This is a genomic window from Parabacteroides sp. AF48-14 (assembly GCF_003477465.1).
GTDB lineage: Bacteria > Bacteroidota > Bacteroidia > Bacteroidales > Tannerellaceae > Parabacteroides > Parabacteroides acidifaciens.
This window is the reverse complement of the sequence record NZ_QUDI01000003.1, coordinates 115343-173013: the sequence shown is the minus strand read 5'-3', so window position 1 is coordinate 173013 and position 57671 is coordinate 115343. Positions and strand designations below refer to the sequence as shown.

Here is a 57671-nt window from a genome sequence, read left to right as displayed (position 1 = left end):
GCGTAAGGATTTGATTGATTTGTATAACACAGGGAAAGAGGCGAAGTTGAAAAATACGATGAACGGCTTTTCAACGCTGAAGAAGCTGACGGATGACTATTTGTTGTTGCAGGTGACGGATCGCAGTACGGTAGAAATGAAGTTGCTTCCGTTGGTCAACGATACTTATGTTGTTTGTATGATAACAACCGTTTATGGTCCGGTTCCCGACAGCCAGATCGAGTTTTTTACGACAGACTGGAAGCCGCTGGAAGCCGCAGACCTGTACACTCCCGTACCGGCAGAATGGTTTATTAAAGACGATGCGGATAAAAACAGCATCTCTTTTACAGAAGCGACAACCCGCCTGGATATGGATTTGAGAAAGTATTCACTTAGCCCTGACAACCAAACGTTGACTGTCGAATATACGACTCCTCAATATTTGTCGCAGGCAGAACGCAAGCGGGTTGAACCTTTCCTGAAAAATACACCTAAAGTATATACATGGGAGAAATTCCATTTCAAATAAAAGGTCCGTTCATTTAATGACGATCTGTGCCTCGGAATCGAATACGACGTGTATTTCGTTGTTATCTTGTTTCAGTTCGAAATCATAGAACAGCCCGTCAGGCTTTTCGATCACCGTAATATCATCTATCCTGTATCCGCTGTAGGCAGAACTCAACAGTGCATCCATAATGGCAACAGGCACATCCCGGCTGCCGATTTCCCATTTTGTCGATATCCATTGGTCTTTTGTGTCGAACCAAATTTCCTTATGTATATTCTTTTCCCGGATATCGACTTCCGTCCCGTCGTGCTCTTTCTCTGTATTTAGGATTGTGGCGGTCGGATATTTGTGCTTCAGAAAATTCAGAATGGAAGTTGAGATGTTTTCAGTTGATACTTTTTGCCGGCTGTTATTGCATGAGGCGAACAAGATGAGGCTGCACAGGCACAAGAGTAATACGGATAATTTAGTTTTCATGACTTGTTGTTTTTTATAATTATTGTTCATTGCGGGTCTTTGTCAGAAGACTCTGTCTCGGTAGAAACAATTCTTTTGCCGGTAAGGTTTGTCCTATAGAATAAAAAGCATCCCGCAAAGGGGGAACGGATGCCGGGATGCTAAAATATGGATTTTATATATAGATTCTATTTGCCAAAGGAAATGTTTCCGTCTTTGTCGATGATTACTTCCAGATCTTTGTCGCCGATTTCTATTTCAACCTCGAAATACATGCCTTTTGTTACATGGTCGACAACGGTTACTTCCGTATTACGGATAATTTCCGGTTTTGTCAGGTCGATACCGGCTTGTCCGGCCATTGCAACCAATTTAGCCAGGATTGCAGGGTTCAGCGTATTCATGATTTCCATCGCTTCCGGCAAGGTCGTTTCAAATTCGGTACTGATCCAATTGCCTTTGGCATCCAGTTTGACTTCTTTGTGAATGCCGTCGTCCAGAATGTCTATTTCTGTTTCGTTGTCATCGTCGTCCGCGTCGATTTCTAAGATCACGACACTCTTGCTATTCGGGAACAGTTCGGCGATTTTCTTTTTGATCTCGTCAGATACGATAACAGGCAGGATTTCATCATCGTCGTCAGTATCCAAAACATTTTTCAGCAGGACACCGTCAGGAGAGAAGGAGAGTTCTCTTTCTTCTTTTCCTTTTTCAATTTCGATGATATAAATAAGTCCCATATCGAGACGACTCACAACGTCTACATCATCGTCCGCTTTCCAGTCTGCATACATTTTTTTTCTGGTAAGCATCGAATGCTGTTTTTACGGCTTCCGGCAGGTTGGCAAACGGAATATCCTGGTTAACCTGTTTTTCAGAGCCATTGTCATCATACCAGGCAGAAGTGGTATAGCTATTGCCTGCCTTTGTAATAGCGCCTGTCTGGAAGCGGGCAACGTTATAATTGTTCTTCTTTTCCCATTTTACATCTTTAATGTCTCCATATTTGTTTTCAAAAGCTTTCAAGACAGCTTCGGGAACATCCGACGGAATGACTTTATCGTCATCGTCGTCACTACAAGCAGTAAACACCAAGGCACAACAAGCGAATGCCAGAATCAAATTTTTTAGTTTCATAATTACTTAATTTAATTACATATACTGTTAGAAATTATCTTTTGCCGGGTTTCCGTAACAATCGAATGCCAGTTCGGTTTCGTCGTTCAGTTTGATCCGGTATCTGTTCTCTTCTTTAGTTGCAATAACGATCCGGGTGGCCGGATAGAAATCTTCCAGATATTTTATCAGGTGATCGGGAAATATCTTTTCCGGGATAGTCCCGGGCTTCCCTTTTATTTGTATCCATTTTCCGTTGGATTGCCTGAAATGGATATCGATGCCGTTTGTCAGGATCACATGATAACATTTGGACTGAAAAAAGCCGTTCTCCAACTCGATGTGAGCTATTTCTGTTTCCGGGAAATGCTTTAGTATAAACATCCGGCAGGCAGAAGGGAACTTTTTCTGGCTTTCGAGAGTGGATGGTCCGTTCGCAAGCGCGTTTTGTGCTATTATCGCGAACAGCAAAATCAGTATCCACTCTGTATTTTTTCTCATTCTTCCGTTATTTACGTGACAAAGGAATGAAACGATTTGGGAAAGATTTGGGAATCCTGGCTATTTGAATGTTAATTTGAACTCATGAAGTTGTTTGTCATGGTTATACTCTACTTGTATTTCATACAGCGCTGCGATCGATTTGACAATGGCAAGCCCCAGTCCGGTAGACTCTTTGTGCCGGCTTTGCCGTTCGTAGCGGTCGAACAGGGTGGAGGCATTCAGCCGGGGCGCATTGCTGCTATTGGCAACTGTCAGGGTATGGGCGGTTATTGTAATCTGGATAATGCCGTCCTGGCAGTTATGGATGTATGCGTTCTTTATCAGGTTTGTGAGCAGGGTGGAGGCAAGCGATTCGTTCATGGTCGTGAATAGCTGTGCCGAGTTTTTAACAGTGACTGTTATATGCTTGTGTTCGTACATTTCGTCGAGGTTTTCCTGTATCCCGGAGACCAGCTTGTTCATCTCTATACGTGATGTTTCCGGGAACTGCCGGTTCTCGATGCGAGACAGGAGTAGGAGTGATTTGTTCATTTTGACAATCCCGGAAAGGGTTTGATGCAGGCTGGCTATATCAGACAGTTGCCGCTCGGTGCAATCCGGATTTTCACTCATCAGCTCCAGTTTGTTAATGCAGATCGCAAGCGGCGTTTGAAGCTCGTGGGCGGCATTCTCGACAAATTGTTTCTGCATATTATATAGCTTGGTGTTCCGGCGGACCACGTCTTCGATCGCTTCGTTCAGGATGTGAAATTCTTCAATCTTTGTTTCGTTCCGCAGCGGGATGTTGGTTTTTCCAAGCCTGTATTTCTTCAACCAGTCGAACAGTACATATAGAGGATGCAGGCTTTTCCTGAACACAAGATGTATGACCAGCAAGATACAGAACACTAATGAAAAATAGAGGATGGCGAGCCCTATAACCGTTGCTCTTACCATATCTTCTTTTTCGAGAATGGAGGTGATGATTGTCAGTTCGTAGTATTTATCGTCGGATGTGCGAAAGCAAGTCCTCAATCCGCGTACCGGGATGGAGATCATTTCGAGGGGAACAACCCGCGTGGAATCGAAGAATACGTCCTTTGACAGGTCTGCCTCTGCCGGAGGAATTTCATGTATATAATATTGTGTCAATATATCCACATGGTCTGTCAATAATGTGCTGTCAGCCAATGCTGCTTTGATGATCAGCATTTTGTGGTTTGTCAGGCTTTCATCCGTTTCCTCGTTTATTTCCCGGATAATGGTTATGTAGAACGCACATGCCCATGCCGACAGGATCAGTAGCAGGGGAACAGACAGGTTGCGCAGTGTATATTGGCGTAGTCTCATCTCTCTTCGTATATCATTTTGTAGCCGAAACCATATACCGCTTTGATTTCAGGCAAGGCTCCGGCCGCTTTTAATTTTTTCCGGAGATTCTTGACCTGGCTGTAGATGAAATCGAAATTATCCGCCTGGTCTATATAATCTCCCCATACGGATTCGGCTAAAGCCGTTTTGCTGATAAGCCGGTCTGGGTTGGTTACGAAATAATAGAGCAAGTCGAATTCTTTCCGGTTCAATATGAGTTGGTTGCCATCTATATAGATAGCGTGACGGTCGGGATACATGGTGATATTTGCAATCGTGATGTCCATTTCCCCATCTTGTTGTTTTCGGCGTAAGACACATTTGATCCGCGCGTTCAGTTCGGCCAGATGGAAAGGTTTGGTCAGGTAATCGTCTGCACCGAGATCCAGCCCTTTCACCTTGTCTTCAAGTGAGTCTTTGGCGGAAACGATAATGACGCTGTCCTTCTTTTTCATCTTCTTCAGCTCTTCCAGCAATAACAGGCCGTTTCCTCCGGGCAGCATGATGTCTAACACGATACAATCGTAGTCGTAATCGTTGATTTTGAGTAAAGCTTCCCGATAGTCGGCTGCACTTTCCACTACATAGCGTTCTTTCTCGAGAGAACAGACCATGATGTCGCGTAATGAGTTTTCATCTTCAACAATTAGTATTTTCATATCCTCGTAGCTTTGAAAAACAAAGATACTGAAATATTCTGGCAAAATTCTGGAATCAAAGAATTTCAGAAAAACATGAAAAATTGCCGCTTATCCTTAAAATTGACAGTTTGTCTGATAGAAGGGCGTTTTTTATTTGTCAGTTTCAACAAAAAACAGTTTCTTTAAGATATTTTTAAGAGAGGTTAAATGGAGAGGAAAGATGTGCTAAAACTATATTTGGTCGGATTAGTCATATTCTGGGGGTTGGGCAGTTGTTCTTATAAACAGTCCGGAGAGTTTGACAGAGAAATGCTTATGACAGATTCATTGTTGGCTCTTTATCAGGATTCGATGACTGAATCTCCGCAGAGAGTAATCGAAGTTTTTTCTGAAAACCGGTCGCTTTTGAAGGATAGCTTGTGCATCTGTATGCTATTATCTCACGAATCCAAATGTTATTATTATCAGAACCGGATGGAGGATGCTTTGCGGACAAATGAAGAGGTGATTCGCTTTTGTCGTGAAAGGCAACCTTCGGACAGCTATTTGTCCTTGCTGGCAGAAGCCTATAATAACCGGGGAGTCTATTGGCAGGAACAGAGTGAGCGCGATTCGGCTATTACTGTTCTAAAATCGGCGGTCGAAATTTTGCATATGACAAAAAAGAGAAGCGTGTTACCATCCGTTTATATGAATTTAGCCGATTCATATTTGCAGAACGGGGATTATTCATGGTGCGGTTTTTATTACCGGAAGGCTCTTTTTGTTGCAGATTCGTTAGGGACGGGAGCGCGGGATCATTTTGCCATTTATTCCGGTCTGGCCAAGTTATATGTGGAACTGGAAAACTTTCCCGAAGCGGATGAGTATTTTACAAAGGCGGAGCAAATGGATAGCCTGTGTACCCCTTATGAACGTTATTTCTTTTCCAACACCCGGGGAAATTACTACTATAATACAAAGGAATATGGGAAGGCCCTCGATTGGTTCCGCAAAGCGGACCGGATTACAAATGCTTTTCCCCAGCCGCTCTATAAAGCGATTGTCCGGGGGAATATGGGTGAAATATTTATCCTGGACAAACAGCCGGATTCGGCCCATATCTATCTGGATGACGCTCGCCGACTGTTCGGAAAAGCTTATGAACATCCTTCTTTTCGCTATTATATGGATGGCTTGTATGCTTCCTTAGCTTTGTTGGAGAATGATCTTCCCCAGGCGGAGCAACTGCTTTCGCGTACTTATGACCTGAAGCTGGTCAACCCGCTTTACATATATTATAATAACCGCCGGATGCAGGAATTGTATGATAAGAAAAAGGATTACCGCAGAGCTTATGAATTTAAGACGAAGGCCGATATGTTTAATGACTCGCTGCGGAATGTGAAGGTGAGAAACAGTTTAGCGGAGATCGATTTCCGGTACAGGCAGGATACGACTTTGCTGAAAAAGGATATTCAGCTTATGGGTGTCCAAAATGAGGTGAGTCACTGGAAAACTGTTGCTCTTTATTGTGGCTTGTTATTACTATTGTTTTTGTCAGCCTCTTTTTGCTGGATTTTGTATAAGCGAAGAAAAGAAGAAAAATTGTATTGGAAGCAGATGGCTACTGTGAATCGTCTGCGTATGGCTGTAGTCCGGAACCGTATTTCTCCCCATTTCATATTTAATGCATTAAATATCATATTGCCGACTTTCCGGCAATATGAGGGGGTTGGACAAACCTATCCGCTTGCTGATAAAGGTTTTGCGTGGGAACTTGATCTTTTCCGAACAAATAGCTGTCCCCTTGAAAGACGAAATACAATTGGTTCAGGAATATTTGCAACTCCGTATGTTAGGTGATCCCGGACGAATCCGGATTATTTGGGATTTGCCTTCCGAAATACCGGAGACCTGGTTGATTCCTTCCATGTCTATCCAAATCCCGGTGGAAAATGCCGTGAAATATGCTTTTGACCCGGAAGATGCAGATGCCTGTATACGGATACAAGTCACCGAGAAACAACAATGTCTTTATATCGATATAGAAGATAACGGCATTGGTTTTTCCAATGACGGGCATTTGCAGAAAGAGGAGCAGAGTACAGGATATGGTTTGAAGATTTTGAACCAGACCATTGATATTCTGAACAGGCGGAATAAGAATAAAATGAACTTTATTATACAAGACCGTTGCCGGCTTGAACCGGGTGGCCACGGTACTTTAGTCTCTTTTGTAGTCCCGTTTGATTATACGTTTGAATTATGAGTGAAGAAATTACAGTAGTTATTGTCGATGACGAAATAGCTTCTATACGCAATTTGAGTAATGATTTGTCTGCTTATTCCGATATCCGCATCCTGGAAACGACAACATCAGTCGAGAAGGCGCGCAAGATTATCATTCGCCAGCAGCCCGACCTGCTTTTCCTGGATGTGGAAATGCCGAAGATGTCCGGCTTCGACCTTTGGCAAAGCATTCGTGCCGATGTGCATGCCGATATGCGAGTGATCTTTTACACGGCATACGATAAATATGTCTTGGACGCTTTGCGGGCGTCTGCTTTCGATTATCTGTTGAAACCTTATCTGCCGGAAGAACTGGATGCTGTCATCGAACGTTTCCGGTGTGTCTTTTACCGGAGTAAAGTCAATATGGAACAGTCTATGCGCCGTTTGCTGGCGGACGATTGTAAATTTGCGATCCAGACGGTAACAGGCTTGCTGTTCCTGAAACGCGAGGATGTTCTGATGTTCCGTTTTTCCGATACTTATCGCTGTTGGCAGCTTTACCTTGCCAACCGGACTGACTATAAACTTCGTATGAATATTTCCGCCCGCGATTTACTGAATATGAGTGTCTCGTTTGTCCAGATCAGCCAGAATTGTATTGTCAATATGGACTATCTGTGTTCCATCGAAAATAAAACGCTCGAATGCCGTCTCTATCCGCCTTTCAACGACATCGAGCTGGTCGCTTCGCGCCGCTATTATGGGAGGGTGAAGGAGTTGCTGGAGATTATATAGTAGATCGGGGAAATTACAATAACCCCCTTTTTAGCCATTTTTCTATTTCGTCCGAAATCTTGATCGATTTTGGATTGACTCTTTTTGCTGTTTTGGCCTTTATGGCTGACAACAGGGAAAATGAGGTGCCGAGCCCATTCCAAAAAGCGTGCAATTTGATTATCGAAAGATGAAAATGCTGTCAAAGTGATAAACCTTAACTCCCGGAGAATCGCCTGTAGCAAAATAAAACGGACGGCGTCTCAAATATCCCAAGGAAATTTAGGGGCTTTTTTGCCCTAAAAACGGTCGTTTGTCAAAAGAGGACGGTCGTAATCGCCACGACGACCGTGCTAATGTGTAGTGCACTCGGCACCTCGCGAAGATTAGGACGGTCGTAATGGCAAAGAGGACGGTCGTAACGGCAAAAAACTCCCGAAAAAAGGGAAAAAGCCCCTTTTTGACGCCCGAAAAGTGGGTTAACATTTGTTTGCTTTCAGATATCTTTCGAGTCTGTAAAAAACGTTTTTTACAATAACCCTGAATCATAGACGATATTTTCCTGTCACTTCTATAGCTAAAATTCTTTTTATTTTGTCTGCTGTTTTTTACCGCTTAACGGTAAATTCGATAAGTTGTCCGACCATGGGGATTTTACCCGTTGCCGGGATGTTTGTGTTTTTTTACATTTGAAAACCATATAGAGGTTTGCTTAAAAACAGAGGAAAGGGTAAGACAAGCAAAAGTGGGGTGGCAAACGAATAATAAAATATAGAAGTATGGAAAAATCTTTACACAGATTATTGAAGATCGTATTTATCACGGTTATAGTGAATACCCAATTTGTGGTTGGGCAATCGGTCGACGATTTACAGAACAGATTGGATAATCCGGTACAAACCCGGGCCGGGGAGGTGGAAACTGTCGATTTGTCTAAGTACGAGGCACTGGAAAGAGAACGTCCTTTATATGTTCGGAATGGTAAAAGTTATAAGTTTATTAATGGAACACTGAAAAGAACTTTAGCTTTGACAGACAGTGCGCTGCTGGTTATTTCGGCTGGTAGTCTCGTTGAATTAGGGGATGGAGCCGTTCTCTCCGGAGGAACATGGCAGAGCGGACATGAATTGGTTTTATTGGAAACAGGCAGCCTTAAACTATCTTCAGGTGAAATAAAAGATTGTGGCAATCCTGCTTCTACGATATACGATAATGCTGTCCTTGTAAAGACTCAAAACAGTTCTTTTGAAATGACCGACGGTAAGATTACCGATACAAGAGGAGTTGAAAATTTGGGAGGGGCTATGACTTTTACAGATGGTAGTATCAAAACCGGATTTATAACCTCTAATTCAGATTTCCTTTTAAGCGGTACTGTTTCCGTTCCCAGTATTGTATTGCAAAAGGGAGCAAAGATCCGGATTACGTCTGCACTGGAGATTCCAATTAAAATCTGGCCTTCTTCTTTGTCTGAACTGAAGTTATCGGCTATACCGGATGACCAATTCGAAGGCATTATTGTCGCTACGGGGGATAACTACACGCTTACGGAAAATGATCTTAAAATGTTGAGTTCTTCCAGATTTACTTCTTCCGAATGGAAATTTGTTCTGGAAAACAACTCTGTCGTCATACGCAGCGCGAAAGGCATTGTTGATGCCGTGACCTTGCAAGCCTATCTGAATAATGCGCCGTATGGGACGAAAGAACAGCCTGTCCGGGTCGAGATTCCGGCTGAAGGAATCGAGCTGGATCGTCCTGTTATGGTTCCGGCAGGTAAGCATTTTCTTATTACGGGAGGTAGTATCACCGTGAATGATTTACAAAATGGAGATTTTGCTTTTAATGTACAGGATAATGCTTCTCTGACGTTTGATAATATCGTTTTGGATGGCGGAAATTATAAAGGGCAAACTTATTTCATGGTACGTGGAACACTTCAGATTAACAATACGGTCACTTTCCGCAATACTTCCGGCTACAAGTCTTTCTATTATATATTTGATACCGGTTTAGCCAATGTATATGGAGGAGATATAAGTGGCGTCGAACGTGGTGTCGATAACTCCGGTTCTTTTAACTTTTATGGAGGCTCATTTGCTACATGTACGTATGGTGTCTATAATTATGCCGGCGGACATTTGGTTATAACGGATGGAGTTATCAATGAAAGCTGCACGCATAGCATCTACTCGTATGCCGATTTCCGGACAAAGGGAAATTGCGGGATGAACAATATCTCGATCGCAAAAGATTGTTGTATTTATATGACTTCTGAAATGAATAATGGCTGGGTCGTTAGTTTTATCAATGATGATTTTACTACGGATACTCCGATTATTGCAGGTGAAGGATATATATTGAAAGAAACTGATGTAAATAAAGTGCGGTTTATTGTGCCGCAAGGTTATGAAAGCTACTTGAGTCCAGCGAGTGGTTGCATCCAGATTCGGATGACCGGTGAGGCCGCAGTCCGTACGGAGAAAGAGCTTAAACTGGCAATTGAAAATGCGACTGGTACATGCGGTGGTGAACCTACTGTCATAAAGATTGAAGGTGAAGTATTGATCTCAACGATTTATATTCATGATAAGTCCGTGAAACTTACTGGCGGAACGTTGAAGCGGGCTTCCGGATATACGGATGCTTCATTTTTGTTGAGCAATGCTTGTTTGACATTGGAAGATGTGGTTGTCGATGGGAATAAAACGACGTTTACAAATGATCAAAGTGTAATTTGGTCGGCATTTGATTTAAGTAAGCAAGCAAAATTGACAATCAATAAAGGAACGGAGATAAAAAACTACCGGGTGCGTGGAACCCATGCCGGATTGATCTGGATTGCCGATAACTCAGCTTGTACCTTGGTGATGAATGGCGGAACTATCCGTGATAATGATCTTCCTGATGCAGAATTGATAACGGACTGTACGAATAAGTATCTCTCTTTTGAAATGACGGGAGGATCGATTGAGGAGAACACTACCGGATACGGTATTGCCTGCGTGAAATCTTTTACCATGTCTGGTGGAATTATAGAAAACAACGTCTTTAAATATCCCTATAATGTAAAAATGCAGACCGGTCTGATAAAATCTGGCGGTATTATTAAGGATAATCAAGGCGGATTGCTGGTTAATTTGGACCTGAAAATAGAAGGGGATGGAACGAACGTTATGGATTCTGTTGTACTTTATGATCCAGCAGCACGTATCAGCCGGAATGGGAAACAAAAGTCGGAACTTGTCTTGAATCATTATGCTTATAATGCAGGGAAACTAACTGCCGGAACGGTTGTCGTTGCCGGATGTGATGGCTATCAGTTGACGGAGGATGATCTGAATAAGTATATGTATAAGAATAGCGATTGGAAACTTGAATTGTCCGGTAATACGATTGTCTTGAAAGAAAGCGAAGCTCACTCTTTTGAAAGCGGAGACGATTTGCAGGATTTCCTGGATGGCTTGGGACAGAGTGGCAATGTCGGTACGGAAAAAGATCCGATTGATATTGTATTTGCCAGTGCTCCGATTCGTTTTTCGCATCCGTTATGTGTACCCGAAGGGGCGCATCTTCTCTTTTCGGGCGCATCGTTTATTCGGGAGGAAACTTCGTTGAAGGATATGCCCGCATCCGAAGCGATGTTAGAGATTCCTTCAAGTGCTTCTTTATCACTTGTTAATACGACAATAGACGGAGTGCAGAAAGAGGTCGGGGAAGCGCTTGTTTCTGTAAGCGGGCAATTGAAGGTTGGAAGTGGCTGCGTGATTAAAGGTGGTTCCAATAAAAACGGAGCTTTGGGAGCGGCCATACATGTGGCGTCTACCGGTGTCCTGACAATGACAGGCGGAACAATTTCAGACAATGTTGGGAAGCAGGGAAGTGCTGTGTTTAATGAGGGAAACTTTGTTTTGGCGGGTGGCAGTATTTCCAATAACACGAGTGAGATTGGTAATGTTGTCAATAATGAGAATAGTACGTTTATGATGACGGGAGGAACGATTCATAATAATAAGGTAACACAAGGATGTGGAGGAGTTTTTATTGGAGAAAACTGTCTGGCAACCTTTACCGGAGGTGAAATTAGCGCAAATGCTCATAGCGATGTCTATTCCTGGTCGGATGTGAAGTTCAGTGGAAATACGAAAGTTGCCGGTTTGTATATGTCTGTTGCGCCAGCCAAGCTACTTGTTTCTTCTGCTTTGCAGTATAATCTGAAGTTAGCTTCTGTAGCAGAAACGGTTGTCCCCGGTATTGTTGTCGCACAGGGAACGGGTGGCTATAAATTGACGGCTCAGGATTTGGCGAAGATAAGTTGCCCGGATGAAAAATGGGTGTATGCGCTGAAAGAGGGGAATGTCGTTCTTGTAGATAAAGGTTCAACCGCAATAGAGGAAGTTGCAATGCATCGGAAAGTCTATATGGAGAATGGACATCTGATTTTAACCGGACAGAGAATCGGTGAGCCGTATTTTATTTATGCAGTCAGTGGAAAACTGGTTCATGCCGGAAAGATTACAAGCGATTGTGATTCTTATTATCTGACAGAAACAGGTCTCTTTATTGTCAAGTGCGGCAGGAATACGTTCAAGGTGGTGAATCTTAGTCGATAATAAATTAGGGTGTAGTAAATCGTATGAAAAAATATTGGATAACAAAGATAAAGTGGAGCCTTGTTCTGATTTGGGTAATTTCTGCTTTGGGCTATGCACAAACAGACGGCTCCGGTCTGGCTGCCAAAGCGAATGAAGCTAAGAGATGGGGCTTTGAAAACAAGGGGGAGAAAAGCGGTTGGTGGCAGAAGGCGGCTACGCTTTCCAATAACGGGATTTTGGGGACTGGCATTTCGTTTGGAAACCAGTTGGATGACATTCTGCATGTCGGTTATGAGACGGAATGGGCGATTCCTGCCCAATATGAAAAAGTAGCCAAACGGTTTGAGGAGAATCTGGCAGGCGTGCAGTTGAATGGGCGGGTCGGCTTTGTCGACCGGTATAACCGTTTTATCATCGAACCACAGTTTGAACCGGTTGACAAACTAACAGGATTCAGCCGGGGATTGGCGGCGGTCAAGAAAGACGGGATGTTTGGTTTCATCGATAAATCAGGGAATTTTGTGATCCCGCCTAAATTTGAGTGGGCGGAGAACTTTGAGGAGAATGATTTGGCTGCTGTTAAGATGGACGGCAAGATAGGGGCGATCGACTTGAAAGGAGAAATTGTCGTTCCTTGCAAGTATAAACTGAAGGAGATGATGACGAAACTTCCGACTTCAAACAAGCTTTATAAAGAAACGGCAAAAAAAGTGGAGGCAGATCGGGGGAATGGATTATATGATGAGCTGTTAGCTAAAATAGAAGAGGCGGGGAAAGCTGCTGATATGTTGGTTATGGATAGCCTTTACCGCACTCCGGTTCCGGCCGATTCGCTTTGGTCCGTACCTATGCGCTATGAAGAGATCGCACGCGTGGGCGATGGCTTCGCTCTGGTTGCGCAAGACGACAAATGGGGGGCGGTCGACCATTATGGGCGGCTGGTGATTCCTTGCCAGTTCGATATGATCGAATATATGCCTGAGGGGGAAGTGTTTGCGGTCTATAAGGACGAAGAGGTCGGGCTGTATAGTTGGACGGGTGCTTTGGTTGTTCCGCCGAGTTATGACCGGATCGAACCTTTTGTAGCCGGAACATCGGTCGGTTGGATTAACTTTGAACACGGACAGATCGGTGCGGATGGTTTGGTGATGGACGATTTGCTGGACAGGGCGTTTGCGAAAGCTGTCGTGTACGATGAAGCCGGAATGTCTGCGGAGGCGCGTGTACAATATAAGAAAATACTGTGTATCGATCCGACTTATGCAATGGTTCATAATAATCTTGGAATAATGGACATTGAAAAAGAAAACTATAAAGAAGGTATGAACCGCCTGAAAATCGCCAATAAACTGGACCCGGAAAACAAAGAGATAGAAGCAAATCTGAAACAAGCCAAGAAAGACCGGCGCGAACGGCGATGGAACCGGGTGGAACAAGGATTCATGACCGCAGCAAACATTATCGGAGTTGCAGCCGGAACGGCATTGGCGGTTGATGGCGTGAAGAACGGCGGGGGCGATGTCGCCTCGATCGGACAGGCGGTTAGTAGTCTGGCAGAAGGCGATGTTGCGGGATATGTGTCGGCAACAAGTAATATGTCGTTGGCAGCCCATGCCGGTGATGGTGGCAATTACGGTGGCGGCGGTGGTTCCGGTGGCGGTGGTGGAAATAACTGTGCCTTCTACCGTTCCGAGATAAAACGACTTTCATCTCGTCTGGCGAACGGGACTAAAGCAAATGCCGGACGAAAAGGAAGTGCGGCAGGAAAGAATGCAGCCCATTCGATTTCTCCGGATCTGGCAGATGGAGCAACCGCCGGTGATTACCGGGTAATCCATAGCTCGGATCGCTTAAACAATACATACGCGAAATCATTGGAGCAGATGCAGAGGAAGGCGCGACAAGCCGGATGCACATTCTAAGAAGTAAGAAAGGCTGGAAATTTTTTCCGGCCTTTTTTAATTTTTTTCCATTCCTCATGTTATGTTTTCGTTTCTTTGTCGTCATAATAACAGAAATGGAACTCGAAACATTTAAAATAACCGTATTGCCGCTTCGGGAGAAGTTGTTCAATATTTCCAGGCGGATGATGGAAGACAGGTCTGATGCAGAGGATATTGTGCAGGAGACTTTTCTCAAGTTGTGGCAGATACGCGAGAAGCTGGACAGTTATAACAGTGTCGAGGCATTGGCGATACAGGTTGCCAAAAATCTGGCATTAGATAAATTGAAACAGCACCGGCCCGAAGGGACGGATATAACGCAGCTCTCGCTCGATTCGGGTAGCCGGAATCCGGCGGAAGAACTGGAACAGCAAGACACCGTTGCCCGCATCCGCTGGCTGATAGGCAAACTGCCCTCGCTCCAGCAGACCATTATCCGGATGAAAGACGTAGAAGGTTACGAGTTGGCGGAGATAGCAGAAATAACAGGTACGCAGGTCGAAGCTGTCCGGGTTAATCTTTCGAGAGCGAGAAAAAAGATACGGGAACAATTGGTTAAGGAATTATGAATTTTGAATTATGAATTATGGAAGAGAGGATTAAATATATGGAAGAGTTGCTGGAACGGTATTTTGAAGGTGAAACTTCAGCCGGTGAAGAGCAGCGGATTCGTGCCTTTTTTGCATCCGGAGATGTGCCGGAGCATTTGGCAGCCTATAAGCCTCTGTTTGCTTATTTTGATGAAGAGATCGAACAGTTGAAGGAGGAGGAAGCCGCCCCTGTTCCCGTGCTTCATGTGGGGTCGCATAAAAGCGAAGCCGGTGTTAAGCGGGCTATCCTTTACACGCTTTCGGGAGTGGCTGCCTGTGTGTTGGCTTTGCTGAGTTTCAGCCGGCTGCTGTATCCGGCCGATCCCTGTTTCTGTTCCGATAACTATGTCGTGATAAACGGCCGTTGCTATACAGATATCCATACAGTCCGTTCGCTGGCATTTGAAGCGTTGCAGGAGGTGGCCACTCCCGCCGACGAATATTTTCCGGTAGAGGATCAGGATGAAGCTGACCGCCGGATAATAGATAATCAATTAAAAGAGTTAGGAAGCCTTTTTAGTGAAGACGAATAAAAAACATGTCAAGATGAAACAGTTGAAATATACATTATTAATCATGCTGGCAGCCCTGTTGCTGCTGCCCGCCGGTGCCGGAGCTGTCGAAGCGCAGAAGGACCTGAAGATACAGGATGTCTTTACACGCTATGGCAAAAGAAAGAATGTCACGATGGTGGAACTGTCCAACGAAATGCTGGAAACGTACGGAATGACACGTTATAAGAGCATTACGATCAAGAACGATCCGGAAGCTTTGCGTTTTACCCGCCAGTGTCTCGAAGCCGACCAGCAGGGTGCCCGTAAGATTAAGGAGGTGACGGATGACGGGGGAGTGGTTTCCGCTTATTATCAGCTTCCGGGGAAAAGTCCGGATGTGAACCGTTTTGTCCTGTTCAAGGTCAACTCCAAAGGTGTCATCACGCTGGTCTATATCGAAGGAGAGCTGGATAGTGACGACCTGATCACCCTGCTATTCACAGAAAAGAAATTATAAACTGATAAACAACAAAGAATATGAAAAGATTTCTATTGATTATAGCCGCATGCATTCCAGCCCTTGGATTGCTGGCTGCAAATGGTGAACTGATGCCTGCCGACACTGTTATCAAACTGGATAACAAGCGTATCGAAGTGAAGGAGAACGGCGACCGGATGAAAGTGAAAGTCTATGAACTGACCGAAGAGGGCGACTCGATAGATGGTGAAATGATCTTTGAAGGACATTATCTCGACGGACAGAGCTATGAACGGCGCAAACATATCAAGTCGATCAACATCCCGATCCCGTCTTGGGATAAGGATTTCGATCCGCATTGGGCTGGATTCGGCATGGGCTTTGCGAACTTTTCCGGTAGCGACGGGGTTAATGATGTGGACGGCGTTACACTTCGCAGCGGTAACTCGTTGGAATATAATCTGAACTTTATGGAATTCAGTTTCCCGTTTTCCCGCTACAGATGGGCGGTTGTGACAGGTGCCGGTATGCGTTGGAGCCGTTACCGGCTGGATATGAATGCGCATTTCCAGGAGGTAGACGGGGTGACGCAGTTGGTGCCTGCTCCCGAAGGTGTCGTTTATGATGCCAGCAAATTGAATATTACCAGTTTGACGATTCCTGTATTGTTAGAATGGCAATCTGCCAAACATCGCCGCAAGTCTCCCCGTTTCTTTGTTTCGGGCGGTGTCGTAGGTGTCGTTAAAACGATTTCCTCTTCCAAGATCGTTTACCATGATGCAGATGGCGACAAGCGCAAGAAAAAGATGGACCGGGGCATGAACATCCGTCCGGTGACAATGGATTTTCTGTTCCAGGCAGGTGTCGGCTGCATCGGTTTCTACGCCAAGTATTCGCCGATGGGCCTGTTTGAAAAAGACAAAGGTCCGAAAGTGCATCCCGTTTCGTTAGGGTTGCAGATACATCTATAACAGATCTATTTTTATTTTGACTTGCAGGAAATCTATTTTCGACGCCCTCATAAATGTTTCTGACGTCCTCGTTAATATTTATGAGGGCGTCAAAAATATTAATGACGCCTTCATAAATAGATTTCGTGCGAATCAAATATAAAATACATGTGGATTCTTAATCCTTTCTTCAACAAATCGTTCTTCCGTGGTGTTTTATTGCTGTATTAATAAATAAAACACAAATAGTTATGGCTGGAATAATGAAAACTTTATGGGACGAAAGTTCGGAGCTGGAAGACGAAACGCTTACTCCGCATTCAATCTTGTCGGACGATTATACATCTCCGTCCGATGATGAAAAAGGGCTGGACGATGTGATCGACGACCAGAAAGAAGATGATGAAATCATCGATGAAACATTGAAGGTATCGGATAAAAAATGATCTTTTGGCAGTCAGCCCGTTTTTCTCTATGTTTTATAGCATTCTTTAATAGTATAAGGTAGGAAATTATTTTCTTACCTTATATACATATTGAAAATAAATCCCTACTTTTGTGCTCTAAAACATTAAAACAAACCCAACGAAGATGGCTGCAACAAAACGTATTAAGCGTGCATTGGTATCGGTATACCATAAAGATGGATTAGACGAAATTTTAAAGAAACTCCACCGCGAAGGTGTTAGTTTTGTGTCAACAGGTGGTACTCAGAAGTTTATAGAAGATTTGGGACTCCCGTGTGACGCTGTAGAGGACCTGACAGGTTATCCCTCTATCCTGGGTGGACGTGTGAAGACTCTTCACCCGAAAGTGTTTGGCGGTATATTGAACCGTCGTGATAATGAAGGCGATCAGGCTCAGATTGCCCAATACGAAATTCCTGAAATAGACTTGGTAATTGTCGATCTGTACCCGTTCGAGGAAACAGTTGCTTCCGGTGCGGAAGAACAGGCAATTATCGAAAAGATAGATATAGGCGGTATTTCACTTATCCGTGCCGCTGCGAAAAATTTCAAAGATGTCGTGATCGTTGCATCCAAGGCTCAGTATCAGCCGTTGATGCAGTTGCTGAATGAGAAAGGCGCTGAGACTTCTATCGAAGACCGTAAATGGTTTGCGAAAGAAGCATTCGCTGTTTCGTCCGGCTACGACTCTGCGATCTTTAACTACTTCGATGGCTGCGAAGGCTCGCACTTCCGCGCTACGGTAGACGCTCCGATGCACCTGCGTTACGGTGAAAATCCGCACCAGGCTGCTAAGTTCTATGGCAAGTTCAACGATATGTTTGAACAGGTTCACGGTAAGGAAATCTCTTACAACAACCTGCTTGACGTCGATGCTGCCGTTAATTTGATTGATGAGTTTGACGAACTGACGTTTGCCATTCTGAAACATAATAATGCCTGTGGTATCGCATCCCGCGGTAACGTGGTGGACGCATGGAAGGCGGCTCTTGCCGGCGACCCTGTATCTGCTTTCGGTGGAATCCTGATCACGAACACGACTGTCAACAAGGAAGTGGCAGAAGAAATCAACCAGATTTTCTTCGAAGTGATCATCGCCCCGGCTTACGATGCCGATGCCCTGGAAGTACTGAAACAAAAGAAAAATCGTATCATATTGGTCCGCAAGGAATGCAAGACCTGCCCGATGCAGTTCCGTTCGCTGTTGAACGGTGTGTTAGTGCAGCAGAAAGACCTTAGCATTCAGAGTGAAGCCGATCTGGAGCCGATGACGGAAAAGAAACCGACCGCTCCGGAAGTGGAAGACCTGTTGTTTGCCAACAAGATTGTGAAGAACAGCAAGTCTAACGCTATTACGCTGGTAAAGAACAAACAACTTTGCGCAAGCGGTATCGGACAGACTTCACGTGTGGATTCCTTGAAGCAGGCCATTGAGAAGGCAACTTCATTCAATTTTGATCTGAAGGGCGCTGTTATGGCTTCGGATGCGTTTTTCCCGTTTGCCGACTGTGTGGAGATTGCCGATAAGGCCGGTATCACTGCCGTTATCCAGCCGGGAGGTTCTATTAACGACAAGCTGTCCGTTGATTATTGCAACGAACATGGCTTGGCTATGGTGAAGACGGGTGTCCGTCACTTTAAACATTAAATAATTATTCAATATGGCAATGTGCCAATGTGCCGATTGAGGTACTATTATTGGCACATTGCACATTGGCACATTGGTAAATTGACACATTATTAAAATGGGATTATTTTCTTTCACACAAGAATTGGCAATGGACCTGGGGACTGCCAATACCATTATTACCTGTAATGATAAGATGGTAGTGGACGAGCCTTCGGTGATCGCTCTGGATGCTCGTTCGGAAAAGGTGTTAGCGGTAGGAAGCCAGGCACGCGCAATGTACGAAAAGACCAATCCGAATATCCGTACGGTCCGTCCGCTTCGCGAAGGTGTCATTGCTGATTTCTATGCTGCCGAGCAGATGATGCGCGGACTGATAAAGATGGCAAGCGGACGTAAACGCTGGTTTGCTCCTTCACTTCGTATGGTGATCGGCATTCCGTCGGGAAGTACGGAAGTCGAAATCCGTGCTGTACGTGACTCTGCCGAACATGCGGGCGGCCGTGAAGTCTATATGGTATTTGAACCGATGGCTGCTGCTATCGGGGTTGGAATGGATGTGTTGGCTCCCGAAGGGAATATGATTGTCGATATAGGCGGCGGTACGACCGAGATTGCTGTGATCTCATTAGGCGGTATCGTTTCCAACAAGTCTATCAAGATGGCAGGCGATGACTTGACTAATGATATTGTCGAATACATGCGCCGTCAGCACAATATACGTGTCAGCGAACGTATGGCTGAGCGTATCAAGATCAATGTCGGTTCTGCTTTGAGCATTCTGGAAGATGCACCGGAAGACTTTGAAGTCTGCGGTCCGAACCAGATGACGGCTCTTCCGATGAAAGTGCCCGTTTCCTATCAGGAGATTGCACATTGCCTGGACAAATCGATTTCCAAGATCGAAGCAGCCGTGTTGAGCGCGCTTGAACAGACACCTCCCGAATTGTATGCCGATATCGTGAAGAACGGTATTTATCTGGCAGGTGGCGGTGCTTTACTGCGTGGTATCGACAAACGTTTGCGCGATAAGATGGGCATCGAGTTCCATGTGGCAGACGATCCTCTGCATGCTGTTGCAAGAGGAACGGGGATTGCCTTGAAGAATATCGACAAGTTTAATTTCCTTATCCGGTAAATAATATGCCAATATGTCAATGTGCCAATATGCCAATAGAGCTTAGCCCGTGGGCATATTAGTCCATTGGCATATTGCACATTAGTCTATTGGCACATTATTTATTATGCGTAAACTCCTGGATTTTTTAGTCAGAAAGAGGCATTGGTTCTTATTCATATTGCTCGAGGTTGTGTCGTTGATGCTGGTTTATCAGAATAATGCGTATCAACGGAACATCATGTTCAGCTCTGCGAATGTAATAACCGGGCATATTGCTTCTGTTTCCGGCTATGTCAGTTCTTACTTGAATTTAAGGGAGATAAACCGGGAGTTGTTGGAGCGTAACGGGGAGCTTGAAATGGAGTTGCTCGAATTGCAGGACCAACTGGATATGATGCGTGCCGATACGGTGACATTTTCCGGATTTGCCCCTGATTCGACCGAGCATTTTCCGTATAGTTTCGTGATGGCGAATGTTGTGAACAACAGTGTTACGCATTTGTCTAATTATATTACGGTTAACAGGGGACGCAAAGATGGCGTCGAACCCGATATGGGTGTCGTTTCGGAACGGGGTGTGGTCGGGATTGTTTCGACTGTTTCCGATCATTTTGCCGTAGTTATCCCTTTGTTGAATCCTAAATTCAGGTTGAGCTGCAAGGTGTTGGGAAGCAGCTATTTCGGAACTTTGAGCTGGAACGGGCGTAATGCACGGTTTGCCAACCTCGACGAATTGCCCCGTCATGTGGAATTTGAGAAAGGAGATACGATTGTAACAAGCGGTTATTCTGCTGTTTTTCCTGCCGGGATAATTGTCGGCAAAGTGGTGGATTTCGAGAAGCAGCATGATGATAACTTCTATTCGCTTGAAGTGGAGTTGGCAACTGATTTCCAGGCTTTGAACAATGTGCGCATTATAAAGAACTACCGTCAGGCGGAGCAAAAAAATATAGAGCAGGAGGCAAAAAGGAATGATTAACAATATACTACGGGGTTTCTTTTATTTCGTGGTGTTGGTGTTGATACAGGTGTTAGTCCTGAACAACATCCATTTCCTGCGTGTGGCGACACCATTCCTGTACCTTTATTTTATACTGAAAATGCCGGTGGGGACATCGCGGACGAATGTGGTGTTTTTCTCATTCCTGATCGGGCTGGTTATCGATATTTTCTCCAATACACCGGGGATGCATGCGGCAGCTTGTACGTTCGCCGGCTTTATCCGTGAGCCATTGATCCGCTTGTTTATGGGGAAAGATCTGCCAGAAGGAATTTATCCTTCTTATAAGACATTCGGATATGGCGGTTTTTTCCGCTACACACTCTTGTTTGTAGTGATTCATCATGTGACGTTGTTCCTGATCGAGTCGCTGACGTTTTTCGACCCGTTGTTCCTGGCGCTTCGTATCGGGGCGAGTGTGGTAACGACGATTTTATTGATTTGTACGATAGAAGCATTTAATATAGAGTCCCAGAAAAGTGGAGAATAACGTGAAGTATGCACTTGAGAACAGGCGCTATGTGATTGGCGGCGCCGTTGTTCTGCTGGTTCTCATCTTTATCATCCGTCTGTTCTTCCTGCAAGTAGTGAACAACGATTATAAAGCATGGGCTGATAGTAATGCGTTTCTGAAAAAGACTTTAAACCTTCCCGGGGTATCATCTATGACCGTAACGGGAAACTGCTGGTCTACAACCAGCCTTCCTATGAAGTCATGCTGATTATGCGCGAGATACAGCCGTTCGACACGCTTGACTTCTGCAATATCCTCAGTATCACAAAAGAACAGTTTGAAAAGCGTATAGCCGATATCAAGAACCGGAGGATTAATCCGGGTTATTCTTCTTATGTGCCGCAGGTGTTTATGAATCACCTCTCCGCACAGGAATGTGGCGTTTTACAGGAGAAGCTGTATAAATTTCCAGGCTTTTATATCCAGAACCGGACAGTCCGGGAATATGAGTATCCGTATGGAGCCCATTTGTTAGGGAATATCGGGGAGGTGAATCGTGGGGATATAGAGAAAGATCCTTATTATGTGCAGGGGGATAACTCCGGACGTCAGGGGTGGAACAGTCCTATGAAAAGGTCTTGCGGGGCGTTAAGGGTGTTGAGATTCTGCTACGGGATGCACATGGACGTATAAAAGGACGGTATGAAGAGGGACGGCACGATGTGGCTCCCGTTTCCGGAAAGAACCTGACTCTTTCCATCGATATGGAACTGCAGGCATTGGGTGAGAAACTGATGCGTAATAAAAGAGGCAGTATTGTCATGATCGAGCCTGAGACAGGCGAAGTCCTGTGTATGGTTTCTTCTCCGACCTACGATCCCAGTTTATTGGTTGGGCGTCAGCGGGGAAAGAACCATGTGATGCTGGCAAAGAATTCGGATACGCCTTTGCTGAACCGTGCCATTATGGGGAAATACCTCCGGGATCGACTTTCAAACCGACTCAGGCACTCACTTTCCTGCAGGAAGGAGTGATTACGACAGAGACGCTGTACACTTGTGCACATGGATATACAGGTTCCAGAAACGGCAAACCGGCTTGTCACGGTCATGCCTCTCCTTTGAATGTGACGTATGCGCTGGCAACTTCCTGTAACTCCTTTTTCTGTTGGGGCTTGCGTGATATGATCGATAGTCGGAAACGTTATCCGAATGTAGAAGAGGCTTTTGAAGTCTGGAAGGACTATCTGGTTTCGATGGGATACGGATACCAGTTAGGCGTGGACTTACCAAGTGAGAAAAGAGGCTTTATTCCGAATAGCAAGTATTATGATAAGTATTACAGCCGTTGGAGTTCCAGTACGATCATCTCGATCGCAATCGGGCAAGGAGAAGTCTTGGCAACTCCTTTGCAGATCTGCAACCTGGCGGCGACCATTGCCAACCGGGGCTATTTTGTCACTCCGCATGTCGTGAAGGAAATACAGGATATGCCCTTGGATACGCTTTATACTAATAAACGGCATACGATGGTAGAACGTAGAAACTACGAGATCGTGGCCGAAGGCATGCGGAATGCTGTTTTAGGCGGGACTTGTACGCGTGCAGCCATTCCGGGTATTGAAGTTTGCGGTAAGACCGGTACGGCTGAGAACCCGCATGGGAAAGACCATTCGGCCTTTATCGGGTTTGCTCCTTACCAGAATCCGAAAGTAGCTATCTGCGTCTATGTGGAAAACGGCGGGTTCGGCGCTACTTACGGTGTGCCGATCGGCAAGCTGATGATGGAGAAGTATCTGAAGGGTGAGATATCAGAAGAAAATAAACTGCTGGAAGAGACGATGTCGAATGCAGTAGTATCACCAAATGTTTTATCTTTACCGAATCGTGAATTATAGAAGGAAGACTGAAATATGGAAGACAGTAGACTGGTGGACGATCCTGCTGTATGTGATTCTGATCGTGGCCGGTTGGTTCAGCATCTGTGGCGCCAGCTATGAGTTCGACAACGTGGGGTTGTTCGATCCGTCGGGCCGCCCCGGCTCCCAGTTGATCTGGATGGGGCTGTCGTTCGGGCTGATCTTTGTGATATTGATGTTGGAGAGCGAGTTCTATGATGTGTTTGCTTATCTGATATATGCGGCTATCATTGTCTTGCTGATCGCGACAATCTTTCTGGCTCCCAATATAAAAGGCTCCCATTCATGGCTCGTTTTAGGGCCTATCCGGTTGCAGCCGGCGGAGTTTGCCAAGTTTGCGACGGCGCTTGCAGTAGCCAAAGTGATGAATACGTATGGCTTCAAGTTGACTACGCCCAAAAACTTTATCCTGGTGTTGACACTGATCTTCCTGCCGATGGTTTGTATTTTGTTACAGCAAGAAACCGGTTCGGCACTGGTTTATCTGGCTTTCTTTCTTATGTTGTACAGGGAGGGAATGTCCGGGTATATTCTTTTGGCGGGAGTTTGCGCGGTTATTTTCTTTGTGACCAGTATGAAATTCTCGGATGTAACGGTCGGTGCGACGGCGTTGGGCGAATTACTTGTTTCTTCTATGATCCTGCTGATTACGGTTATCCTGGTGCAGGTGGAGAGAAAAGATACCCGTGCCGTGCAGATTATGTTGGCTGCGACGGCGGTTGCTTTTCTGGGAGGATATGTTGTATCTTTCTTTGTGCCGGTCGATTATTCCTGGATATCGATGGGGCTGGTCTTACTGATTGCCTGCTACCTGATTTTCCTGTCTGTCCGCAACTGGGTCTGGCATTATGTGCTGATTGCCGTTTTTGCGTTAGGATCGTTGGCTTTCATGTATTCTGTGGACTATGTGTTTACGGATATATTGGAGCCTCATCAGCAGGTGCGTATCAAGGTCTCGTTGGGTTTGGAGGATGATCCGAGTGGTGCCGGTTATAATGTAAACCAGTCGAAGATCGCAATCGGTTCGGGGGGACTTTCCGGAAAAGGTTTCCTGAACGGTACGCAGACTAAGTTGAAATATGTGCCGGAACAGGATACCGACTTTATCTTTTGTACGGTGGGAGAGGAACAGGGATTTGTCGGCGCTTCCATCGTCTTGTTGCTGTTTGCCATTCTGATCCTGCGCCTGATCGCATTGGCCGAGCGGCAGAGTTCCACGTTTAACCGGGTGTACGGATATAGTGTCGCCTCTATTTTCTTTTTCCATTTGGTGATTAATATAGGCATGGTGACAGGACTTACGCCTGTAATCGGCATTCCGCTTCCGTTTTTCAGTTACGGCGGCTCCTCCCTCTGGGGATTTACTATTCTTCTCTTTATCTTCCTTCGCCTGGATGCTTCCCGTCGGGAACGGTAATACTACTTGGACGGACTGACAGAGAACCCGATTTCCTGTATGCCTTTCAGGGCATCGTCGCGCATTCCCTGGCGGAAGCTGAAGGTATATTGTCCCGCATGCGGGAATTTATATTGCGTATGGATGGGGAAACTGCTTTGATATAAAGAGATACCATGTCCGTACCATTTGCCGAACTCATCGGCAAGCACACATTCGATCGTATCGCGGCGGAGCGGACCGATCGGTTGTTCTTCGTTACAGAAAATCCATAAGTTCTGATAGGGATACAGATTGTTATTCCTTACTTTCAGCGTCAGATCGTAAGGTACGGATATATCTTCCACCTCGAAGGTGAAATAATATTCCTTGTCCTTTTCCCACGTGGTCTTGTCGATTGCCTGGTATTGGTCGTACAAGGCTTCGTTCTCGCAGGAAAAGAACAGGGAACAAATCAATGCGGCAATGATTCCTTTAAGCTTCTGGCTTCGTATCCGGCTTGCTTTCCGGTTTAGTTTCCGGTTTTGCAGCAGGCTTAGCTTGTTGCTGAGGTTTGTCATTATTCGGTTGCTTATCGTTGTTTACTCGATTAGGACGCTGTCTGTTACGGTTGTTCTCGCGATTGTTATCCCGGTTTTCCCGATTATTCTCGCGATTGCCGCGTTCCTTGTTGTTATCCCGGGGTTCCCGATTTTCGCGTGGTTCCCGGTTTTCGCGGTTCCCGTTACGATTCCCGCTTCTACTGTTGCGGTTTCCGCTTTTGTTTTCGCCGCCGTTGTTGCTGTTAGCCTTTTCTCCGTTGGACGGTTTGTTATTTCCTTCGTTACCGGCTGTTGCATCTTTCGGTTGGTTATCCCTATTGCCGTTAGCTTCCTTGTTTCCGTTTCCGTTCCGTTTCTTTTTCTTCTTTTTCAGGGAAGAGTCGAAGCGGGTGACACTATCCTGTCCCAGAATATCCTGCGCATCGCGTTTAGGCGGTTGCGGTTTGGTGTCGGCTTCGAGCGTAACGGGTTTCGTCCCTTTTTTGTTCATATTGATCACATCGAAAGCACGGTCGGCAGAGATGGTAACCAGGTTGGCAGCAAATGACTTGTCCGTAGAATAGGTGATTTCCCGTTTGAAGATATCTGTTTTGAAATGATAATAGTTATTGTCTTTCGTTTCCAGCACCACTTCACGGGAAGGCAGGCGTTTCTGAGCTTCCACATAGGCATCCACTTCGTAGTTGATACAGCATTTCAGCTTGGCGCATTGTCCGGCCAGCTTCTGCGGGTTCATGGAGATGTCCTGATAGCGTGCAGCGCCGGTAGCGACTGAAACAAAGCTTGTCATCCAGCTGGAACAGCACAACTCGCGTCCGCAAGGTCCGATACCGCCAATACGTCCGGCTTCCTGGCGGGCACCGATCTGCTTCATTTCGATACGCACCCGGAATGCTTCGGCCAGTACTTTGATCAGCTGGCGGAAGTCCACACGCTCGTCGGCAATGTAATAGAAGATCGCCTTATTGCCGTCTCCCTGGTATTCCACGTCACCGATTTTCATGTTCAGCCCGAGGTCGGCGGCAATCTGCCGGGAACGGATCATAGTTGCATGTTCCTTAGCCTTTGCCTCCTCGTATTTCTCAATGTCGGTCGGTTTGGCTTTGCGATAGACTTTCTTGGGCTCGTTTCCTTCGCCGGTGCGAACATTGTTCTTTCTCATCTGGAGAAGAACCAGTTTTCCGGTCAGTGTGACGGTCCCGATGTCGTGTCCGGGACTGGCTTCGACTGCGACTATATCTCCTTTTTCCAGAGGAATTTTAGAACTGTTGAGATAATACCCTTTGCGGGTATTTTTGAACTGGACTTCTACATAATCGGTTGCGTTTGCCGCATCGGGCACATCGCAAAGCCAATCGTAGGTGTTCAGTTTATTATTTTGTATTTTGCTGCATCCTTTTTTACCCATGCAGCAACTTCCTGTATTTAATTTGAAATCCATTTGTCTGGTATATATAATGTTTATTGCGCGTACAATTACGCAAAAATAGTCAAAATATTTGGTTTGTAGCAAATGATGCATGAATTATAAAGAGAAAGGGCAAAACAGAGTACTCCGTTTTGCCCTTTCCGATATCATTATCAGCTCTGATTTTAGTCGACCAGACCGTGACTTTTGAATACTTTATGAATAGCTTCCAATGCGTAATCAAGCTGCTCTTTTGTATGAGTTGCCATCAGCGAGAAGCGGATCAACGTATCTTCCGAAGCAACCGCCGGTGCAACAACCGGGTTTACGAAGACTCCGGCTTCAAACAATTCCTTAACAATGAGGAATGTCAAGTCGTTGTCACGAATGAACAGCGGGATGATCGGAGTCGATGTATGTCCGATTTCACAACCCATGTTACGGAAACCTTCCAATGCATAGTGGGTCAGATCCCACAAGTGCTGGATGCGTTCCGGTTCGCTCAACATGATATCCAGCGCGGCATCTGCGGCAGCAGTAGCGGCAGGCGTATTACTTGCACTGAAGATATAAGAACGGGAGTGGTGGCGGAGGTAGTTGATGATCGATTCGTCGGCAGCAATGAATCCGCCGATAGAAGCGAACGATTTACTGAATGTACCCATGATCAGGTCGACATCGTTTGTCACGCCGAAATGGTTACAGGTTCCGCGGCCGTGATCTCCGAAAACACCTAATCCGTGTGCTTCGTCAACCATGACGCTTGCATTGTATTTTTTTGCTAATTCAACGATTCCCGGTAGGTTGGCAACATCTCCTTCCATACTGAACACGCCGTCGGTGACAATCAGTTTCACCTTGTCCGGCTCGCATTTCTGGAGTTGCTTTTCCAGCGAATCCATATCGTTGTGCTTAAACTTCAGCTTAGTGGAGAATGAAAGACGGTGTCCTTCAATGATAGATGCGTGGTCCAGTTCATCCCAAAGAATGTAGTCTTCACGTCCTGTCAGACAGGAAACAACACCTAAATTCACTTGAAATCCTGTAGAATACACAATTGCGTCTTCTTTTCCGACAAATTCCGCCAGACGTTTTTCCAACTGAATGTGCAAATCCAGCGTTCCGTTCAGGAAGCGTGAACCGGCACAACCCGTACCATATTTCTTAATGGCATCAATTGCCGCCTCTTTTACTTTTGGATGATTCGTCAAGCCTAAGTAGGCATTGGAACCAAACATCAGAACCTTTTTACCGCTGATCATTACTTCTGTATCCTGATCACTTTCAATCATTCTGAAGTATGGGTAAATTCCTGCGGCCATAGCTCGCTGAGGTGCATCGTACTTTGATAGTTTCTCTTGTAAAAGTTTCATATTATAATTAACAGAGAATGATTTTCTCGCTACGTTGTTACTCTAAAAGATCTCAGGTTTACCGCCTACATAAATATCTATGTTTCGGCAAATCCAGCTGCAAAAGTAGTAAAAAAATAACTTATAGTAGCCGAAATGCTTTAAAAGTTTTACAAAAGCATTATTTTTGTCCTTTCAAAATAAGTAACAACAAGGATGGAGGGACAATCAATCAGTATACAGGCCATAATAAACCCGATTTCGGGTGTCGGTTCGAAGAGAAAGATTCCGAAAATGATCGAACGTGCGTTCGCGAGGGAGAATTGTTCTGTGGAAATCTCTTTTACCGAATATCCCGGTCACGCCAGCGAACTGACGCGGCAGGCTATCGATAAAGGCGTTAATTGCGTGATTGCTGTCGGGGGCGACGGGACTGTAAATGAGATTGCCCGTGCCATGATCCATTCGGACGCCGTGTTGGGAATTATCCCGAAAGGTTCGGGAAACGGCTTGGCACGCGAATTGCATATTCCAATGGATGTGCGCCGTGCGATCGACCTGATCAGAAAAGGACATATTTCGACAATCGACTGTTGCAAGGCAAACGGACGTATCTTTTTCTGTACCTGCGGAGTCGGATTCGACGCGGCGGTCAGCCAGAAGTTTGCCGGTGAGAAACGCCGCGGTTCGCTTACTTATATAAAGAATACGGTAGAAGAATACCTGAGCTACCAGCCCGAACCTTACGAACTGCAGATCGACAGCCAGACAGTCAAGGAAAAGGCTTTCCTGGTTGCTTGCGGCAATGCTTCCCAATACGGGAATAATGCCTTTATCGCTCCCCACGCCAACATACAGGACGGAAAGATGGATATCACCATCCTTTCTCCTTTTGGTCCGCTGGACATTGCTCCGCTGGCCATTCAACTGTTTACCAAACAGATCGACCGTAACAGCAAAATCAAGACATTCACGGGAAAAGAGGTGACGATTATCCGCCAGAAACCGGGAGTCATGCACCTCGACGGCGAGCCGATCATGGCGGACAGCCGTATTGAAATCTCAATTCTTCCCAAATCATTGAACGTATTGACGCCCGAAACTGTTTCATTTACGGCAGAGGTACAGAATTTGTTTGGCGAAGTAACCCGTTTCTTCGATAAGAAACTCCCTTACATCTTTAGATAAAAATCTTTGGTCAGCTGGATGTATTCGTCCGTGTATTGATGCCTTGCAATTTCGATGGTCAGCCGGCCGGTCAGCATGGGCGATGCAGATGGTTCGGCCGTCAGCTCGATCAGGATGCGTTTCGGTTGTGCGCCGGGTACGGGGATAACTGAAATTTCCTTTGAAGGAAAAAGATTTTCCTTTCGGATGCACTCCGTGAGGTACTCTTTCCGGTCGTAAGGCAGGATGAGGGCCAGGCGTCCTCCGGGGGCAAGCAGTGCGCGGCTGTCGTGCAGCAACTTATCCAAAGGAAGGGTGTCCGTATGGCGGGCCATGCTGCGTTGTCCGTCCGGACATTTCAGCGAATCGGCGAAATAAGGGGGATTGGAAACGATCAGATCATATTTGCGGGTGGCTACGGATGCAAAATCTGCCAGTGCGGAATGGATGACATGTATCCGTCCGGCAAAGGGAGAGGCTTCCACATTTTCCTCTGCCTGCAAACAGGCTTCGGCATCTATGTCGATTGCGTCGATATCAGCCTTGCTGCGTTGTGCCAGCATCAGGGCGATCAGTCCGGTTCCCGTACCGATATCCAAGATACGGTTGCACCCCTCGGTGCCTGCCCATGCGCCGAGCAAAACACCGTCGGTTCCTACCTTCATCGCGCACTTATCGTGGCGGATGGTAAACTGTTTGAATTGAAAATAGGGGTTCGGCATGTTTTTATATTTCAACTTTCAACTGCAAAAGTAGTCGGTTTGAGTTAAAAATAGTAACTTTGGCACGTTTATTGTACAAAATAGAACTGCGGGCGATAAGAATATTCCGCAACTATGATAAAGAATATATGAAGAGAGATAAAATGACGATGTTTGCCGAGGAGTCTTACAACGATCTGGATGATAACATAGGTATTGTAATGCCTATCCTGACGGAATGTGATGTTGATGAAGACTTTACTGAGGGAGTAGAAAAAGTAGGGGAAGAATTGCCAATCCTTCCGCTTCGGAATATGGTATTGTTTCCTGGCGTAGCATGCCGGTTATGATCGGACGCCCTAAATCTATGCGCCTTATTAAGGAGGCTGTCCATAAGAAAAAACTGATAGGTGTTGTTTGCCAGAAGGATATGAATACGGAAGATCCGGGAATAGATGACCTGTATCCGACCGGAGTAGTTGCCGATATCGTCCGCGTGCTGGAAATGCCGGACGGGACGACGACTGTAATCCTGCAAGGTAAAAAACGGTTCGAACTGCAAGAACTCTCTGCTACCGATCCTTATCTGATCGGGAAAATCAAGTTGCAGGAAGACGTTATGCCGGATAAATCCGACCGAGAATTTGAAGCGCTTATTTCAACAATCAAAGACTTGACAATCAAGATGCTCGGAGCTGTTTCCGAACCTCCGCGCGATTTGATCTTTTCAATAAAGAATAATAAGAATGTCCTTTACCTGATTAATTTCTCCTGTAGCAATATCCCCAGCGGATCGGCAGAAAAACAGGAATTGCTGTTGATCGGTAATCTGAAGGATCGGGCGTACCGCCTTTTGTTCATCCTGAACCGCGAATATCAGTTGGTGGAATTGAAAAACTCCATCCAGATGAAAACGCACGAGGACATCAACCAGCAACAAAAGGAATACTTCCTCCAGCAGCAGATCAAGACGATCCAGGAAGAACTGGGCGGCAATATCAACGAACTGGAGATAAAGGAACTGCGCGAGAAGGCGGCAAAAAAGAAATGGTCGCCTGTCGTAGCCGAAGCTTTCGAGAAAGAGGTGCGCAAACTGGAACGCCTGCATCCGCAATCGCCGGATTTCTCTATACAGACACAATATGTACAGACAATTATCAACCTGCCCTGGAACGAGTTCAGCAAGGATAACTTCAATCTGGCTCATGCCCAGAAGGTGTTGGACCGCGATCATTACGGACTGGAGAAGGTGAAGGAACGTATTATCGAACACTTAGCTGTGTTGAAGCTGAAGGGAGATATGAAATCGCCCATTATCTGCCTGTATGGCCCTCCGGGAGTCGGTAAGACTTCGCTCGGAAAATCCATTGCGGAAGCATTGCACCGCAAGTATGTCCGGGTTTCATTGGGCGGCCTGCACGATGAGGCGGAGATACGCGGCCACCGTCGTACCTATATCGGTGCGATGTCGGGACGTATCATCCAGAACCTGCAAAAAGCCGGAACATCCAATCCTGTCTTTATCCTTGACGAGATCGATAAGGTGACGAACGACTTTAAGGGTGACCCTGCCTCTGCTTTGCTCGAGGTGTTGGACCCGGAACAGAACAGCGCATTCCACGATAACTATTTAGATATAGACTACGACCTGAGCAAGGTTATGTTTATCGCGACCGCCAATAATCTGAATACGATTTCCCAGCCGTTGCTGGATCGTATGGAACTGATTGAGGTGAGCGGTTATATCATGGAGGAAAAAGTCGAGATTGCAGCCCGCCACCTTGTTCCGAAACAGTTAGAGATTCACGGCTTGCCGAAGGGTAAAGTGAAGTTCCCGAAAAAGACCTTACAGGCTATAATCGAATCTTATACCCGCGAAAGCGGTGTGCGCGAGTTGGATAAGAAGATTGCCAAGATCATGCGTAAGCTGGCCCGCAAGCTGGCGGGAGACGAGTCGCTCCCGGCACATATCCGTCCGGAAGATTTGCATGAATATTTAGGGGCTGTCGAATACACTCGCGATAAATACCAGGGCAATGATTATGCCGGTGTAGTGACCGGTCTTGCCTGGACGGCTGTCGGTGGCGAGATCCTGTTCGTTGAATCCAGCTTGAGCAAGGGAAAGGGCTCGAAGCTCACTTTGACAGGTAATTTAGGAGATGTGATGAAAGAATCTGCCATGTTGGCACTCGAGTATATTCATTCGCATGCCGGACTGTTCGATATCAACGAAGAAATGTTTGAAAATTGGAATGTCCATGTCCACGTGCCCGAAGGAGCTATTCCGAAAGACGGTCCGAGCGCCGGTATTACGATGGTCACTTCGTTGGTGTCTGCCTTTACGCAACGTAAAGTACGTAGTAACCTGGCTATGACCGGCGAGATCACGTTGCGTGGCAAGGTGCTTCCGGTAGGCGGTATCAAGGAAAAGATTCTGGCTGCCAAACGTGCAGGTATCAAAGAACTGATCCTCTGTAAGGAAAACCAAAAGGATATCGACGAGATCAAGCCCGATTACCTGAAAGGCCTGACTTTCCACTATGTGGAAGACATCCGTCAGGTGGTTGACCTGGCTTTGCTGAAAGAGAAGGTGGCGAATCCGCTGTTCTGATAAATCGTAGGATTTTATTTAGAAAGCCCTGTAAAGGAGATATCTTTGTTGATATTCTTTTACAGGGCTTTTTCATAGGATTACTTCATATTTGTCAATAATTGAATTTCCGGTCATGGGGGACCGGAATAACGATTTGGCAGAAAGGGAACTTTATTTGTATAGTCCTTCCCGTGACAACAGTTGATCCAGGTTGGCAACGCCCAATGTTACGATCGCCATCACCGTAGCAGCCTGTTCCTGGTATTCCGGGATGCTCTTGCTGTAGGTGTCGCGTTCGGTATGCCAGATCTCGCCGTAGCTGAAGTTATAGCCTTTGATATCCTGTTCATTGAAGTCGATGGTGGGGACTGCTTCTATTGCAAAGATGGAAGCATCCGTGCCTCCCGGTTGTGTCGGCTTGGTGAAAGGGCCGGCTTCTTTTACTTCGAACGGATAGTCGGGACGGATTTTCTTGATAGGTTCGCAAATCTTGACGAAATCTTTATACATGGCCTTCGGCACGTCGATACCAACCGGAGGTGTCGGGCCGCCGTCGCGGTTGAAGAGGTTGGAGATTTTGTCTAACTTATCTTTATTCGCTTTCACCCAGGCTGTGGAACCGAGCAGGCCGAATTCTTCACCGGCAAAGGCGCAGAACAGCATCGTCCGTTTAGGCTTTGCGCCGGATTTCATAATCATACGGCAGCTTCCATAACCGGGGTCACACCGGAACCGCAATCGACACCGCCTGTCGCTACGTCGAATGCATCCAGATGGCCGCTTGCCATGACATATTCGTTCGGATATTTAGTGCCTTTGATCTTTCCGATCACATTATGATATTTCACCGGTCCCATCCGGAAATGGTTGCGGATGTCGAATTCGAGGAAGAAAGTACGGCGTTCCTTGACCATCTGCTTGATGGTGGCATACTGATGTTCGTCGAGCTTGATGTCACAAACAGTCGGCAGGTTGTCGAACGTGAAAGTCGGATCGTGCATGACTGCTTTATCGTAGAGCGCACGCAGCGGAACCGATGCCGATTGGATAAAGCCTAATGCGCCGGCTTCGCACATCTCTTTGTAAAACAATGCCGGAACATCTTCTTTCATGGGAAGGAGCGGGGTGTTCGTGTTGTTGCGCCAGTTGTCTTCCATGATCTGACGGTTCTTTTTGGCAACCTCGTTATTCTCGGCAATGATGGCGGCACGAATGGAATCGCCCTTGGCGGAACGGTCGACAGGCCAGCCGACGTTCTTGCCGTTAATCAAGACCCATGCACCTTTGAGTTGCCCTTTTATACGGTCGAACTCGCTTTGGGTAAGCGGTTCCTGCAAGACGTGTCCGCGCTGTACGCCTTTGGTTCCGGCTGTATAGGAGGGAGTGACGAAATGCAGTTCCATTCCGTTTTCGCCTAAAAGCTTGCCGAACCAGGGGCCGCGATTGAAGCCCACCGGCAGCGTACCGGCTTCCTGCAGTTCGACTTCCAATCCCCATTCTTTGAATTTCGAGGCGACCCAGTCAACGGCATTGTCATAGGCGTTCGAACCGATCACACGTCCTCCGATGCGGTTGGTCAGTACGTCCAGATGGTCCATCACCTGATTATCTGTTTGTCCGATTTCAATGATTTTGTTGACGGCCGCTTCCTGTGCCGGAACAGAATTGACAGCCATGCATGCCATAGCCGCCCAAATAAGTAACGCTCTTTTCATCTTTGTGTGTTTTTATAGTGATGCAAATTAAGAGATAAAAAGCACGTGTTCCAAATAGATTTCAGGGAAATATCATATAAACGTAACAGGTTCATATAGAAATAACAGAAATAAATAAGTATCTTTGTAAACAAAATATCGGGCAAGTGAAGTTGTTTCGCAATTCTATATTGAAGTACCTGTTGGTAGTGCTCTTTATCAGTTACTACGCAGGAGGTATTGCCTTCACTCACGTCCATCATTTCCCTACCTATACGATTATTCACTCGCATCCGTACCTGCCCGGCCAGGACGGCCAGCCTTTGCATGAGCATAGTTCGGCTGCGTTTGAAACGATCAATCTGCTGAACGATATTATATTGGAAGAGACGCCGGTCCTTGCGTTCAGCATTGCGTGGGTGCTTCTTGCAACATTTCTACTACAAAACATTTATAACTCTGTTTTCCGGATTATCCGCCACAGAAACCTGCGTGCCCCTCCTGTATTCATATAATAAAAAGGTATAGAGAAGAAGATTTATAATCAAACGCAATAATTACTTACATTATATGAAACGAATATTTTTACTGTTGCTCCCGGCAATGGTATTTTGTTCCTGTCATTCAAACCGGCAGGACGATGAGGCGGCTATTGCCGTGACATTAAAAGGAGATACGATACAGATCGGTGCGAACTCGCCGATCCTGTCCCGCCTGAAAACAGAAAAGGTGACGAGCGAACCCTATAGTATGGAGTTTAGTACATCCGGTGTGGTGAAAGCTATTCCGGCGAACTATGCGGAGATTGCTTCGCCGTTTGCCGGGCGTATCAGCAAGTCTTTTGTCCGCCTGGGGCAGAAGGTCGTGCCGGGCAGCCTATATTTGAGATCAGTTCCCCGACATTCTTTGAAACGGGAAAAGACTATTACCAGGCCAAGCAGGAAATGGAACTGGCGTTAAAGAGCCTGAAGCGTGAAAAAGACCTGCTGCAAAATAAAGTCGGCGTCCAGAAAGAGCTGGAGGAGGCCGAAGTGAATTACGAACTGAAAAAGAAAGACTACGAAAATGCGGAAGCCGCCCTGAAGGTGTTCCAGATCAATCCCGACGAATTAGTGTTAGGACAGCCGCTTGTGGTCCGTTCGCCGATAGCCGGCGAGGTGGTCAAGGATAACATCGTCATCGGACAGTATATGAAAGAAGATGCCGACCCGGTTGCGGTGATTGCCGACCTGAATAAAGTATGGGTCGTTGCTCACGTGAAGGAAAAGGATATGCGGCTGGTGCAGGCGCTCAACGATGTGGAGATACGCCTGGTCGGAGCGCCGGAGCGGCCGTTTACGGGGAAGATCTATCATATCAGTGAGATGCTGGACGAAGACACCCGTTCGGTGGAAGTGCTGATCGAATGCGATAACAGTGAGCGGCTGATGAACCGGCCATGTATGGCATGGTTAAGCTGAGCGACAAGGCGGCCGAAGTGGTCCGTATCCCGACTTCCGCAATCTTGCAGGAGGAAGATGCCAACTACGTGCTGGCGGCATTGGGCGGTAATAACTACCGGAAACAGAAGGTCGAGACTGGCGTCAGCAAGGATGAGAAGACGGTTATCCTGTCCGGATTGGTTCCCGGCGACGAGATTGTGACTGCCGGAGCTTTTTACTTAATAGACGTACGGTAAGGCGCTATGAAAAGGATCATTTATCTGGCGATACATCGGCGAGGCCTGATGTTCGTCCTGTTCCTGTTTTTGGCGGTTGTCGGTTATTATTCGTGGACAAAGTTAGCGATAGACGCCTATCCTGATATTGCCGATACGACGGTGCAGGTCGTCACCCAAGTGCCGGGCCTGGCAGCCGAGGAGATAGAACAGCAGATTAGTATCCCGATTGAACGTGCCATGAACGGGATGCCGGGATTGAATGTAATGCGTAGTAAGAATACGTTCGGCCTCTCGACCGTCGTATTGGTTTTCGATGACGGGATAGAGGACTACTGGGCGCGCCAGCGTGTGCAGGAGCGTCTGGTCGATGTGGAACTGCCATACGACGCTGTGCCGGGGCTGAATCCGTTGACCTCGCCGACGGGCGAGATTTTCCGTTATGTGCTGGAAAGCGACCGCCTGGATCGCCGCGAGTTGACAGACTTGCATAAGTGGGTGATTATTCCGCGCCTGAAACAGGTGACCGGTGTTGCTGATGTCAGCAACTATGGCGGCATTACAACCCAGTATCAGATCGAAGTGGACCCGCACAAGCTGGATCAATACGATGTCACGTTAGGCGATATCACCGAGAAGATCGAAAAGAACAATGTGAATGCGGGCGGCAGTATGCTGAGCGGGGTAACTTGAGTTATGTGATCCGTGGAATCGGACTGGTAAAGGACCTGGATGATCTGGGGCGGATCGTGATTAAGACGGTGAACGGCGTGCCGGTCTACCTGAACGACCTTGGACGCCTGAAATATGGAAACTTAGAGCGTAAAGGTGTGTTAGGTTTTATGGATGGTACGCTCGATATTTCCGACGGTGTGGAAGGTATTGTCCAGATGTTGCGCGGCGAGAACCCGTCGCAGGTGCTGGAAGGCGTGCATGCCGCTGTCGAAGAACTGAATAATGAGACGTTGCCCGAAGGAACCCGCATCCATGTGTTTATGGACCGGACGGACTTGGTGAATACGACTTTGCATACTGTCTCGCATACGCTTTTCGAAGGGATGGTGCTGGTTGTGCTGGTGCTGATCCTCTTCTTAGGAAACTGGCGCGGGGCGTTGCTGGTGGCTTTGACTATTCCGTTGTCCCTGTTGATCGCTTTTATCCTGATGCATCTGACCAATATTCCGGCGAACCTGTTGTCGTTAGGAGCGATTGACTTCGGTATCTTAGTGGACGGGGCGATCGTGATGATGGAAACAGTGCTGAAGAAGCGCGAACGGCATCCGGACGAAGTGTTGACGGAGGATTCGATCCTGCGCCGCACCACGGAAGTGGCACGGCCGATCTTCTTCTCCACCTTGATTATTATCACGGCTTATCTTCCGCTTTTCGCCTTTGAACATATCGAGCGGAAGCTGTTTACACCGATGGCCTATACGGTCGGATATGCGTTGTTAGGCGCTTTATGTGTAGCTCTGTTGCTGATTCCGGGACTGGCTTTCTATGCCTACCGCAAACCGCGTAAACAGTATCATAACCGTTGGTTAGAAAAGCTGTCGGAAATCTATAACAGGCAGATTACGGCTTTAATGGAAAAGCCGAAGCAGGTGTTGTTGCCGTTGGCCCTGATCCTGGTCGGTGCCGGTATTCTGAGTTATACCGTCGGGAAAGACTTCCTGCCGCCGTTGGACGAAGGGGCGATCTGGGTACAGGTGCAGCTGCCTCCGGGAATCTCGATCGAGAAATCGAAGGAGATGGGTGCCGAGTTGCGCAAGACGCTGAAGCAGTTTGAAGAGGTGTCGTATGTTATGACGCAGGTAGGCCGTGACGACGAGGGGGCGGAAGCGTTCTCCCTGTCGCATATAGAAGTCGGTGTCGGTCTGAAACCCTACAGCACCTGGAAGTATGGAAAGACAAAGGCGGACCTGATCGAGGAAATGTCTGAAAAGCTCTCTACCATGCCGGGCTACTCTGTCGGTTTCTCACAGCCGATCATCGACATGGTGATGGACCAGATTGCCGGTGCGCACAGTGACCTGGCGCTGAAAATCTATGGAGACGACATAGTCGAGACGCGCCATATCGCCGATAAGGTGGCCAATGTCCTGAAGGCGATCCCCGGAGCGGCCGATGTGGCTGTGGACCAGGAACCGCCTCTTCCGCAGCTCCAGATTATTGCTGACCGCGAACGTATTGCGCAGTATGGACTGAACGTCTCGGATGTGGCAGACCTGATCGAACTGGCGATCGGTGGGAAGGCAATCTCACAGATATTTGTCGGCAGTAAGAGCTACGATGTGATCTGCCGCTTCGACGACGCCAGCCGTAACTCTCCCGAACGGATCGGAAACCTGTTGCTGACGACGGATGCCGGAACGAAGATCCCGCTTTCGCAGGTGGCCGCTATCAAGATGACGACCGGTGCGAGCACGATTACCCGCGAGATGAACAAGCGTCACCTGACCGTCCGCGTCAACCTGCGTGGCGTCGACCTGACGGCTTTCCTGAATAAGGCGAACAAGATAATCGATCGGGATGTGAAGTACGATCACGAACAGGTGCATCTGAAATGGGCCGGACAGTTCGAGAACCAGCATCGTGCCTATAACCGTCTGGCGGCTGTCGTGCCGTTGGCGTTGGGGATCATGCTGTTGCTTTTGTTTGCCGCCTGCGGCAAGTTCCGGCAGGCTGCCCTGATGATGTGTGTGGTTCCGCTGGCGCTGTTTGGCGGTATGCTGGCGCTGAATGTGCGGGGTATGACGCTGAATGTGTCGTCCGCAGTCGGCTTCATCGCCCTGATCGGTGTCGCGATCCAGAACGGGGTGATTATGATCTCGCATATCAATAACCTGCGTACCCGCGGACGCGATTTCAAGGAATCGGTTATTACCGGGACGAAGCACCGTTTCCGCCCGATCCTGATGACGGCGACGGTTGCCGTGCTCGGTTTGCTTCCGGCATCCCTCAGTACCGGTATCGGTTCGGATGTGCAGCGTCCGCTGGCAACGGTGATCGTGTATGGTTTGCTGTTTGCGACAATCATCACCCTGTATGTGCTTCCGGCTCTCTATTATATGGTAGAAAAACATTACCTCGACAAAGAACCCCTCCGCGAAGTGGATAAAAGCATCGGTAGCGGGGAGTCGTTGTTATGAGTTCATCGTCTATGAAGCGATAAGTTCATCGTCTATGAAATAATAAGTTCATCGTCGACGGCGATGTGATAACATCCGATGCCCGGAGCAAAGACTGCTCTTTTCTTTTTTGCTATTGTTGAATATTAAAGAATAAACAGACAAATGAAACTATACATATCTATCGCCTGCCTGTGTGCAACACTGACAGCCTCAGCCCAGCAAATTATCCCTCTTTCCTATCGCCAGTATATGGAAAAGGTGGCGGAAGGGAATCTGGAATATGCTGCCGAACGGCTCAACGTGAATGTCGCTGAAGCGGAGGTGACGGCAGCCAAAGTGTTTAATGATCCTAATCTGGCCGTCTCTTATTATAATAACGAGAATAATAACCTCAGATGGGAGAAGGGGTGGAAGTCGAACTGAGCAAGACCTCAGTTTTGGCAAGCGTGGTGCGGGGATCGCCCTTGCCCGTAGCGAAAGCGAACTGACGAAGGCATTGCTTGCCGACTATTTCCGTAACCTGCGTGCTGAAGCGACCGTTTCCTATTTAGAAGCCTTGAAGCAATACGAACTGTACAAGGTAAAAGAGAATGCCTACGAGACGATCCGGCAGCTTGCCGAAAGCGACAGTGTACGCTATCGGTTGGGGAAAATCATGGAGATCGATGCTACACAGAGCCGCTTGGAAGCCGGAATCCTGCATAACGAACTGCTACAGGCCGATGCTGAGTTGCAGAATGCCTTCTCTAATCTGAATCTCCTGACCGGTACGCTTGCCCACGATACCCTGTTCCAGCCGGAAGCCGTCTTGCGTATATCGCCGCGCGAGTTTGTGATGGCCGACCTGCTTTCGAATGCGGTCGAGAACCGAGCCGATCTGGTTGCCGCGCTCAAGAATAAGGAAGTCGCTTCCCGTGCCTTGAAAGTAGCCCGGCGCGACCGGAATACGGATGTGGATCTTTCCATCGCCGTCAGCCGCAATGCCCGGGTGCATAACGAAGAAGCGCCTGCTCCTCCTTTTACCGGGGTGACGGCAGGTGTTGCCATCCCCTTGAAGTTTTCCAATTTCAACAAGGGGACAGTCCGTGCTGCCCGTTTCCGTGAGCAACAGGCCGAGACGCAATACCAGCAGGCTTTATTGCAAGTTCAGACAGAGGTGATGCAGGCCTATCGCAGTTACCAGTCTTTCTCTAAACAGGTGGAGCATTACGAGAATGGTATGCTTAGCCAGGCGCGTGAGGTGATAGACGGGAAAATCTACAGCTACAACCGGGGCGAAGTCTCACTTCTGGAAGTACTGGACGCACAACGGACGTATGACGACGTGCAAGCCCAATACATCGAAACGTTGTTTAACCACAGCACCGCTTTGGTTGAGTTGGAGAAGAGCGCCGGGGTTTGGGATGTAGAACTATAGAGGCGGCTTGGGTGCTTCGCTTTGATCAATATGGATGACCTTTCGTGCTTCCGAAGTCGTAAACAAGAAGTTGAAGCGTACGACGTTCGAGAGGGAAGCCAAAAGATCAAGCCAAAAGTGATACATTCATTTTCTCAAGAGCCTTTTACTTAACCACCTCCTTACCGGTTCGTCGTAAAGTTTCAGGCAGAGGTAAGCTAAAATGATACTACCTGCGTAGACTGCTATTGCCATGGGCCAGATTTCGGCGAAGGTGTAGAGTTCGTTGTCTATCAGCCAGGCGTAGAACAGGTACATGATCGGGTAGTGGACGGCGTAGAGAGGATAGGAGATGTCACCTAAGAATTTGCAAACCTGCGTGGAACGTTTGTCCGTCGTCCTGCCCGAAGCGCCTAACCAGACAAGGACCGGAAAAACAAGGATGATGCAGATCGCTTCGAAAAGTCCGTTGAGGCTGAAAGGAACTTCTGCTTTCAGGTAAGGTACACAGAAAAGAAGGAGCAGGACGGCCGAGCAGATCCAGAAAGCGCCTCTCATCTTGAACGGTTTGAAGGTGCGGGATAACAACATTCCCAACGAGAAGGGGAAAAGCATACGCAAGGAACCGCCGAGGAAATTCACACCGTCAAGCGTCCAGCCCACACCGATCATGTCATATCCCGAAACATCGAAAAGGGTGAATCCCGCCAACCCTGCGCCTAACAGGACGACGAGCACGGTCAGGGCTTTGGTGGAAAGGCGGTGGATGAAGAGGGCGTAAAGGATGTTGCCGATATATTCGAAAAAGAGCGACCAGCTCGGGCCGTTGAGCGGAAACATCTCGCCGTTGCCACGCACTTCATATCTCGCACCGGGCAGGGCGGGAATGAAAAACATCGCGCAGAGTGCGGACAACATCACGGCTGAGACCGCCACGTGCTTGCCGTCCCACTGGACGGAGCCTTGTATGAAGAAGGCTATCGCCCCTAAAATCACTCCCATGATGATCATCGGATGAAGACGGATCAGGCGTCGCTTGAAAAAGTTTCCGGTCGTCATCGTTTTCCCCAGGCGGTCGTCGTAGGCGTAACCGATGACGAAGCCGGAGAGGATGAAGAAAAAGTCGACAGCTAAGTAGCCGTGGTTGATGGTTGTAATCGGAGTCCCTCCGGCGGCAAAGGAAAGGCCCTCGAAGATGTGGTAGAAGACAACCAGCAGGGCTGCCACTCCACGCAAGCCGTCGAGGAGTTCGTAATGAGGTTTGCTGTCCATAAATGCGGCTGAAGGGATTACTGTTTCTGACATGGATATTGATTTTGAATTAGATATTACAAACAGAGGGGGGGCATCAAAACAGGGGATGTGTCAAAAGTCCTATTTATAGCGTCTGTGTCCTGGCGGGCTTGACCCGCCATCTCATACTAATTACTGTAAATCAGCTTAGGATGAGGTTGCGGGTCAAGCCCGCAATGACACGCTAAAGCGTTAGAACTTACTTTTGACACACCCCCTTTTATTTTTTAATTCTTAATTTTTAATTCTTAATTCCCTACAGCCATTCTCCCATGAACGCATCCATCTCTTCCGCATGCGCTTCAAGGCTCTGGAGGAGCTTGAACTGTGCTTTCGTACGGATCAGGTTGTGTTTGGGGCTGTGGATCTTGTAGTACGTGTCGCCGTTGATGTAGTCGGTCAGGAAACGGACGGTCTGCATATAAGTCAACAGGCGGCCTCCATACGGGAGCAGCTTGATCTCCGTCGGTGTCAGGAATGACTTGGCTTTCTCCATGTAGCCGCGCGTGTAGGCTTTGAAGATGTCCATGTTGACGTTGACGTTGTCCAGGTTCTCATCGTCTTCGGCGCCGGTGTTGGCTCCTGTGCGGATGAAGTCGCCGATGTCGGACAGGACGAAGCCTGGCATGACAGTGTCGAGGTCAATCACACACAAAACTTTGTCGGTCTCGGCGTCGAACATCATGTTATTGACTTTCGTGTCGCAATGGTTCGTACGTTTCTTCAGCTTGCCTTCGCGATAGAGGCGTTCCTGGATGCACATGGCTTCGGCGCGTTTCTCGATCTCGTCGATCAGGTCTTTCACTTCGTCCAGACGTCCGGCGGCATTCGCTTTCACGGCGTCGTGGAACTGTTCGAGACGGAACTCCATGTTATGGAAGTTGGGGATCGTTTCGCCCAGTGTGCCTTCCGGAATATCGGACAGCATGGACTGGAAGTCGCCGAACGCCTTGCCGGCTTCGTAAGACAGTTCGGGTGTCACCTCTTCGTAGCTTTTGCTGTTCGGGATGAACAGGCATACGCGCCAGTAGCTGTCGCCGTCGAAGTAATACAGTTTGTTGTCTTTTGTCGGAAGGAAGGTCAGCACCTTGCGGTCGATGTCGCTTTCGCCTTTTTCCTCCAGTTTCTTACGGATATGTGAAGTGACGACCTGGATGTTGTTTTGCAACATATCCACATTGGTGAAGATCAAGTGGTTGATGCGTTGCAACACGTATTTGATTTCGCCTTTTTCGTTCGTTACTTTCAGCGTATCGTTGATGTGTCCGTTTCCGAATGGTTCTGCGGAAACAACTTTCTCTGTGAGCTGGAACTGGTCCAGGATGTTCAGCAATTGTTCTTTAGTTTTTGACATGGTATAATGTTAATTGATAAATGAAACTAAGCTGGTACACTGTTTTCATAAAGGAACTCAGGAGCGAATCCGATCTCATTATTCCAATCGATCGTAAAAGGATCAATATTGAATCGTTTGAAATAATTCAGATCACGAAGTTTGCTGCAAATTCCTTTAGACAGCAAGGAAGAAAAATCCATTAATTTTTCCTGGCCGTCACTAAACCAAATACGTAAAATATAATCGTGGACGTATTCGGCTTTTAATACAGTAAGCAATTTATTTCCGTTCATGATACAATACTACTTTAAAGGCTCAATTTTTAACGGCGCTTCATAATTGCAGAGACGTTCCCAATTTGCCAATAATTCGTCTTTATGTAAGTCAAGCCATTCATAAACCAACGTCAGAGCCCTTCTTGGCAAACAGCCTGTAATAATACCGTCTTTTATGGTGATTATCGCTTTATATTCCTCATACCATATATGGAAATGGGGAGGATTATGTTCATTTATATACATATAAATAACAATTCCATAGAAACGACTGATCTCTGGCATAGTTGACTGTTTTGAATAACTTTTAGACAAAGATATGTATTTCTTTCCAATCTTCTATGTTTTGTTCTGTGTAATCTGCTATTTCATCTTATAAACGGAATGTAATGATAATAAGAAAGGCCATCCCGTGAAGGACAGCCTTTCTTATTTCTTTTTATAATTGTCAATTGTCAATTCTACATTGTCAATTGAATAATTATTTCTTGTTGCGGTTACCGTAGCGGCTCATGAACTTATCGACACGTCCGGCAGTATCCACCAATTTAGCCTTACCTGTGTAGAACGGGTGAGATGTGCTGGAGATTTCGACTTTTACCAACGGATAAGTAACGCCGTCAATTTCGATCGTTTCTTTTGCATTGATAGTAGAACGAGTGATAAATACGTCCTCGTTTGACATGTCCTTGAATACTACAGGACGATAGTTGTCAGGATGAATTCCTTTTTTCATTGCTTTGTTATCTTATTTTTAATTTATATTCTTATTACTTAGTCTGGTAACCGGTATTTTGGGTTGCAAAGGTATGGATTAGAGTTGAACTAACAAAGAAAATCCAAGTATTTTTTCTCGGAAGTCTACTTTTGCGTTATTTTACATGTTCAAAAGCATAATGTTCACGGATAGTTATTATCTTTGTGCAAGATTTTCAATCATTAACGTAATAACATATACAACAATGGTAAATTACAAAGATTTAGGTTTGGTGAACACAAAAGAAATGTTCGCTAAAGCCATCAAAGGCGGATACGCTATTCCGGCTTTCAACTTCAACAACATGGAACAGATGCAGGCTATCATCAAGGCTGCTGTAGAAACAAAGTCTCCGGTTATCCTGCAGGTTTCCAAAGGTGCACGCCAGTATGCTAATGCAACTCTGTTGCGTTACATGGCTCAGGGTGCGGTTGAATATGCTAAGGAATTAGGATGTGAAAAACCTCAGATCGTTCTTCACCTGGATCACGGTGATACGTTTGAAACTTGCAAGAGCTGTATCGACTCCGGTTTCTCTTCTGTCATGATCGACGGTTCTCACCTGCCTTATGAAGATAACATTGCGTTGACTAAGAAAGTAGTTGAATATGCTCACCAGTTCGATGTAACCGTAGAAGGTGAACTGGGTGTTTTGGCCGGCGTTGAAGACGAAGTTTCTTCAGACCACCACACTTATACGAACCCTGAAGAAGTAATCGACTTCGCTACTCGCACAGGTTGCGATTCTTTGGCTATCTCGATCGGTACTTCTCACGGTGCTTACAAGTTCACTCCGGAACAGTGCACGATCGACCCTGTTACAGGCAAGATGGTTCCTCCTCCATTGGCATTCGACGTTTTGGATGCTGTAATGGAAAACTTCCGGGATTCCCTATCGTTCTTCACGGTTCTTCTTCTGTTCCGCAGGAAGAAGTTGAAACAATCAACAAATATGGTGGCGCTTTGAAGGCTGCTATCGGTATTCCTGAAGAATGGTTGCGTAAGGCTGCTACATCTTCTGTTTGCAAGATCAACATCGACTCAGACTCTCGTCTGGCTATGACTGCTGCTATCCGTCAGACTTTCGCTGAAAAACCGGCTGAATTCGACCCGCGTAAATATCTGGGCCCGGCTCGTGATAACATGGAAAAGCTGTACAAGCACAAAATTATCAATGTACTTGGTTCTAACGACAAACTCTAATTTCTGCAAGGGAACGAGATAAAGGAAAGGGGCGCCGGTCGGCGTCCCTTTTTTTATTTCGCCCAGCATGAACATATTCTAACGGGTGTAAGTCCCTAAAGCGCCCTGACAACGGTAAGCATACGGCTCACTCGATAATTATTGGAGATAACCACAAGGATGAGGCAAATTATACAATAACCCTCTTTTTTGGCGTTTTTCTATTTCGTCCGAAATCTTGATCCATTTTAGATTGACTCTTTTCACGGTTTTAATCTTCTTTACTGACAACAGATGGAGTGAGGTGCGCAGTCTGTTGCGAAAAACGTGCAATTTGATTACCAAAAGAAGGAAACGCCGACAAAGTGATAAAGCTTAACTCCCGGAGAATCGAATATTTGAAAATAAAACGGACGGCGTTCCAAATATCCCAAGGAAATTTAGGGGCTTTTTTGCCCTAAAGACGGTCCTCTTTTCAATTACGACCGTCCTAATCTCCATTGCGACCGTCCTAATCTTCGCGAGGTGCCGAGTGCACTACACATTAGCACGGTCGTGATGGCAAAGAGGACGGTCGTAATAGCTGAAAACACTCAAAAAAGGGGAAAAAGTCCCTTTTTGAGGTCAAAAAAGCGGATTAACATTTGTTTTATTTCGGATGTCTTTCGAACCTGAAAAATACGTTTTTTACAATAAGCCCCCTCTGCCGCAGGCTCTCTTTTGCCAAATAATGAATTTATCCCCAATTGCATCGCAGTTAAGAGAACCGCCGTATGCCGAACGGCACGTACGGTGGTGTGAGAGGTCGGAAAACGAAAGTAGGAGGAAAACTTCTACTTCGTTTTCCTCCTACTCGATTTTCCTTTTCAGCGGAGCCGGTTCGGAGATGCGCAGGCAACTGACGATCCCGGCAACGATGGCAAATGTCCCGGCCAGGTAGAGGCAAGCCTGGGTGCTGTGGTTGGGGACGAGGTTGAACATCATGGCGACCAGCGTGGCGCCTAACGTCTGTCCCAACAGGCGGGCCGTGCCCAACATGCCGCTCGCCCCGCCGCTTCGGTTGGTGGGAGCGGAGGAGATGATGGTGCTGTTGTTGGGCGTCTGGAAGAGGCCGAAGCCTGCCCCGCAGACAAACAGGCGCCAGATGATTTCTATATCGGTCGGATGGGTCGGCAACGTGGCGAGCAGGAACAGTCCGGTGGCGAATATGCTCATGCCGATGCCGCCTAAGATTCCCGGATGTATCTTTTCGACCAGGCGTCCGGCTGTCGGCGCCATGATCATGGTGGCCAGCGGCCAGGGTGTCAGGAGCAGTCCGGTGGCGACATCGCTTCGTCCTAACGTGTTCTGGAAGAAGAAGGGCAGGGAGATCATCGCTAACATCTGTGCCGTGAACGAGCTGATCGAGGTCCCGATGGAGAGCGAGAAGATCGGTATCCGCATCAGGTCGACAGGGAGCAGTGGGAAGCGCTGGCGCAGCTGGCGGCGGACGAAGAAGAAGCCGATGACCCCTAACGCCACGACTCCGCAGACGATCAGGACGGCGCTTTTCTTATGGGCAATCCCTTCTAACGAGAAGATTAGGAGCCCGAAGGTCAGCGCGTTCATCAGGCAGCTTGTCTTGTCGAAGCGCCTGCCGTAGGTCTTGACCGGATTCTGGGGCAGATGGGAGAGGCCGATCATAAGGGCGGCAATGCCTAACGGCACATTGACGGCGAACAGCCAGTGCCACGAGCCGAGCGACAGGATGGCCGATGCGATGGTCGGGCCGGCCGCTATCGAGACGGCGACGACGAGGGCATTGAGCCCCATGCCTCTGCCCAGAAACTTTTTCGGATAGATAATGCGCAGCAACGCCGTGTTCACGCTGGTGATGGCGGCCGCCCCGAATCCTTGCAGGATGCGGGCTGCCGTCAGTGTCCAGAAAGAACCCGACAGGGCGCAGATCAGGGAAGTGACGCTGAACAGGGCGATGCCCGACAGGTAGATGCGCCGGTAGCCGTAGATGTCTCCGAGGGAAGAGAAGGAGAGAAGTGAGATCGTGATGGCTAACTGATAGGCGTTCACGACCCAGATGGTGACGGACGGTTCCGTCCCTAAGTCGCGTGCAATGGTCGGCAGGGCGACGTTGGCGATTGTCCCGTCGATTACGGACATACCGACGCCCAAGGCCGTGGCGAGGATCGCCCAGTAGCGCTTGGGCAGCGGCAGTCCGTCGGTTTCGTTTACTGTTATTGCTCGATTGGCAGATATCATTCTTTTCTATTTAATCACTTCCCGTACGGCATGCAGCATCGGTTCGACTGTCAGCGGGCTGCCGGTCGCTTCCTGCATCCATCGGTTGGGCGTCAGGCGTCCCTGGCGGAAGATGCGTTCGACCTCGGTGGCGAAGTCTTTTCCTTCCAGGTACTGGTCCAGCTGGAACTCGATGATCTGCCCGAAGGCGTAGGCCGACAGATACAGCGGATAGCTGATCATGTGCGAGTAGACAGCCAGCACCGTCTCGTCTTTCACGCCGAAAACGGGAGCATAATATTTATTCCATATCTCCTTGGACAGGGAGATCGTTGCTTCTTTCAGTTGTCCCGCCGTTGCGTCGGGATGCGCATACATCCATTTCCAGACGGAGATGTCCAGCATGGAGACGCCGCATATTTCGTACATGCTCCATATCTTGTCCAGGACGTCCATCGCCTGCTTGTCCGGGTTCTTGTCTGCGATGCCTAACAGTTCCAGGTCCCGTTTCTGGAAGACGAAGGCTAAGGCTTCGGTGAAGGCCGTGTTGGGCACGCCGCTCAGCATGTAATAATCCACGTCGTACATGGACAAGGTCTGCTCCACGTTGTGTCCGAACTCATGGATGGCGATGTTGTAGCCCTTATAATCCATGCCGGTTTCCGGGATGCGGGTGCGCAGGTGGGATTGTTGTCCCTTCATGGCTGCTCCCCAGGCGTGGCCGGAGCCGCGGGCGGCGTCGACCGTGATCTTGTCGGCCAGGTAGCGGGCGCGTTCGGGCGCGAAGCCGGCTTTTTGCAGGATGTTCGGCAGGTCTTTATCCAGCGCTTCGGCGTTGGGATAGAGGGCTTGCGTCTGTTCGTTCAGCTTCGTCTCGTCCAGGTTGCTGCGCGCCTTGAAGCCGTCGTACCAGATGTCGTAGGCTTCTAACTTGCGGCCGAGGCGTTTGGAGATCATTTTGCCGACGGCTTTCAGCTCCGGGGCGGAGAGGAATTCGTCGAACAGTTTCTCCACGTCTGCCAGCGACACTTCCATGTCTTCCGAGAACTTCCGGTCAATAAAGGTGTTGCCCGTATATTTGTCAATCTCCTGCATGGCCTTGAAGTTGTTCAGCATCTTCTGGTAGCGGGTGGTCAATTCGGGCGTTCCCTGCACCTGTTTCCCGTCCAGTGTGATTTGGTTTGCGTACGGGTCCCATTCGTATTTGCCGGAGTTGATGACTTCGACAGGGATGTCCTGCGCAATAATCCGCTTCATCACTTCGTAGACGGTGCGCTGTTTGTCGAGGCCTTCTTTTCCTTTGTTGTAGTTGGCCTTTATCTCGTCGCGCAGGTTCCAGTGCGAAAGCAGGATCATGTCTTTAGGAAACAACAGTTCCCCTTTTTTGTTCAACACATGGCCCATATAAATATTGTAGGCCGAGATGTAGATGTCGGCATCGCTTTCCGCATTGCCGGCGGCTTGCAGGGCTGTCGCCGGGATGCGTTCGGTGAACATGTCGCCCAGGCGGGCATAAGCCCAGGCCTTCCGGTCGGAGCCCAATTGCTCTTTCTCTTCCAGCGTGTAATGGGGGAAGTTGAGCATGACGATGAATGCGATTTTGTTTTGATAGAAGTCGTCCTGCAGATGGGTGCCCGGGCTGTAGGAGCCGAACATCTCATCGACGGCGTGGAGCGGGCCGGTCGGCTGGTGCAGGTTCTTCATCAGGCGGAGGGACATCTCGTTGAAGTAGCCGCTGATGCCTTCCATATAGTCGCTGATTTTCAGGAATACTTGTTCTTTCTCGGCCGGGTCGGCGATGTAGTTCTTTTCGCAGAAGGCTTTGAATGCTTCAGCGCTTCCGTCGGATTCCTGCCAGAGGCGGGCGGCTTGGCGGACTCCTTTTTCGATGGCTTCCTTGTTCTTGCCGTCTTTGGCGGTAAGAGACTGGATGATCGACTGGACGACCGGCGGATCGATCTCTGCGTGACCGTTCAGGCAGGCAAGTGTACAGACCAGCATAAGGCAGATGTGTTTAGTTAGTTTTACCATGTTATTCGTATTATTTAGATTGGATTTATTCATCTTCAGGAATCATTGTCCGGTTACAAATGTAGGGATAATATTCGTATCTTTGCAGGACATAAACGTGAATAAGGATAGATGAAAATGAAAAAGAATTGGGTTTTGGGCATTGCCGTGTGCGGCATATTGTCTGTGTCAGATGCAGCGTACGGGCAATCTATTAAGGATATTTTGAACTCGGCAGCCGTGAAAGACGCCGTCACTGCTGTGACCGGGGGCAAGAAGCTGACAGTGGAAAATCTGGCGGGGACCTGGACGTACGTGAATCCCGGTATCCAGCTCGAAGGGGATAATGCCTTGAAGAATGTGGCGGCGAGTGTGGCTGCTTCCGAGATGGAGAAGAAGCTGAAGGAATATTGCGCCAAAGTCGGAATCGTGGAAGGTGCATTCAACTACACATTCAATTCGGACAGCACGTTCACGAATGTCCTGAAGGGCAAGACGCTGAAGGGAACTTATTCCTTTAATCCGGACGAGAAGACGATGGAGCTACATTACGGGAAGATCGGCAAGTCGAAACTGACTACCATGACGGCGCATGTCGTCCTTTCCAATGACGAGCTTTCACTGCTTTTCGATGCGGACAAACTGCTGGATTTCCTGACGAAGCTCTCTGCCGTTTCCAAGAATACGACTTTGCAGACGCTGAACAAGCTGGCAAGCCAGTATGACGGGATGATGCTGGGATTTGAATTGAAGAAATAAAGTAAATACATAAAAAAGAAGCCAGGGTTTGTAATGATACATTCCCTGGCTTTTTTATTTGGAAAGATGATGGCCCTTAAATGTCACATGCGCAGAGCGTCGGGATTAGGTTACGGTCGCCATATGCGTTGTCTACGCGGGCAACGTTGATCCAGAATTTGCTGTCGTGCAACCATTCCAGCGGGAAGGCTGCTTTACTGCGCGGATATTCGTGTTTCCATTCGTCGGCCGTTACTTCGTATTCCGGGTGGGGAGCGTTTTTCAGTACGTTGTCTTCCTTCGAAGCCTTTCCTTCTTCCACTTCCTTGATTTCATCCCAGATGCATTCCAGCACTTCGACGAAACGATCCAGTTCGGCTTTGCTTTCGCTTTCGGTCGGTTCGACCATCAGTGTGCCGTGAACCGGGAAAGAAAGTGTCGGTGCATGATAGCCGAAGTCCATCAAACGCTTGGCGATATCGCCCTCGTCGATGCCGGAGCGTTCTTTCACCGTGCGGCATTCTAAGATCAGTTCGTGACCCACGCGGCCTGTTGCACCGGTGTAAACGATTCCGTATGTATCTTTCAGCTTGGCTGCCAGATAATTCGCATTCAGGATTGCTGTCTTAGTGACTGTTTCCAGACCTTCTGTTCCTAACATGCGGATATAAGCGTACGTGATCGGTAGAATACCGGCGCTGCCATAAGGAGCGGCGGATACCGTGTTCAGTTCGCTTCCCCACAAAACCGGATGTTGCGGCAGGAACGGAACCAGATGTTCGGCTACGCAGATCGGACCCACACCGGGGCCGCCGCCTCCGTGAGGAGAAGAGAAAGTCTTATGCAGGTTCAGGTGGCAGACGTCAGCCCGATCGTTCCCGGGTTGGTCAAGCCGACCTGTGCGTTCATATTGGCGCCGTCCATATAGAGCTGACCGCCGCAAGCGTGGACAATGTCGCACATTTCTTTGATGTCCACTTCGAAGATACCGTGAGTAGACGGATATGTGATCATGCTGGCAGCCAGATTATCCTTGTTGGCTTCAGCCTTTGCGCGGAAGTCTTCGAGGTCGATGTTCCCTTTATCGTCACACTTCACCGTGACAGTCGTGAAACCGCATTGGATGGCACTTGCCGGGTTTGTCCCGTGGGCGGAAGCCGGAAGCAGAACGACATTGCGATGTCCTTGTCCGATGCTTTCCAGATAAGCGCGGATCACGCGCAGACCGGCATATTCACCGGCTGCACCCGAATTAGGCTGGAACGTGCAACCCTTGAAGCCTGTAATCTCACACAGGTAAGCGGACAGGTTTTCGATCAGTTCCTTGTAGCCTTCTACCTGGTCTTCCGGTGCATACGGATGGATATTCATAAATTCCGGACGGCTGAGCGGCAGCATGCTGGAAGCCGGATTCAGCTTCATGGTGCAGGAACCTAAGGAAATCATGGACTGTGCCAATGAGATATCTTTGCGGCCCAGACGGGTGATGTAGCGCATCAGCTCCGTTTCGGTATGATATTTCTTGAACACGTCTTCCTGCAGGAAGTCGGATGTGCGGGCGAATTTCGGATCGAAGTAAGTCTTTTCGGGAACAGCTTCTTTCAGCATATAATCTTTTCCGGCGGCACCGGCGAAGATGTACAGCAATACGCCGATATCAGTCGGCTGTGTCGTTTCATCCAGGCTGACGCCCACCTGTCCGGCTTCGAAATAGCGCAGGTTTACTTTGCATTCCAATGCGATTTCGCGGAGTGCATTGATTGAAACATGTTCCGGAAGCTGGATCTTCAGCGTGTCGAAATAGTCCTTGTTCAATTGTTTGTAGCCCAGCTTTTCCAGTTCCCCGGCCAGGAATCCGGCAGAGGCGTGGATGCGTCCGGCAATGTTCTTCAAGCCTTCGGCTCCGTGATAAACGGCGTAGAAGCCGGACATGGTGGCAAGCAAGGCTTGGGCCGTACAAATATTGGAAGTCGCTTTCTCGCGTTTGATATGCTGTTCGCGTGTCTGCAATGCCAGGCGGTAAGCGGCATGTCCGTAAGCATCTTTGGAAATACCGATGATGCGTCCGGGGATGGAGCGTTTATACTCGTCCTTTGTCGCAAAGAAGGCAGCAGACGGACCGCCGTAGAACATCGGAATACCGAAGCGCTGGCTGCTTCCGAACACCACGTCCGCGCCCCATTCTCCCGGAGGAGTCAGCAAGACGAGGCTCATCAGGTCGGCAGCAACGGCTACGCGGGTCTCATTTGCGTTGGCACGTGCGATAAAGGCTGCATAGTCTTCAATTGAACCGTCGGCATTCGGATACTGTACGATCGCACCGAATACATCCGGCGTAAATTCGAATGTCTTATAGTCACCCGTAACAACCCGGATGCCTTGCGGAATCATGCGGGTGTGGATAACTGCCAATGTTGAGGCAAATACGTTTTCGTCTACGAACAGCGTGTTGGCTCCGGCTTTTGCCTGTGCGCGGCTCCGGCTTCCATAGAACATGGTTGCAGCTTCGGCTGCGGCAGTCGCTTCGTCAAGCAGCGAGCAGTTTGCCAGGGGCAGACCTGTCAGTTCGCAAACAACTGTCTGGAAATTCAGCAGCGCTTCCAAGCGGCCCTGCGACACTTCTGCCTGATAAGGCGTGTACGAAGTGTACCAAACCGGATTCTCGAATACATTACGCTGGATAGGAGCCGGGCAAACAGTGTCGTACCAGCCCATTCCGATGTAAGAAGTGAAAACTTCGTTTTTGGAAGCCAGTTCCGAGATGTGTTCGGCAAACTCGCGTTCTGTCATGGGTTCGGGAAGGTTAAGCGGCTCTTTCAAGCGGATGTTGGACGGGATGGTCTGATCGATCAGCTCGTCAACCGACTTAACACCGATGGCTTGCAGCATGGAAGGAATGTCTTCCGCCGAAATACCTACGTGACGGTTTACAAATTTATTTGTGTCCATAATATTATGTAGTTTATAAATAGGGATTATTAAACTTTTCGTCGAAGACTCTCGTCTCCGGTCCGTGCCCCGGATAGATGACGGTCTCGTCGGGCAGGGAGAGGAGTTTGTCGCGGATGGCAGCTACCAGCACTTCCTGGTTTCCACCCCAGAGGTCCGTACGGCCGATGCTTCCGGCAAACAAGGCGTCGCCGACAATAGCAAAGCCGTTTTTTTTATTATAGAAAGCAACACTGCCGGGAGAATGTCCGGGAACGGTCAGCACCTGCAGCTCGGATGTCCCGAACTTGATGATTTCGCCTCCGACAATATATTTTTCTACCGGAACGTTTTCCACGTGCTGGCGTAGCCCAAACAGTTTGGCCTGTTCGTCAGGCGAAGGCAGCTTCTCTACATCCAGCTTGTTGGCTTCCGGGTTGAGTCCGTATGTCTTGTGTATAAAACCGTTCCCGAACACATGATCCACATGCAGATGCGTACAAAGCAGATGCTTTAGCGTCAGTTTGTTCTCGGAAATGAAGTCGCTCAACTCCTTTTCCTCTTCCTTGCGGCAACAGCCACAGTCGATCAGCACGGCTTCGCGTGTTTCGTCATACAACAGGAATGTGTTTTCCTGGAAATAGTTAAACTCGAACGATTTTATTGTAATCATAACGGTACGTACACTACTTTTTTAGTTTGGAAAAATTCTTCTTTAAAATGGTCACTCAGGTTGAGACTGACAGCTTGATTGCGGAATGGCAATATTTCATGCTGTAATTCCCCTCCCTTCAAACAAATCAAACCATTCGGAAGAGCATTTTGTTGTTCCTTTTTAATATTCTTACGGGCAATTTTCACCAGATCGGCAAGCGGCATGACGGCGCGGCTCACGACAAAGTCGAAAAGCCCCTTTTCCTCCTCGGCGCGGCAGTGGCGGAAGGTGACGTTTTTCAGGCCGATCGCTTCGGCAACGGCTTGTCCGACTTTGATCTTTTTCCCGATGCTGTCCACCAGATGGAATTGCACGTCCGGCATCAGGATTGCCAACGGGATACCGGGAAAACCGCCTCCCGTACCGATGTCCATCACGGTTGATCCGTCTTTGAACCGCAACATCTTCGTCAGCCCTAACGAGTGGAGGACATGATGCAGATAGAGATTCTCTATATCTTTGCGCGAAATCACATTGATTTTAGCGTTCCAGTCCGCATATAGGGGAAATAAGGCGTCTATCTGTGCTTGCTGCCCGTCCGTCAGTTCCGGAAAATAGGCTTTTAGAATAGACAATTGGCTATTGACAACTGCCGATTGTTCGTTGGCGGTCGACTGTGTTTCGTTTGTGTTGATAAGCTCCATTAACGATAGGTATATGAAGTATTATTTCTTACTTTTTAATTCTTAATTCTCAATTAACTTCGAAACCGGGCTGTCTTTCTTCAACAAATACTGGATTTCATCATAAGGAAGAAATACGTTTGTAGCCCCTACGACATAGGCTGCTATCTCATATTCATTGAATGTATAGGTGATCCCGTTCCCGTCGATCAGGAAATTGCCGTTCGGAAAGATTTCTTCGACACTGAAGAAACCGATGTTTTCCAGGTCTTTTGCATTCTCCACATTGTTTTGCTTGGCAATATGGTCGACCAGTATCTGGGCGAGGCTGTCTTGGAAGTTATCGATAAAGATGTCTTCTTCCGTGATCGCATTGCCTGTTTTGAGGTTGATCACATGATTATTATATGCGTGCGCTCCATGCGCTCCACCTGTGTAATTCTCAAATCTCACGATATAGCTCAGAATATCATTCTGGTTGTAGGCGATTTCGTCGGACGATGATTCATAATAAGAGAACCAGGCTCCGACCGGCAGATCGTCTTTTTTCTCCAACTCGGCCTTGAAGTCGGTTTCCAACTCCTTGTAGGCATCCAGATAATCTTCCGTGTATTTGGCTGCTGCATCTTCCGGTGACAGATTTTCATAGTTTTCCCCAAAGTAGGAGAGAACGAAGTCGTCTTGGATCTTCTTCAGTATCTCTTTGTTTGCGAATTTGACCGGATAGATGAAGTTTAATTGGAAGTCACAATTGGGATTATCCGGATTCTCTAACAGGTGGTATGTCTTTTCTACCCGGATGGAATCGAACTTGATTTCATTGTCCGCCGTCTGTTTTGTACTGGTGTTACAGCTTGTTACAAACACACCCAAAAGGAAACATACAATCAGACTTTTGCATATTTGTGTACTCATCGGAATCATAGATTTTAGATAATACTTTATGATGCAAATGTACGCTATTATCTTTTAATAAACGAATGCTTCCTTTTTAAATTTTCTTTGCGGGCGGATCGATATGCTTCAATATACGGAAATAGAGTAAAAATAATCTTCGAAATGCTTGTTGTATATACAAATGTATATTACCTTTGTGTTGTCAGTTCAATAACGATGAACCAAGAAAAGGAGCTAAAGGCTCAAATAAGACAATTAGATAACAATCTGTTGTTTATTCTTCTTACTGGGAAACTTTGCAAAAGCAAGGTGTGTCGAAAGAAGAACTCTTTAGAAGATTGGATGTTTTGTTAGACAAACGTTTGATTCTGATGGAAGAGTTGAAAGGTTAATCCAAGCTCCCCCTTAGTGGGGAGCGAACTGACTAAAAAAGAAGGTTTATATATGGCTGGCTACGAAGAATTAAAAAAAGATTTTCTCTTAATGAGAGAGAAGTTTAATAACTTGGAAGAAAACGCGAGGAGTTCTTTTCAAGAGTATATAGACCAATATGTGGCTCATAAGACACCGGAGGAAGCCCGGATGATTGCAGATATCATGTTGGAATGTATTAATGAAGACATTGATAAAGTCGATGTCTTAATCCGGGAAACTCGATTGAGAAAGGTGTTGGAAAAAGTTTACGATGCAGTTTCATGGAGTTATATTGCGAAAACGTACTTTGGGAAAAGCCGTTCGTGGCTGAATCAACGCCTGAATAACTTCCTTGTAAACGGAAAAGAAGTTCAATTTACTCCGGAAGAATTAGGTCAATTGCAGAAAGCTTTATTTGACTTGAGCGGAGACATACGAAATACAGCTCTTGAATTGGGCGTTCATTGATACTGACATTATCAATTAAAGAAAGTCCGGTCACTTCATTGTGCCGGGCTTTTTATTTTTCTTTCGTTTGTGCGTTTTTGCACGTACGGCGTACGAATTCGTACAATCGTCTTAAAGGGTGTTGTTCTTATTTGATTGCTAATTAGGATTTTCCGGAAATGGCATGGTCTTTGCGTTATTATTTGTATTAAACAAATACTGTGTCTATGTTTAAACATTATGTAAAGGTCGCACTCCGGCTGATAAAACGGAGTTTTTTGTTTTCGTCTATCAATATGCTGGGTTTTGTATTGGGGATGACGGCTGCTTTCCTGATTTACCTCTGGGTGGTGGATGAGTTGACATTTGAAGATTTCCAGAAAGATGCGGACTCTATTTATCGGGTGGTGACAGTCGATAAATTTGATGACGGCCGGCTTGTGAACAAAGGAAACGGGGGAAGTGCCGCGTTGAGCAATGCTTTTCGCAAAGAGTTCCCGCAAGTCGAGGATGCGACTTTTATCCGTAGAGAAGGACAACGCCCTTTCTTTTTGGGAGAAAAGCAATATGAGGCGGATGTCGCCTACGTCGATACGACTTTCTTTCGTTTTTTTAGTTTCCCTGTCTTGTCCGGCGATCCGAACCGGATTCATACCGAACCGGCCTCTGTTGTGATTTCCGACCGGATGGCGCGTAAGCTGTTTGGTACGGATAATGCCGTCGGAAAGGAGTTTCAGGGTGTTTATTACGGCCCGGTGGCGTATTATAAAGTGGCGGCGGTCATAGCCGTACCGCGTAAGTCTCATATCCAGGCGGATATTTTTTTCACCGGCAGTGAATATCTGAAAGGCAGTAATATCGTGTTTGGTTCGTCATGGGGACCTTTTACAGAAGCCTTAGTTTATGTTAAGATGGGAAATATAAGGATGACTTATGCGGATCGAAAACGGATGAGCCTGCTGATGAAGGAACATACGGGAGATGATGTTTATCTGATGTTCCAACCTTTGAAAGAAATCCATCTGCATACGAACTTTGAAGATGTGGCGGTCAGGAACCACGGAAGCCTTTCGCTGATCTGGCTGTTCTCGGCACTGGCGTTGTTGGTTATTTTTATGGGAGCGTTCAATTTTACGACTTTGTCGACGGCGCGTGCCTCTTTGCGATTTCGGGAGATTGGGGCGCGAAAGGTGTGCGGCGCCAAGCGGCAGGCGCTGGTGATGCAATTCCTGTCGGAAAGTATCGTGCAGGCTTTTCTTTCCCTCGTGCTGGCTTTGGCGTTGACCGAATTGTTGTTGCCGTTCTTTAATATGTTTGTCGGAAAGGATATCCGGTTGGTCTTTTCGTGGGAAGTTGTTTGGTTTATCTTGCTGGGCATATTAGGAATCGGGGTTTTGGCGGGAAGTTATCCTGCCTTGTATATGTCGTCCCTCAATCCTTTACTGGCATTTAAAGGCGGGAAGATATCCGGAAAGAAAGGCGATTTCATTAAAGGGTTGGTTTGTGTACAGTTTTTCATTGCTATCTTGTTGGTGATCTGTACGTCGGTTATATTCAAACAGCTGTATTATATGCAGCATAAGGATTTAGGGTTGGA

40 protein-coding genes and 9 pseudogenes (2 of these 49 running past the window's edge) are annotated in these 57671 nt (G+C 47.4%); 27 read left to right on the top strand and 22 right to left on the bottom strand.

The window, feature by feature from the left end; genetic code table 11:
- Nucleotides 1-511 carry the 3' portion of a DUF3256 family protein gene (locus tag DW083_RS02815; protein WP_122331347.1) on the top strand. Its footprint begins 122 nt before the window's first position, so 511 of the gene's 633 nt are visible here — the last part of the coding sequence; the start codon falls outside the window, past its left edge; it ends in the stop codon at nt 509-511.
- Nucleotides 512-520: 9 nt separating this feature from the next.
- Here DW083_RS02815 and DW083_RS02810 read toward each other — a convergent pair whose 3' ends face one another.
- The 6 genes from DW083_RS02810 to DW083_RS02785 form a co-directional block, all read right to left on the bottom strand.
- Nucleotides 521-970, bottom strand: a complete 450-nt coding sequence (locus DW083_RS02810) for a PepSY-like domain-containing protein (RefSeq protein ID WP_122331365.1) — start codon at nt 968-970, stop codon at nt 521-523.
- Between the two features lie 167 nt (nt 971-1137).
- Entirely contained in the window at nt 1138-1761 is a 624-nt protein-coding gene (locus DW083_RS02805) for a PepSY-like domain-containing protein (protein ID WP_122331346.1), read from the bottom strand.
- A complete protein-coding gene (locus tag DW083_RS02800) occupies nt 1715-2086 on the bottom strand; it encodes a PepSY-like domain-containing protein (protein ID WP_122331345.1) in 372 nt (123 codons plus the stop codon). Before DW083_RS02800 ends, DW083_RS02805 begins: the two co-directional genes overlap by 47 nt.
- Nucleotides 2087-2113: 27 nt before the next feature.
- Nucleotides 2114-2566 carry a PepSY-like domain-containing protein gene (locus DW083_RS02795; RefSeq protein ID WP_115499904.1) on the bottom strand — a complete coding sequence of 151 codons (453 nt, stop codon included), beginning with the start codon at nt 2564-2566 and terminating at the stop codon, nt 2114-2116.
- Nucleotides 2567-2626: 60 nt separating this feature from the next.
- On the bottom strand, nt 2627-3898 hold the full coding sequence (locus tag DW083_RS02790; RefSeq protein WP_122331344.1) for a HAMP domain-containing sensor histidine kinase: 1272 nt from the start codon (nt 3896-3898) through the stop codon (nt 2627-2629).
- Nucleotides 3895-4578 (bottom strand): response regulator transcription factor, encoded by a 684-nt coding sequence (locus tag DW083_RS02785; RefSeq protein ID WP_122331343.1) that lies wholly within the window; start codon nt 4576-4578, stop codon nt 3895-3897. The genes DW083_RS02790 and DW083_RS02785 overlap by 4 nt, the downstream gene beginning before the upstream one ends.
- A gap of 189 nt (nt 4579-4767) precedes the next feature.
- Here DW083_RS02785 and DW083_RS02780 point away from each other — a divergent pair, with 189 nt between their 5' ends.
- The 16 genes and pseudogenes from DW083_RS02780 to rodA all read left to right on the top strand — a co-directional run bounded on the left by DW083_RS02780 (nt 4768) and on the right by rodA (nt 24601).
- Complete coding sequence (locus DW083_RS02780) at nt 4768-6405, top strand: hypothetical protein (RefSeq protein ID WP_122331342.1); 1638 nt, start codon at nt 4768-4770, stop codon at nt 6403-6405.
- A complete protein-coding gene (locus DW083_RS02775; protein ID WP_158582079.1) occupies nt 6350-6811 on the top strand; it encodes an ATP-binding protein in 462 nt (153 codons plus the stop codon). Before DW083_RS02780 ends, DW083_RS02775 begins: the two co-directional genes overlap by 56 nt.
- The gene (locus DW083_RS02770) at nt 6808-7569 is read left to right on the top strand and encodes a LytTR family DNA-binding domain-containing protein (RefSeq protein WP_115499900.1); all 762 of its coding nucleotides are present in this window, start codon (nt 6808-6810) and stop codon (nt 7567-7569) included. The genes DW083_RS02775 and DW083_RS02770 overlap by 4 nt, the downstream gene beginning before the upstream one ends.
- Nucleotides 7570-8327: 758 nt before the next feature.
- Nucleotides 8328-12161, top strand: a complete 3834-nt coding sequence (locus tag DW083_RS02765) for a hypothetical protein (RefSeq protein WP_122331340.1) — start codon at nt 8328-8330, stop codon at nt 12159-12161.
- A 23-nt stretch (nt 12162-12184) separates the two neighbouring features.
- Nucleotides 12185-14065, top strand: a complete 1881-nt coding sequence (locus DW083_RS02760) for a WG repeat-containing protein (RefSeq protein ID WP_122331339.1) — start codon at nt 12185-12187, stop codon at nt 14063-14065.
- 95 nt (nt 14066-14160) lie between these two features.
- Nucleotides 14161-14655 carry an RNA polymerase sigma factor gene (locus tag DW083_RS02755; RefSeq protein WP_115499892.1) on the top strand — a complete coding sequence of 165 codons (495 nt, stop codon included), beginning with the start codon at nt 14161-14163 and terminating at the stop codon, nt 14653-14655.
- A gap of 17 nt (nt 14656-14672) precedes the next feature.
- Nucleotides 14673-15209 carry a hypothetical protein gene (locus DW083_RS02750; protein WP_122331338.1) on the top strand — a complete coding sequence of 179 codons (537 nt, stop codon included), beginning with the start codon at nt 14673-14675 and terminating at the stop codon, nt 15207-15209.
- A 13-nt stretch (nt 15210-15222) separates the two neighbouring features.
- On the top strand, nt 15223-15687 hold the full coding sequence (locus DW083_RS02745) for a hypothetical protein (RefSeq protein WP_122331364.1): 465 nt from the start codon (nt 15223-15225) through the stop codon (nt 15685-15687).
- 20 nt (nt 15688-15707) lie between these two features.
- On the top strand, nt 15708-16619 hold the full coding sequence (locus DW083_RS02740) for an outer membrane beta-barrel protein (RefSeq protein ID WP_122331337.1): 912 nt from the start codon (nt 15708-15710) through the stop codon (nt 16617-16619).
- 230 nt (nt 16620-16849) lie between these two features.
- Nucleotides 16850-17044, top strand: coding sequence for a hypothetical protein (locus DW083_RS02735; protein WP_115499888.1), 195 nt, complete (start codon nt 16850-16852; stop codon nt 17042-17044).
- A 145-nt stretch (nt 17045-17189) separates the two neighbouring features.
- Nucleotides 17190-18713 (top strand): bifunctional phosphoribosylaminoimidazolecarboxamide formyltransferase/IMP cyclohydrolase, encoded by a 1524-nt coding sequence (purH, locus tag DW083_RS02730; RefSeq protein WP_122331336.1) that lies wholly within the window; start codon nt 17190-17192, stop codon nt 18711-18713.
- 97 nt (nt 18714-18810) lie between these two features.
- Nucleotides 18811-19830 (top strand): rod shape-determining protein, encoded by a 1020-nt coding sequence (locus tag DW083_RS02725; protein WP_115499886.1) that lies wholly within the window; start codon nt 18811-18813, stop codon nt 19828-19830.
- Between the two features lie 106 nt (nt 19831-19936).
- The gene (gene mreC / locus DW083_RS02720; RefSeq protein ID WP_115499885.1) at nt 19937-20791 is read left to right on the top strand and encodes a rod shape-determining protein MreC; all 855 of its coding nucleotides are present in this window, start codon (nt 19937-19939) and stop codon (nt 20789-20791) included.
- The gene (mreD, locus tag DW083_RS02715) at nt 20784-21302 is read left to right on the top strand and encodes a rod shape-determining protein MreD (protein ID WP_115499884.1); all 519 of its coding nucleotides are present in this window, start codon (nt 20784-20786) and stop codon (nt 21300-21302) included. Before mreC ends, mreD begins: the two co-directional genes overlap by 8 nt.
- Nucleotides 21292-23163: pseudogene (mrdA, locus tag DW083_RS02710) on the top strand (penicillin-binding protein 2). Before mreD ends, mrdA begins: the two are co-directional and overlap by 11 nt.
- Nucleotides 23132-24601: a rod shape-determining protein RodA gene (rodA, locus tag DW083_RS02705; RefSeq protein ID WP_199659132.1), complete on the top strand. Its 1470-nt coding sequence runs from the start codon at nt 23132-23134 to the stop codon at nt 24599-24601. Before mrdA ends, rodA begins: the two are co-directional and overlap by 32 nt.
- A gap of 2 nt (nt 24602-24603) precedes the next feature.
- Here rodA and gldH read toward each other — a convergent pair whose 3' ends face one another.
- From gldH to DW083_RS02690, 3 genes are all read right to left on the bottom strand, one after another.
- Entirely contained in the window at nt 24604-25140 is a 537-nt protein-coding gene (gldH, locus tag DW083_RS02700; protein WP_122331335.1) for a gliding motility lipoprotein GldH, read from the bottom strand.
- Nucleotides 25055-26563: a regulatory iron-sulfur-containing complex subunit RicT gene (gene ricT, locus DW083_RS02695; RefSeq protein WP_122331334.1), complete on the bottom strand. Its 1509-nt coding sequence runs from the start codon at nt 26561-26563 to the stop codon at nt 25055-25057. Before ricT ends, gldH begins: the two co-directional genes overlap by 86 nt.
- Nucleotides 26564-26715: 152 nt before the next feature.
- Complete coding sequence (locus DW083_RS02690) at nt 26716-27903, bottom strand: aminotransferase class I/II-fold pyridoxal phosphate-dependent enzyme (RefSeq protein ID WP_115499880.1); 1188 nt, start codon at nt 27901-27903, stop codon at nt 26716-26718.
- A 195-nt stretch (nt 27904-28098) separates the two neighbouring features.
- Here DW083_RS02690 and DW083_RS02685 point away from each other — a divergent pair, with 195 nt between their 5' ends.
- Nucleotides 28099-29070, top strand: coding sequence for a diacylglycerol kinase family protein (locus DW083_RS02685; protein ID WP_115499879.1), 972 nt, complete (start codon nt 28099-28101; stop codon nt 29068-29070).
- Here the strand turns inward: DW083_RS02685 and DW083_RS02680 are convergent.
- Nucleotides 29055-29771, bottom strand: a complete 717-nt coding sequence (locus DW083_RS02680) for a tRNA1(Val) (adenine(37)-N6)-methyltransferase (protein ID WP_122331333.1) — start codon at nt 29769-29771, stop codon at nt 29055-29057. The genes DW083_RS02685 and DW083_RS02680 overlap by 16 nt on opposite strands.
- Before the next feature lie 149 nt (nt 29772-29920).
- On the opposite strand from DW083_RS02680, the pseudogene lon reads away from it, so the two are divergent.
- Nucleotides 29921-32361: pseudogene (lon, locus tag DW083_RS02675) on the top strand (endopeptidase La).
- A gap of 153 nt (nt 32362-32514) precedes the next feature.
- Here the strand turns inward: lon and DW083_RS02670 are convergent.
- Nucleotides 32515-34058: pseudogene (locus DW083_RS02670) on the bottom strand (M28 family metallopeptidase).
- 146 nt (nt 34059-34204) lie between these two features.
- Between DW083_RS02670 and DW083_RS02665 the strand changes: the two are divergent.
- The 4 genes and pseudogenes from DW083_RS02665 to DW083_RS02650 all read left to right on the top strand — a co-directional run bounded on the left by DW083_RS02665 (nt 34205) and on the right by DW083_RS02650 (nt 40245).
- The gene (locus DW083_RS02665; RefSeq protein ID WP_115500479.1) at nt 34205-34552 is read left to right on the top strand and encodes a hypothetical protein; all 348 of its coding nucleotides are present in this window, start codon (nt 34205-34207) and stop codon (nt 34550-34552) included.
- A gap of 55 nt (nt 34553-34607) precedes the next feature.
- Nucleotides 34608-35715, top strand: a pseudogene (locus tag DW083_RS23530) (efflux RND transporter periplasmic adaptor subunit).
- 6 nt (nt 35716-35721) lie between these two features.
- Nucleotides 35722-38846, top strand: a pseudogene (locus tag DW083_RS02655) (efflux RND transporter permease subunit).
- A gap of 144 nt (nt 38847-38990) precedes the next feature.
- Nucleotides 38991-40245, top strand: a pseudogene (locus DW083_RS02650) (TolC family protein).
- Between the two features lie 126 nt (nt 40246-40371).
- On the opposite strand, the gene DW083_RS02645 reads toward DW083_RS02650, so the two are convergent.
- From DW083_RS02645 to DW083_RS02625, 5 genes are all read right to left on the bottom strand, one after another.
- Nucleotides 40372-41529 carry an acyltransferase gene (locus tag DW083_RS02645; protein ID WP_122331332.1) on the bottom strand — a complete coding sequence of 386 codons (1158 nt, stop codon included), beginning with the start codon at nt 41527-41529 and terminating at the stop codon, nt 40372-40374.
- Nucleotides 41530-41773: 244 nt separating this feature from the next.
- A complete protein-coding gene (locus DW083_RS02640) occupies nt 41774-42871 on the bottom strand; it encodes a phosphotransferase enzyme family protein (protein WP_115500457.1) in 1098 nt (365 codons plus the stop codon).
- A 26-nt stretch (nt 42872-42897) separates the two neighbouring features.
- On the bottom strand, nt 42898-43146 hold the full coding sequence (locus tag DW083_RS02635; protein ID WP_115500456.1) for a DUF2442 domain-containing protein: 249 nt from the start codon (nt 43144-43146) through the stop codon (nt 42898-42900).
- Nucleotides 43147-43155: 9 nt separating this feature from the next.
- The gene (locus DW083_RS02630) at nt 43156-43413 is read right to left on the bottom strand and encodes a DUF4160 domain-containing protein (RefSeq protein WP_115500455.1); all 258 of its coding nucleotides are present in this window, start codon (nt 43411-43413) and stop codon (nt 43156-43158) included.
- Between the two features lie 196 nt (nt 43414-43609).
- Nucleotides 43610-43864, bottom strand: coding sequence for a type B 50S ribosomal protein L31 (locus DW083_RS02625; RefSeq protein WP_008150452.1), 255 nt, complete (start codon nt 43862-43864; stop codon nt 43610-43612).
- Between the two features lie 226 nt (nt 43865-44090).
- Here DW083_RS02625 and DW083_RS23525 point away from each other — a divergent pair.
- Nucleotides 44091-45088, top strand: a pseudogene (locus DW083_RS23525) (class II fructose-bisphosphate aldolase).
- 828 nt (nt 45089-45916) lie between these two features.
- Here DW083_RS23525 and DW083_RS02615 read toward each other — a convergent pair.
- Together DW083_RS02615 and DW083_RS02610 are read right to left on the bottom strand one after the other, a co-directional pair.
- Nucleotides 45917-47323, bottom strand: coding sequence for an MFS transporter (locus DW083_RS02615; protein ID WP_122331331.1), 1407 nt, complete (start codon nt 47321-47323; stop codon nt 45917-45919).
- Nucleotides 47324-47329: 6 nt separating this feature from the next.
- The gene (locus DW083_RS02610; protein WP_122331330.1) at nt 47330-49303 is read right to left on the bottom strand and encodes a hypothetical protein; all 1974 of its coding nucleotides are present in this window, start codon (nt 49301-49303) and stop codon (nt 47330-47332) included.
- A gap of 147 nt (nt 49304-49450) precedes the next feature.
- Between DW083_RS02610 and DW083_RS02605 the strand changes: the two genes are divergently transcribed.
- A complete protein-coding gene (locus DW083_RS02605; RefSeq protein WP_122331362.1) occupies nt 49451-50071 on the top strand; it encodes a DUF4923 family protein in 621 nt (206 codons plus the stop codon).
- A 76-nt stretch (nt 50072-50147) separates the two neighbouring features.
- On the opposite strand, the pseudogene gcvP reads toward DW083_RS02605, so the two are convergent.
- From gcvP to DW083_RS02585, 4 genes and pseudogenes are all read right to left on the bottom strand, one after another.
- Nucleotides 50148-52999 (bottom strand): annotated as a pseudogene (gene gcvP / locus DW083_RS02600) (aminomethyl-transferring glycine dehydrogenase).
- 13 nt (nt 53000-53012) lie between these two features.
- The gene (locus tag DW083_RS02595) at nt 53013-53651 is read right to left on the bottom strand and encodes an MBL fold metallo-hydrolase (protein ID WP_115501350.1); all 639 of its coding nucleotides are present in this window, start codon (nt 53649-53651) and stop codon (nt 53013-53015) included.
- On the bottom strand, nt 53648-54337 hold the full coding sequence (gene rsmG, locus DW083_RS02590; protein WP_122331329.1) for a 16S rRNA (guanine(527)-N(7))-methyltransferase RsmG: 690 nt from the start codon (nt 54335-54337) through the stop codon (nt 53648-53650). Before rsmG ends, DW083_RS02595 begins: the two co-directional genes overlap by 4 nt.
- Before the next feature lie 42 nt (nt 54338-54379).
- Nucleotides 54380-55231: a DUF3298 and DUF4163 domain-containing protein gene (locus DW083_RS02585; RefSeq protein ID WP_199659131.1), complete on the bottom strand. Its 852-nt coding sequence runs from the start codon at nt 55229-55231 to the stop codon at nt 54380-54382.
- Nucleotides 55232-55657: 426 nt separating this feature from the next.
- Between DW083_RS02585 and DW083_RS02575 the strand changes: the two genes are divergently transcribed.
- Nucleotides 55658-56095 (top strand): DUF5053 domain-containing protein, encoded by a 438-nt coding sequence (locus tag DW083_RS02575; protein ID WP_122331326.1) that lies wholly within the window; start codon nt 55658-55660, stop codon nt 56093-56095.
- A 206-nt stretch (nt 56096-56301) separates the two neighbouring features.
- Nucleotides 56302-57671: pseudogene (locus DW083_RS02570) on the top strand (ABC transporter permease); it runs 1002 nt beyond the window's last position.

Coding starts and splice junctions, on each gene's coding strand:
- purH (WP_122331336.1), top strand. CDS start 17,190: ATGGCTGCAACAAAACGTATTAAGCGTGCATTGGTATCGGTATACCAT.
- ricT (WP_122331334.1), bottom strand. CDS start 26,563: ATGGATTTCAAATTAAATACAGGAAGTTGCTGCATGGGTAAAAAAGGA.
- DW083_RS02805 (WP_122331346.1), bottom strand. CDS start 1,761: ATGCTTACCAGAAAAAAAATGTATGCAGACTGGAAAGCGGACGATGAT.
- DW083_RS02795 (WP_115499904.1), bottom strand. CDS start 2,566: ATGAGAAAAAATACAGAGTGGATACTGATTTTGCTGTTCGCGATAATA.
- DW083_RS02750 (WP_122331338.1), top strand. CDS start 14,673: ATGGAAGAGAGGATTAAATATATGGAAGAGTTGCTGGAACGGTATTTT.
- DW083_RS02615 (WP_122331331.1), bottom strand. CDS start 47,323: ATGATATCTGCCAATCGAGCAATAACAGTAAACGAAACCGACGGACTG.
- DW083_RS02755 (WP_115499892.1), top strand. CDS start 14,161: ATGGAACTCGAAACATTTAAAATAACCGTATTGCCGCTTCGGGAGAAG.
- DW083_RS02610 (WP_122331330.1), bottom strand. CDS start 49,303: ATGCTGGTCTGTACACTTGCCTGCCTGAACGGTCACGCAGAGATCGAT.
- DW083_RS02645 (WP_122331332.1), bottom strand. CDS start 41,529: ATGTCAGAAACAGTAATCCCTTCAGCCGCATTTATGGACAGCAAACCT.
- DW083_RS02770 (WP_115499900.1), top strand. CDS start 6,808: ATGAGTGAAGAAATTACAGTAGTTATTGTCGATGACGAAATAGCTTCT.
- DW083_RS02585 (WP_199659131.1), bottom strand. CDS start 55,231: ATGAGTACACAAATATGCAAAAGTCTGATTGTATGTTTCCTTTTGGGT.
- DW083_RS02780 (WP_122331342.1), top strand. CDS start 4,768: ATGGAGAGGAAAGATGTGCTAAAACTATATTTGGTCGGATTAGTCATA.
- mreD (WP_115499884.1), top strand. CDS start 20,784: ATGATTAACAATATACTACGGGGTTTCTTTTATTTCGTGGTGTTGGTG.
- DW083_RS02630 (WP_115500455.1), bottom strand. CDS start 43,413: ATGCCAGAGATCAGTCGTTTCTATGGAATTGTTATTTATATGTATATA.
- DW083_RS02745 (WP_122331364.1), top strand. CDS start 15,223: ATGAAACAGTTGAAATATACATTATTAATCATGCTGGCAGCCCTGTTG.
- rodA (WP_199659132.1), top strand. CDS start 23,132: ATGTTTTATCTTTACCGAATCGTGAATTATAGAAGGAAGACTGAAATA.
- DW083_RS02680 (WP_122331333.1), bottom strand. CDS start 29,771: ATGCCGAACCCCTATTTTCAATTCAAACAGTTTACCATCCGCCACGAT.
- rsmG (WP_122331329.1), bottom strand. CDS start 54,337: ATGGAGCTTATCAACACAAACGAAACACAGTCGACCGCCAACGAACAA.
- DW083_RS02595 (WP_115501350.1), bottom strand. CDS start 53,651: ATGATTACAATAAAATCGTTCGAGTTTAACTATTTCCAGGAAAACACA.
- DW083_RS02685 (WP_115499879.1), top strand. CDS start 28,099: ATGGAGGGACAATCAATCAGTATACAGGCCATAATAAACCCGATTTCG.
- DW083_RS02800 (WP_122331345.1), bottom strand. CDS start 2,086: ATGAAACTAAAAAATTTGATTCTGGCATTCGCTTGTTGTGCCTTGGTG.
- DW083_RS02760 (WP_122331339.1), top strand. CDS start 12,185: ATGAAAAAATATTGGATAACAAAGATAAAGTGGAGCCTTGTTCTGATT.
- DW083_RS02765 (WP_122331340.1), top strand. CDS start 8,328: ATGGAAAAATCTTTACACAGATTATTGAAGATCGTATTTATCACGGTT.
- mreC (WP_115499885.1), top strand. CDS start 19,937: ATGCGTAAACTCCTGGATTTTTTAGTCAGAAAGAGGCATTGGTTCTTA.
- DW083_RS02790 (WP_122331344.1), bottom strand. CDS start 3,898: ATGAGACTACGCCAATATACACTGCGCAACCTGTCTGTTCCCCTGCTA.
- DW083_RS02740 (WP_122331337.1), top strand. CDS start 15,708: ATGAAAAGATTTCTATTGATTATAGCCGCATGCATTCCAGCCCTTGGA.
- DW083_RS02575 (WP_122331326.1), top strand. CDS start 55,658: ATGGCTGGCTACGAAGAATTAAAAAAAGATTTTCTCTTAATGAGAGAG.
- DW083_RS02625 (WP_008150452.1), bottom strand. CDS start 43,864: ATGAAAAAAGGAATTCATCCTGACAACTATCGTCCTGTAGTATTCAAG.
- DW083_RS02735 (WP_115499888.1), top strand. CDS start 16,850: ATGGCTGGAATAATGAAAACTTTATGGGACGAAAGTTCGGAGCTGGAA.
- DW083_RS02810 (WP_122331365.1), bottom strand. CDS start 970: ATGAAAACTAAATTATCCGTATTACTCTTGTGCCTGTGCAGCCTCATC.
- DW083_RS02635 (WP_115500456.1), bottom strand. CDS start 43,146: ATGAACGGAAATAAATTGCTTACTGTATTAAAAGCCGAATACGTCCAC.
- gldH (WP_122331335.1), bottom strand. CDS start 25,140: ATGACAAACCTCAGCAACAAGCTAAGCCTGCTGCAAAACCGGAAACTA.
- DW083_RS02640 (WP_115500457.1), bottom strand. CDS start 42,871: ATGTCAAAAACTAAAGAACAATTGCTGAACATCCTGGACCAGTTCCAG.
- DW083_RS02690 (WP_115499880.1), bottom strand. CDS start 27,903: ATGAAACTTTTACAAGAGAAACTATCAAAGTACGATGCACCTCAGCGA.
- DW083_RS02785 (WP_122331343.1), bottom strand. CDS start 4,578: ATGAAAATACTAATTGTTGAAGATGAAAACTCATTACGCGACATCATG.
- DW083_RS02725 (WP_115499886.1), top strand. CDS start 18,811: ATGGGATTATTTTCTTTCACACAAGAATTGGCAATGGACCTGGGGACT.
- DW083_RS02605 (WP_122331362.1), top strand. CDS start 49,451: ATGAAAAAGAATTGGGTTTTGGGCATTGCCGTGTGCGGCATATTGTCT.